The following is a 55,709-nucleotide window of genomic DNA, read 5'->3' as shown; positions in this document are numbered from 1 at the left end:
GACACAGACAAACGATCCGCACTTTGTTGTGCGCCGACCGACAGCACGTCCGACCCGAACTTGCAAGGATGGAAACCGTGATCATCGCCGTCTTCCCGGGCCAGGGTTCGCAGACACCCGGGTTCCTCACCCCGTGGCTCGACACCGAAGGCACCCGCGAGCTGCTCGAGCAGTACTCCGCGTTCGCCGAGGTCGACCTCGTCGCCGCCGGAACCGAGTGGGATGCCGACCGCATCCGCGACACCAAGGTCGCCCAGCCCCTCATCGTCGCCGCGAGCCTGCTCTCCTGGCGCGCGCTCGTCGCCGCCGGTCACCGGCCGGACGGCGTCGCCGGCCACTCCGTGGGCGAAATCGCGGCGCTCGTCGCCGCCGGCGTCCTCACCGAGGAGGACGGTATGCGCCTGGTGGGCATCCGCGGCCGCGCGATGGCCGAGGCCGCCGCGCTCGAGGAGACCGGCATGAGCGCCGTCGTCGGAGGAGACGAGGCCACGGTGCTCGGCCGCCTCGAGGAGCTCGACCTCACCCCCGCCAACTACAACGGCGGCGGTCAGATCGTCGCCGCCGGCGCGCTGCCCGCCCTCGCGGAGCTCGCCGCCGATGCCCCCCGCGGCAGCCGCGTCATCCCGCTGCAGGTCGCCGGAGCGTTCCACACGCGGTACATGGCGCCGGCCGTCGAGACGCTGCGGTCGGCTGCGGCCGACGTCTCGGCATCCGACCCCTCCGTCACGCTCTGGAGCAACCGCGACGGCGGCACCGTCACCGACGGCCGCGCCGCACTGGATCTGCTCGTCGCGCAGGTCGCGAACCCCGTCCGCTGGGATCTGTGCATGGCTTCGTTCGCCGACAACGGCGTCACCGGGATCATCGAGCTCGCACCGGCGGGCACGCTCGTCGGACTCGCCAAGCGCGGGCTGCGCGGCGTACCGTCTGTTGCGGTGAAGACGCCCGAGGACCTCGCCGCCGCGAACGCCCTCCTGACCGGAGAGAACGCATGACCCCCCAGCTGATCCAGCCGACCGGCGCCGCCCACACCCGCATCTACTCCTACGGTGCGGCGCGCGGTCAGAACGCCGTCCCCAACGAGGACCTGATCGAACCGATCGACTCCAGCGACGAGTGGATCCGTCAGCGCACCGGCATCATCACCCGCGTGAGGGCGGATGCCGACACCTCGGCGATCGATCTCGCCGCCGACGCCGCCGCCGAGGCGATCGAACGCTCCGGCATCCCGGCCGACAAGATCGACGCCGTCATCGTCGCGACGATCTCGAACCCGAAGCAGACGCCATCGGTCTCGGCGATCGTCGCCGACCGCGTGGGCGCGAACCCGGCGGCCGCCTACGATCTCAACGCCGCCTGCGCCGGCTTCGCCTACGGGGTCGCCCAGGCCGATGCCCTCATCCGCGCCGGCGCCGCCCACTACGCGGTCGTCATCGGTACCGAGAAGCTCAGCGACGTCGTGGACCCCACCGACCGCTCCATCTCGTTCCTCCTGGGCGACGGCGCGGGCGCGGTCGTCGTCGGACCGAGTGAGACTCCGGGCATCGGTCCGACCATCTGGGGCTCGGACGGCTCGAAGGCGGATGCCGTGGGCATGAACCACACGCTGACCGAGTTCCGCGACGGCCTCGCCCCCTGGCCCACCCTCCGTCAGGAGGGCCCGACGGTGTTCCGCTGGGCCGTCTGGGAGATGGTCAAGGTCGCGCGGCAGGCCATCGAAGCCGCCGGGATCACCCCCGACGACCTGGCCGCCTTCGTGCCACACCAGGCCAACATGCGCATCATCGACGAGTTCGCCAAGCAGCTGAAGCTGCCCGAGTCCGTCGTGATCGGTCGAGACATCGAGACGACGGGCAACACCTCCGCGGCATCCATCCCGCTGGCGACGCACCGTCTGCTCGAAGAGCACCCCGAACTCAGCGGCGGCCTCGCCCTGCAGATCGGATTCGGAGCCGGACTCGTGTTCGGCGCCCAGGTCGTCGTCCTCCCGTGACGACGGCACTCCCCCACCTAAACTGACTACCGGCCCGGCTGGGCCCGATTCCCACAGAAGGAGAAATCCCATGGCATTCACCAACGACGAGGTCCTCGCCGGCCTGGCCGAGCTCATCACCGACGAGACCGGAATCTCGTCCGACGAGGTCGCCCTCGAGAAGTCGTTCACCGACGACCTCGACATCGACTCGATCTCGATGATGACGATCGTCGTCAACGCCGAGGAGAAGTTCGGCGTCACCATCCCCGACGACGAGGTCAAGAACCTCAAGACCGTCGGCGACGCCGTCACCTACATCTCGTCCAACCAGGCCTGATCCGCGCGTCCGGTGGGGGTTCGCCCCCACCGGAGCAGCACGAGGGAACCATGAGCAACAAGCGAATCTTCGTCACCGGCATCGGTGCGACCTCCCCCATCGGCGGAACCGCCGGCGAGAGCTGGGACGCCCTCCTCGCTGGAGAGTCCGGCGCGCGCACCCTCGAGCACGAGTGGGTCGAGCAGTACCAGCTGCCCGTCACGTTCGCCGCCGAGGCGAAGGTGCGCCCCGAGACGGTGCTGGAACGCCCCGTCGCCAAGCGACTCGACCCGTCGTCGCAGCTCGCGATGGTCGCCGCCAAGGAGGCCTGGGCGGACGCGGGTTCGCCCGAGGTCGACCCGGAGCGCCTCGGCGTCGAGTTCGCCACGGGCATCGGCGGCGTGTGGACGCTTCTCGATGCCTGGGACACCCTGCGCGAGAAGGGGCCGCGTCGCGTCATGCCGATGACGGTGCCTATGCTCATGCCCAACGCAGCGGCGGGCAACCTGTCGCTGCACTTCGGTGCACGCGCCTACGCCCGCACCTTCGCGAGCGCCTGCGCGTCGAGCACCGAGTCGATCGTCAACGCCCTCGAGCACATGCGCGCGGGCCTCGCCGACGTCGTGATCGCCGGCGGTACCGAATCGGCGATCCACCCCATCACGATCTCGTCGTTCGCCTCGATGCAGGCGCTCTCGCGGCGCAACGACTCCCCGGAGACGGCATCCCGTCCCGGCAGCATCGACCGCGACGGCTTCGTCATGGGCGAGGGGGCGGCCGTACTGATCCTCGAGACCGAGGAGCACGCGAAGGCGCGCGGCGCCAAGATCTACGCCGAGCTCGTCGGCGGCGGCGTGACGGCGGATTCGTACCACATCACCGCCAACGACCCCGAGGGCACCGGCGCCGCGCGCGCCGTCCGTCTCGCCCTGGAGATGGCGGATGCCGCGCCGGACGACGTGACCCACGTCAACGCGCACGCGACCTCCACCCCGGTCGGCGACCCGAACGAATACGTCGCACTGAAGTCCGTCTTCGGCGCCCGTGTCGAGGAGATGCCGGTCTCGGCTACGAAGGCCTCCACGGGCCACCTGCTGGGCGGTACGGGCGCCCTCGAGGCGATGTTCACCGTGCTCGCCCTGCGCGACCGTCTCGCTCCGCCGACCATCAACATCACCGAACCCGACCCGGCTGTACCGTTCCGCCTGTCGGGCGACGCGGTGCCGTTGGGCGACGGCGACCAGCTGGCGATCAGCAACTCGTTCGGCTTCGGCGGTCACAACGCCGTCGTCGCGTTCCGCTCGGTCTGATCCGACACACGACAGACGCCCCCGGGAAGCCACCGGGGGCGTCTGTCGTTCTATCCAGGCGGGGCCGAGGCCGCCCCGGTCTCCGGGAAGCCGTCCGAAGCCGGTCGAAGCTCTCCTGCCCCGCCTGAAGACCTGTCCGATCGTGGAGTGTCCGCTCGGGACGGGTCGTCTCAGCCGACCTTGTGCAGCCAGACGACCGGTGCGTCGTCGCTGGCGTGACGGAACGGCTCGAGTTCGTCGTCCCAGGCGACGCCGAGCGCGACGTCGAGCTCTCGCTGGAGTTCGGTGATGTCGCCGGCCGCGATCTCCATGGCGTACCGCAGGCGGTCCTCGCCGATGACGACGTTGCCGGCCGAGTCCGTCTGGGCGTAGTGGATGCCGAGGCTCGGCGTGTGCAGCCACCGGCCGCCGTCGCTGCGCGGCGTCGGGTCCTCGCTCACCTCGTAACGCAGGTGCTCCCACCCGCGCATGGCGGTCGCGAGGGCGGCGCCGGTCCCGGCGGGTCCCTCCCAGTAGAACTCCGCGCGTCGGCTGCCGTCGAGGACGGGCTGGTCCGCCCACTCGAAGTTGACGGCGTGCCCGAGGGCACGCCCGGCCGCCCACTCGAGGTGGGGGCACAGCGCGCGTGGCGCGGAGTGGATGAAGATCACTCCGCGCGCCTGAGGTGTGGCCATCGATCTCTCCGTTTCGTTCAGGTACGTCTTCCCCTACGACCTGATGGAGAGTGCTGGCCGGATATCCGGTTGTGCCGCCATTATCGCCTACGTCGACGTCGAATCACAACCGTGTAACACTCACGGCTCCGGTCATCCGTCAACCCCGTATGACGCCGCCCTGTGCAGAGGCACAGTGGCCGCTCGACGGAAGGAAGATCATGAGCGAGAACACCCCTCACCACCGCGACGCCGACGACGCCCACGCCGACGACGCGCCGCCGACCGACGCCGCGAGCGACGAGGTCAAGGCCGACGCGGCCCGAGCCGGCGACGAAGTGTCGGGCGGCGAGGTGTCGGATGACGAGGACGACCCTTTCCCCCAGGGACCGTCGATCACGCATCCCTGATGGGGCGAGGATCCGCGGTCGTCGGCCGCGCATTCGCCCTCGTGTTCCTCGGCGTCCAGCGGGTGCGGCATCCACGCCCGATCCATCCCCGCGGACTGTGTACGGCACGCTCGTCCCGTACGAAAGCGATCAGGGCCGCGTGATGGTGCGTGCGCGCTCGCTCGGGCCGCGTCTGCCCGCGCGGCTGTCCGAGCTGCACCGCACGCTGCGTCGGACGGCGTGGTGGGTGGAGCTCTCGCATGCGACACCCGCGGGGCCGTGGCATCCGTTCGCCCTGGTTGACCTGCGGGCGGCCGACAGTCCGGACGTGATGAGGGCGGATGCCGGTCGCCGCCTCATCCCCGGCGCGCGGATGCCCGCGTGGTTCGAGGCGCTGCGTCAGCCGTCCTACGGCGCCGTGCAACGCGGTGATCGGTAGGGCGGGTGGGACTTGAACCCACGATCGTCGGGTTATGAGCCCGCTGCCTTGACCAGCTTGGCCACCGCCCCCTGTGAGGACGAGCCTATCGTTTCGGTCGTTCCTCGTCCTTGACGGGCGGATCCGGCCAGACCTTCGCGACGGTCTCGGTGATCCGGATCGATCCCGTCGTGGGCTTCTTGCCGTCGGTGAACTCGGTGCTGCCGCGGGAGATCGGGATCTCCTGGCTGTCGCTGATCACCTGCGGGTGGTACCGAGCGAGCTGGAAGACGCCGACGATCGCGAGCGCGCCCGCCACGGTGAACCCGATGTACGCCCAGACCGGGGCACCGCTCGCCTCGTCGAGGACGGCGAGGCCGATGACGATCGCGACGATCGGGTCGATCACCGTGAGTCCGGCGATGACGAGGTCCGGCGGGCCCGACGAGTACGCCGTCTGGACGAAGTAGGCGCCCATCGCCGTTCCGGCGAGCAGCGCGACGATGCACAGGACCGTCAGCCACTCGAAGTCGCCGTTGGCGATGCGGTTGATGACGACCTTCGCGAGGGTCGCGACGAAGCCATAGACGATGCCGGCCGCGACGATGTAGAACAGGGCCCGCATCCGCTTGCGGAGGGTCACCCACAGGACGCCCAGTGCGACGACGACGCCGAGGAGGATCCACAGGACCGTCAGCAGCTGCGGGTCGCTGATCGGACGCTCGGTCGCGTACAGCGCGGCGACCGTCACGAAGATGAAGATGCCGCCCACGCACAGGGCGATCGAGGTGATCGACCGTCGCGTCGGCTTGTGACCGCTGACCCGCGCGTTGAGCAGCGTGGTGATGACGAGAGAGATCGCACCGATCGGCTGCACGAGGATCAGCGGCGCGAAGGACAACGCCGCGAGCTGGCAGAGGATCGCGAGGCCCAGCATGACGGTCCCGAGGACCCACGACGGACGGCGCAGCAACCGCAGTAGCTGACCGCCGGTCAGTCCGGAGACACCCGCCTGCGCAGTGAGCTGCTCGACCTTCTGCACGCCGCGGTGCTGGTACTGCGCCCCGAACGACATGAACACCGCGCCGATGATCGCGAGCGGGATGCCGATGAGGATCGCCGGGTTCCCGAAGACGCCGACGAGCTCGTCGGTCAGGTCGTCGATCGGCGTCCCGGGGAGAATCACGCCTCGACGATACCGGGCGCGAGCCTCGTTAGGCTTCTGACGTGGCCGTACTTCCGATTCGCATCATGGGCGATCCTGTCCTCCATTCCGTCGCCGCTCCCGTCGACGAGGTGACCGACGACATCCGCGCGCTCGTCGCCGACATGTTCGAGACGATGGACACGGCACCGGGTGTCGGCCTCGCCGCCCCGCAGGTCGGCGTCGGGCTCCGTATCTACACGTACTCGTATCAGGACGACGACGGGCAGCCGTGGCGGGGTGTCCTCATCAACCCGGAACTCTGGATGACGCCACCCGAGCCCGGCTCCCCCGACCCCGACGACGAGTCCGAAGGGTGCCTGTCCTTCCCGGGCGAGCGGTTCCCTCTGCGCCGGGCCGACGCGGTCCTGGTGACGGGCACGGACCTCGACGGGGCTCCGGTCGAGATCCGCGTCGAGGGCTGGCGCGCCCGCATCATGCAGCACGAGTTCGACCACCTCAACGGCATCCTCTACATCGACCGCCTGTCGGACTCCGACTGGAAGACCACCCAGAAGATCGCCCGCAAGCGCGGCTGGGGCAAGCCCGGACAGAGCTGGATGCCGGGCGTCGACGACCTCGACGCCTGACCGGCCGTCCCGCCATGGAGCCGTGGGAGCTGCACGGGTGGTTCGACGACTTCGTCGACACCTGCAACCGGCACGATCTGGCGGCGATCCGGGATCTTCTCGATCCGGGTGTCCGGCGCGCCCACCTGCCGGCAGGAGCGGACGCCTGGATCGATGACCTGGCCGATCTGTTCCACGGCTTCCCGGACTGGCGGTGGAAGACGATCCAGGTGGTCGCCGAGGACGATCGGATCGCCGCGCACCTGCGCGCCGGCGGAACGCACACCGGGGTGTGGCGCGGCATCCCGCCGACGCGTCGGCACGTGAACGTCGCCGAGTTCCTGTTCCTGCGCATCACGGCGGGACGCGTGGTGGCCGTGACCGGATCGGGCGACGAGGCCGTACAGGCCCACCTCACCGGCTGACACCGATGTCCGCCGCTCTGCGTACGATCGCGGAGTCGGCCGGAGAGAGGGATGCCGGTTGGGTGCGAACAGGCGGTACGCGGCGAGCGTCGATGCGCGGATGGACGACCGCATCCTGCAGCGGGTGGCGTCGCGCGGCATCCTGCAGTCCCTCACGAACGAGGAGCTGGAGCTCGACCGCAGGCCCGTGACGACCGATCCGCGCCCCGCCCGGGTGCAGGCGTGGGTGCGCTTCGGCGCCGAGCCGGTGCTCGTCGATGCGGATCTGTGCATGTGGACCGACCGGGCCGCGGCGATCCGATTCCGGGTCGGCGATCAGGAGCGCCGGTGCTGGGTGTGGTCGGGCGCTGTGCTCCGCGACGGGTGAGGTCAGGCTCGGCGTGAGCGCCGCGCTCGACATCGTCAGGTCGCGACGGCGACGCCCGGCACCTCGGCGAGGGAGGTGTACACCGGGAGGCCGCGCTCCCGCGCAATCGCCACGTCCTGATCTGCGCCTCGGGACTCGCCCGGAAGGCGCAGCACGGCGTCGCAGTGCTGCAGCAGGCGCTCGGCCGTCGGGTACATGACCTGCGCGGCCAGGGGATCGTGCGGACCCCCGGCGCCGGCGCTGCGCAGAACGGGCAGCGCCACCCACTCCCCGATCATCGGGATGTGGCCGGCTCGGAACATCGGCCAGGCGGCCTGCTCGAGACGCTCGAGATTGCGCCGCATGAGGTCAGGGTCCCCGTTCGTGCCCGAGGCGTACGGGCCGGCGATGAGGATCAGGAGGGGGCGAGGTGCGTCTGAGGGGGCCATGCCGATAGAATAAGCACAAACATGCAGAAACGTGAAGGATCGAGAATGCTCGCCGCCACCCGCAAGCAGTTGCTGCTCGACCGACTCCGCTCGGACGGACGCATCGTCGCGAAGGAGCTCGCCGCGGAACTGGGGCTCTCCGAGGACAGCATCCGCCGCGATCTCCGCGAACTGGATGCCGCCGGTCTGGCCGTCCGGGTGTACGGCGGCGCCCTTCCCGCGTCCCCCGCCGTCGCGGACTACGGTGTGCGCGAAACCGTCGCGACCGACAGCAAGACACGCGTCGCGCGGCGTGCGGCCCAGCTGATCGAACCAGGCAGCACCGTCATCCTCGACGGTGGGACGACCGCGCTCGCGACCGTGCGCGCCCTCGACCCCGGACGCGAGTGCACGATCATCACGCACAGTCCCACCGTGGCGGCCGCGCTGCTGCACCACACAGCCGAGGTCATCATCCTCGGGGGCCGCCTGTTCAAGCACTCGGCGGTCGCCTCGGGCGCCGCCGCCGTCGAGGCGGCGATGACCGTTTCCGCGGACCGGTTCCTGCTCGGCGTCACGGGTGTCCACGAGGACGCCGGTCTCACCACCGGCGACGCCGACGAGGCCGCGATGAAGCGCACGCTCGCGAGCCGCGCGGCGGAGACGTTCGTCCTCGGCAGTGCGGAGAAGATCGGGGCCGCGTCGCGGTACAGGGTCCTGACGTGGGATGCGGTCGACGGGGTGATCGTCGACGCGGAGGATGCTGCCGGCGCCGCGACGCTGTCCGCTCTCGAACGGCGCGGGGTCAGCGTCCTGCGCTGAGGGTCAGCGCCGGCGCGAGCGGGACTGCCGGCGGAACCGGGCTTCGCGGGACGCGACGTGGACGCCGAGTCCCGTGATGCCCGCGACGAGCGCGCCGAAGAGGGCGAAGAAGGCGACGTCCTGGCCGCCGCCGTACGGGAACGCGGCCCAGACCAGCAGGACCACGGAGGCGGCGAGGACGATCACGCCCGCGCGTTCGCCCCAGCTCCACACCTTCCAGCCTCCGACGACGGTGCTCATGGCTCCAGGATGAGGCCGCTCCGGGCCCCGTGCAAAAAAACCTCTCGGAAGAGCGGATGCCGCGCCCCGGCATCCGTGCCGCGAAAGCGAAAACCCCCGGCGGGACCGGGGGTTTCGTTCAATGGCTCCCCGGCTTGGACTCGAACCAAGAACCTATCGGTTAACAGCCGATTGCTCTGCCAATTGAGCTACCGAGGATCAGCCACCCGCGACCGGGCAACCACACAATCGTAGCAAAGCCCGAGGGGTGCTCGTGACATCAGCCACCGATGCGTGTCGCTTCGTCGGGGGTCCAGAGCACGTCGTCCAGGGTGGGGCCGACACCGATCGGGTGACCGGCGCGCAGGACGAGGACCTGGGCCTCGAGGTCGGCCACGAGCTCGCGCTCGTTCGTGACGACGAGCAGAGCCATCCCGTCGTCGACACGTCGCCGGAGAGCGTCGAGGACGGCGGGCCGCACGTCGACATCGAGGTTCGCATAGGGCTCGTCCGCGATGAGGACCGTGGGATCGAGCACGAGGCTGCGCGCGATCGCGACGCGTTGACGCATGCCGGAGCTCAGCTCGTAGGGGTACTTCTCCGACGCCCCGATGGGGAGCTGCAACTCGTCGAGCAGCGCGGCGACCCGCAGCGCGAGGGCGCGCTCGTTGACCTTGCGATCACGGGCGGTGATCGGTTCCGCGACGATCTCCGAGATGGTGAGCCGCGCCGGAAGATCCGAGTTCGCGCCTTGACGCAGGTGCCCGGTGCGATAGGTCAGGACCCGCCGGGCGCGACCCCGTGCACGAAGGGAGATGCCGGCGACCTCCCCGACCCCGCCGACGATGCGCAGGTCGCGGTGGTCCGCCCACGCGAGACAGGAGGCGAGACTCGACTTCCCGGAACCCGTCGCGCCCATCACCGCGACGACCTCACCCTGGGCGACCCGCAGAGACACCCCGTCGATGACACGCGTATCTGCGGAGACACGAGCGATCGACAGGTCGGAGCAGTAGATGGCGGCATCCGGTTCGGTCACTCGAGGCATGCGTTCCATCCTCATCCGTCGGGGACGCGGACGCCAGTCCGGGGCGGTGCGGAAGCTGCGGCGGGTCCGGTGCGTTGTTCCGCCGGGGCTTTTGGTGGCGCGCGGTGTCGTGGCGCATCGTCCGCTCGCGGCCGGCTGACGAGGATGAGAGGACTCTCATTTTCGGGGTGTGCATAACGTGTGTTCTGGGCCGGTTTCACCGGGGTGGATGTCGGAGGTCAGTGGCAGAGTGCAGGTATGACGGATGCGGCGGAAACCCCCGGTGGCGAGGACTATCTCGCCATCCTGGCGGGCGTCGTTGCGGACGTCGATTCCGCGACTCGACGGATCGCTGCGGCGCAGATCGAGGAACTGCGCGCGCTGGCCGCCGCGGGCCGGTTGGCGGAGGCGCAGAGCGCGCAACGGAACGCCCGCGTGCAGGTGCACGACATGGCGTTGCGGTCTATCGCCGCGGAGGTCGGCGGGGTCATGCGCGTCATCGATCGGACCGTGCAACGCCGGATCGGTGAGGCGCGGACGTTGGTCGAAGGGTTCCCCGGGACGGTTGAAGCGTGGGAGCAAGGGCGGATCGTGCGCGGTCACGCGATCGCGATCCTCGAGACCGGGACGAGTCTGCCAGCGGAGATGTGGGCGGAGTTCGAACAGGTCGCGATCACCCGGTGCGAACGGGATACCCCGAACCGGGTGCGAGGCGAGCTCGAGATCCTCGCGCACCGGATGCACCCACGCTCATTCGCGGAGCGGCACGAGGAAGCCGCCGCTGGGCGGTGCGTGCGGATCGTGCCCGGACGAGACGGGATGAGCGACGTGGTCGCAACCGTCCCGACGGTGATCGCCGAAGGGATTCACGACCGGCTCACGCAGCAGGCAAGGGCGATCATCGACACCCGCGACACCCGCGCCGCCGCGCGCGGCGGCGCGGGTGTGTCGTTCGGGGACGCCGCCACGACGCGCAGCGACAGCGACGACGCCGCCGCCATCGTCGCCACTGACAACCGCTCCACCGATCAAATCCGGGCCGACGTGTTCGCCGACCTCCTCCTCGCCGGAACACCGGCGCTGGACGACACCCGAGACACCACTGCCGGTCCGTTGGGCGCGATCCGCGCCCGCGTGCAGGTGCTCCTGCCCGCCGCCACCCTCACCGGAGAAGACGATGGGCCGTGCGACCTCACCGGGCGCTCCCCCATCGACCCCGCGACTGCACGGACTCTGGCCGGCGGTACCCACATCTGGGAGCGCCTGTTCCACGACCCCACCACCGGGGTCACGGTGTCGACCGATTCGTACCGCGTCCCGTCCGGGATGCGACGGTTCCTGCAAGCCCGCGACCAGCACTGCCGGTTCCCCGGATGCCGCGTCGCCGCCATCCGATGTGAAGTGGATCACACGCACGACCACGCCCTCGGCGGGCGCACCGAGCTCACGAACCTCGCGCATCTGTGCCAACGGCATCACTCGATGAAGCAGTTCACCGCCTGGCGGGTGCGACAACTGAAGGGTGGCGTCCTGGAATGGACCTCACCCCTCGGCAGGACCTACCGCGAAGACGCACCGACACCGGCCGTCGCCTTCACCCCTGCCGCACCACCACCACCGACCACACCAGCGGAACCCGCACCCTTCTGAGTATCACTCGGCAATCAGAGCGCGTCGCTCTCGTAGCCCAGCGAACACGCCTGAGGGCGACGCGGCGGGGAAAACGCTTCGCTCGCGTAACCCGGCGAGCACGCCTGAGCGTGACGCGGCGGGGAGAACGCCCCGCATCCCACCATCCCGCGTTTCTCCACGGCCACACAAAGCGTCAGACGAGATCAGCCAGCGTCCGGCGCCGCTGGTCAAGGTCCCGCAGCGCGACCCGAACCGCGCGACCCTCCTCGGAGTCCGCCGGCACGCGCTGGACGGCGCCGAGCAGCTCCGCCTTCTCCCGATCCATCGCCCGCAGCCGAAGCCGACGGCACAGCGCACGCGCCGACGTCGTCGCCTCCACCTCCGTCAGCGCCGGGAACGACGCCGTCAACAACTCAGCGGCGAGCCCCCGATACGGCTCCCGCGTCGCGTCCACGGCGGCCGTCGACCACCCGACACGCGAACGGTCCGGCTGCGCCGCCACGGCCTGGCGCACCGCGTCGAGCGCCGGATGCTCCATCGGGATCTGCAACGCGGCATCCACCTCTTCCCGGTCGATGACGTGCCCGTACTGCAGCACACCCATCAGCGCATCCCGCTCGAGGGTCACGCTCGCCGTCCGCGGAAGGCTCGCCACCGTCACCCGCAGCGACGGAGCCGCCCCATCCGAGGACCTCTCGACCGGAGCCGCCTCCGGCTCCCGCGGGCCGCGCGGCCCGCGCGCCGCGCGCTCCACCGCCGGAGTGACCTCACCGAGGTCCATCCCGAGCTTGCGCGCCAGCACCCGCGTGTACCCCGGCCGCAGCGACGAGTCGCGGATCTCCGCGACGATCGGCGCGGCCGCGCGCAACGCGCCGACCCGGCCCTCGACGCTCCCGAGATCGAACCCGGCCAGCTTCTGGTCGATCACGAACTCGAACATCGGCGCCTTCGCGTCCATCAACGCCCGCACGGCGCCGTCGCCGCGATTGAGCCGCAGATCGCACGGGTCGAGACCGTCCGGCGCGACCGCCACGTATGTCTGCGCCGCGAACCGCTTCTCCTCCGAGAACGCCCGCAACGCCGCCTTCTGCCCCGCGGCATCCGGATCGAACGTGAAGATCACCTCGCCCGAGGCACTGTCGTCACCCATCACCCGGCGCAGCACCGTGATGTGGTCCGACCCGAACGCGGTGCCGCACGTCGCGATCGCCGTGGTCACCCCGGCGAGGTGGCACGCCATCACGTCGGTGTACCCCTCCACGACGACGACACGGTGCGAGCGGGAGACGTCCTTCTTCGCGAGGTCGAGACCGTAGAGGACCTGCGCTTTCTTGTAGATCGGCGTCTCGGGCGTGTTCAGGTACTTGGGCCCCTGGTCGTCCTCGTACAGCTTCCGCGCCCCGAAGCCGATCGTCTGGCCCGTGAGGTCGCGGATCGGCCACACCACCCGTCCGCGGAACCGGTCGTACACGCCGCGCTGCCCCTGCGACACGAGCCCCGCCGTCGCCAACTCCTCGTCGGTGAAGCCCTGCGCGCGCAGGGCGTCGCGCATGTTGTTCCACCCCTTCGGGGCGTATCCGACACCGAAGTGCGCGGCGGCACCGGCATCGAACCCGCGTTCGCCGAGGAACCGGCGACCCGCGTCGGCCTCCGCTGTCGCGAGCTGCGCGCGGAAGTACTCGGCCGCGGCCGTGTTCGCCTGGTAGAGCCGCGTGCGGCCGCCGGTCTCGGGCGCAGCACCGCCGTCCTCGTAGTGCAGCTGATACCCGATGCGAGCCGCGAGACGCTCGACCGCCTCCGTGAACGACAGGTGGTCCATCGCACGCAGGAACGAGTAGACGTCGCCCGACTCCCCGCAGCCGAAGCAGTGGTAGTATCCCGCCTGCGGCCGCACGTTGAAGCTCGGACTGCGCTCATCGTGGAACGGGCAGAGCCCCTTGAGGGACCCCACGCCCGCTGACTTCAGCGCGACCCGCTCCCCCACGATGTCCGCGATGTTCGTCCGGGCCTTCACCTCGTCGACGTCGGACTGCCGGATGCGGGCCATCAGAGACCTTCGATCGGCTCGGGAAGGGCGAAGCTCGCGTTCGCGACGACCCGAGACCCCGCCGGCCACAGGCCGAGTTCGCGCAAGTCCACCGGCCCGACGAGAGCCGAGTGCCACTCGATGGCGAAACGGTCGGTGAGCGTCGCCACCTGATCCACCACGACGCGCTTGCGTTCGACATCGCTCGATGCCGCCGCGAAGTCCACCGCGTGCACCCGATCGAGGTGCTCCGGGCGCTCCAGCAGAGCCGACGCGAGGCGCTTCAGCACCCGACGCTGCTCCTTGTAGAGCCCCTTACGACCGTCGATCGACACGACGAACGCCCCGATCGTGCCCTTCAGCACCGCCATCTCGGCCTCGATGACCCGCGGCACGATCATCCGTCCGCGGTAGCGGGTCAGCGCGGGCGTGTCGTAGTGCTCGCGCGTCGCCGCCGTCGCGGCACGAGCGAAGCGCCCGATGAAGTCGGACGTGAGGTTCTTCAGCCGGGCCACCGACGCCCGCGTGCCGTCGAAGTCGGTCATCCACTCGGGAAGTCGCACGAGTCGGTACAGCGCATCGGCGAGTTCATCGCGGCTGAACCCGAGCCCGACCCACGACTGGATCGCCGTCAGCAGCGCCTCGCGCTCCCGGGCATCCGCGAGTCGGCGGGGATCGAGGTAGCCGTTCAGGACGGCGTCCTCGAAGTCGTGCACCGAGTAGGCGATGTCGTCGGAGAGATCCATGACCTCGGCCTCGATGCACCGCACCCGACCGGGCGCGCCCTGCCGCATCCACCGGAAGATCGCCTCGTCCTCGGCGTACACACCGAACTTCTGGCGTCCTCCGGGATCCGGGATCGCGTGATCCGCCGTCCACGGGTACTTGCAGGTCGCGTCGAGGCTCGCGCGGGTGAGGTTCAGCCCGAAGCTCTCGCCGTCGTCGTCGACGACCTTCGGCTCGAGACGGGCGAGGATCCGGAGCGACTGCGCATTGCCCTCGAACCCGCCGATGTCCTCGGCCCACTCGTTGAGCGCCCGCTCGCCGTTGTGCCCGAAGGGCGGATGCCCGAGGTCATGGCTCAGGCACGCCGTGTCGACCACGTCGGGCGAGAGCTCGAGCGCGATCGCGAGCTCGCGTCCCACCTGTGCCACTTCGAGCGAGTGGGTCAGCCGGTTGCGGGCGAAGTCGTCGGGGCTCGCGGGGCTCAGCACCTGCGTCTTGGCCGCGAGCCGTCGGAACGCCGCGGAGTGCAGCACCCGGGCACGGTCACGGGCGAACCCGTCGCGCAGGGAACGGTGCTTCTCCGGGTGGAAACGCTCGGCGTCGTGGTCGTCGTAGCCCGTGGGACGTCCGGCGGCGATGCCCACGCTCGCGCCGACCACCGACTCAGCCGCCACTGGTGTCGAGCTCCGCATCCGCAAGGGCGGTGGATGCCGCGTGTCCGATCTCGCGCGAGTCGAGCCACCCGTCGGGCAGGGCCGGCCGCTTCGGCGTGCCCGCACGCCCGCGCTGACCCTCCGCGGCGGCACCGGGGTACGGCGCGTCGAGGTCGAGCGTCGCGAGCAGCTCGTCGATCTCCGCGAGGCTCGACGCGGTCGCGAGGCGAGCCCGCAGGTCACCCCCGACGGGGTAGCCCTTGAAATACCAGGCGACGTGCTTGCGGATGTCGCGGCAGCCGCGGTCCTCGTCCTCGAAGAACTCGACCAGCAGCTCCGCGTGGCGACGGAACGCGGCCGCGACGAACCCGAGGGTCGCATCGACGGGCGGAGCGGCGTGGCCGGTGCCGAGTTCGCGCGCGAGGTCACCGAAGAGCCAGGGGCGGCCGAGGCATCCGCGTCCGACGACGACACCGTCGCAACCGGTCTCGGCCATCATCCGGCGGGCGTCCTCCGCCGACCAGATGTCGCCGTTGCCGAGCACGGGGACGCTCGTGACCGTCTCCTTCAGCTTCGCGATCGCGGACCAGTCCGCGTGGCCCGAGTAGAACTCCGATGCCGTCCGCGCGTGGAGCGCGACGGCGGCGACGCCGGCGCCTTCGGCGATCCGGCCCGCCTCGAGGTAGGTCAGGTGGTCGGAGTCGATGCCCTTGCGCATCTTGACGGTCAACGGGATGTCGCCGGCGGCCTTCGCGGCGCGTTCGACGATCTCGCGGAACAGCTCGGTCTTCCACGGCAGCGCCGCGCCGCCGCCCTTGCGGGTCACCTTGGGCACGGGGCATCCGAAGTTCAGATCGACGTGGTCGGCGTGATCCTCCTCGACGATGATCCGGACCGCGGCCTCGACGGTCGCCGGGTCGACGCCGTACAGCTGGATCGACCGGGGGGTCTCGGACTCGTGGTGGCGGATGAGCCGCATCGTCGTGGCGTTGCGCTCGACCAGAGCGCGCGTCGTGATCATCTCGCTCACGTAGAGGCCCGCACCGTACTCGCGGCACAGGCGACGGAAGGCCGTGTTGGTGATGCCGGCCATGGGTGCCAGGACGACGGGAGCGTCGAGGGTGATCGGCCCGATACGCAGGGGCGCGGGGGGTGCGAGGGTCGAGGACATATCCTCCCCATTCTCCCAGACGGCGAGCGCTTGCGGCATCCGTGCGCGTCCTATCGTGGAGACATGACCGAGACCCCCTCCCTCCGCGACATCCCGTTCACCACGGCCGACGGAAAGGAGACGACACTGGGCGACTTCGGCGACAAGGCGTTCCTCATCGTCAACGTCGCGTCGAAGTGCGGTCTGGCCCCGCAGTACGAGCAGCTCGAGGAGCTGCAGAAGACGTATGGCGAGCGCGGCCTGCAGGTCATCGGGTTCCCGTGTAACCAGTTCATGGGGCAGGAGCCCGGGTCGATGGAGGAGATCCTCGACTACTGCGCCGTCAACTGGGGCATCACGTTCCCCATCATGGACAAGATCCGGGTGAACGGCTCGCACGCCGCTCCGCTCTACAAGGCGCTGAAGAAGACCCCGAACGCGGAGCGCGCCAAAGGCCCCGTGATGTGGAACTTCGAGAAGTTCCTCGTGACGCGGGACGGCGAGCTGCACCGGTTCCGTCCGCAGACCAAGCCGAACGAGCCCGAGGTGATCGCGGCGATCGCGGACGCGCTGGCCTGATCAGCTCGCGGCCGAGGCCTCCGCGCGCTCGGACCACACCTGACGTGCGATCTGCGCGAACGCCTCGGCGGGCTGCGCCCCGCTGACGCCGTACTTGCCGTCGATGACGAAGAACGGCACACCCTGGATGCCGTAGGCCTGCGCCTGCGCCTGGTCGGCCCGCACCGCCTCGAGGTAGCGACCGGACTCCAGCGCGTCGCGCGCGGCCTCCCGGTCGAGTCCCGCGTCGGCGGCGAGCTCGACGAGGTCGTCGATGCGACCGACGTGACGGCCCTCGGTGAAGTAGGCCGACATGAGCCGCTCGGTCATCTCCTTCTGGAGACCCTGCTCCTTGGCGAAGTGGAGCAGCTCGTGCGCCTTCACCGTGTTCGTGTGCTTCAGCAGGTCGAACCGGTACTCGAGGCCCGCCTCGGCGGCGACACCCGTCACCCGGTCGAGCATCGGCTTGACCTGCTCGGGTGTCATCCCCTTGTGCTGCGACAGGAAGTCGACCTCGTTCCCGTCGAAGTCGACGGGGGTGTCCGGGGACAGCTCGTACGAGTGGAACGTCACCTCCACGCGGGGGGCGTCGGCGTCGTCCGCCGTCGCCGCGAGCCCCGTCTCGAGGTTGCGCTTGCCGATGTAGCACCAGGGGCAGGCGATGTCACTCCACACGTCGATCTTGATGGCATCCGTCACATCGCCTGCAACGCGCCGGGCACTCGCATCTATTCCCGCCGCCGTCCTAGGCTGGCGGGATGCTCTCCGCCGACGACCCGCTGCCGGCTCTGCCGCGTCGCGTCGTGATCGCGGGCACGACGGGGGTGGGCAAATCCACCCTCGCACGACGGCTCGCGGACCTGTGGCGCCTCGAGTACACCGAGCTCGACTCGCTCTTCCACGGACCGGGCTGGACGCCCCGGCCCGAGTTCCTCGACGACGTGCGCCGCGTCGCCGCCGGTGAGCGGTGGGTGTCGGAGTGGAACTACTTCAGCGCGGGCGGCGGGCAGGTGCTCGGCGAGCGCGCCGACCTCGCGGTGTGGCTCGACCTCCCCCGTCGTATCGCGCGCACCCGGCTGGTGCGACGCACCCTGCGGCGCAGCATCCTGCGGCAGCCCCTGTGGAACGGGAACGTCGAGCCTCCCCTGTGGACGGTCCTCCGCGACCCCGATCACATCCTGCGCTGGGAGATGCGCACGCACGGCACCTGGCGGGAACGGATGCCGCGGGTCGCCGCCGAGTACGGCCTGCCCGTCGTGCGCCTCCGGCATCCGCGGGAGGTCGAGCGCTGGCTCGCGGGCCCTGCCGCGCGCGCCGCCGACTGACCTCAGGAGGACGTCGGGGCGTCCTTCGCCCCGCCGAAGCGGCGGTCGCGCGACAGATAGAGCTCGATCGCTCCCCACAGGTCGGTCCGCGAGAAGTCGGGCCACAGCGTGTCGAGGAACACCATCTCGGCGTACGCCGCCTCCCACAGCAGGAAGTTGGACGTCCGCTGCTCACCGCTCGACCGCACGAAGAGGTCGACGTCGGGCATGTCGGGGACGTACAGGTGGCGCCGGAGCGTCTTCTCGGTGATGGCCGAGGGCTTCAGCTTTCCGCGGGCGATCTCCTCACCCATCGCCCGCATCGCGTCGATGATCTCCAGCCGCCCGCCGTAGTTGATGCACATCGTCAAGGTCAGGCCGGTGTTGCCGGACGTCAGCTGCTCGGCGTACTGCAGTTCCTTGATGACCGAGCCCCACAGGCGCGGCTTGCGCCCGGCCCAGCGGATGCGCACGTTCCACTCGTTCAGTTGGTCGCGCCGCCGGTGCAGCACGTCGCGGTTGTATCCCATGAGGAAGCGCACCTCCTCGGGCGAACGCGCCCAGTTCTCCGTCGAGAAGGCGTACACGCTGAGGTGTTTGACGCCCGCCTGGATCGCCCCGGCGACGACGTCGAGCAGCACCTCCTCGCCGGCGCGATGTCCTTCGATCCGGGTCAGCCCGCGGCGGTTCGCCCACCGGCCGTTGCCGTCCATGACGATCGCGACGTGGCCCGGCACCGCCGCCTTCGGGAACTCCGGCGGGTACAGCCCGGTCCAGTCGAGCGGTCGATACGGCACCGCGTCGCGATGCGTGTACGGCTTGGGACTCACCGAGGCGCCTCCAGGTGGGACAGGGAACGGATGCCGCGCTCGGTGTGCCACTGCGCGTAGGCGGCGATGAGGCCGGAGGATGCCGCGGTGGCGCCGGACGAGGCGGCATCCACCACATCCCACTCCCCCGCCAGCAGCGCCCGCAGCAGATCGCCGGTCTCGACACTCACCCGCGGAGCACCGGTGGGCGCGCACGCGGCGCAGACGATGCCACCCAGCTGCGCGACGAACCACTCGTGCGGCCCCGGAGCACCGCACCGCGCACACTCCCGCAGGGACGGCGCCCACCCCGAAAGCGACATGACCCTCAGGAGGTACGAGTCGAGCACCGACCGCGGGGCATGGTCGCCGCGGGCGAGGGCGCGGAGCCCGCCGACGAGGAGGAGGTACTGCTGCGGCGTCGTCTCGGCCTCGTTGAGCCGGTCGGCGGTCTCGGACATGGCGGATGCCGCGGTGTACCGGTCGTAATCGGTCGCGATGTCCGCACCGTAGGCGCCCAGGGACTCGGCCTGCTGCACGATGTCGAGCGAGCGGCCCTTGTACATCTGGACGTCGGCGACCATGAACGGCTCGAGCCGGGCGCCGAACTTCGACGACGTCCGCCGGACACCCTTCGCGACGGCGCGCACCTTGCCGTGACGACGGCTGAGCATCGTCACGATGCGGTCCGCCTCGCCCAGCTTGTGGGTGCGAAGGACCACGACCTCGTCGCGGTAAGTGGGCACCCCTCGATTATCCCGTGACCGGGCACAATGAAGGCGTGACCGAGCCGCAGTTCCTCATCCCTCTCTGGGCCGACCTGACCGCCGTCGGGCTCGGCGGCGTACAGGGCGCCCTGTTCGCCTCGGGGTTCCAGGGACAGCGCCGGCTCGACCTGCTCGGGGTCGCGATCATCGGCGTCGTCATGGGCCTCGGCGGCGGCATGATCCGCGATCTGCTCCTGAACACGACGCCCGTCGCCCTCCAGAGCGACGGATACCTCATCACCGTCACCGCCGCGGCCCTCGTCGGGATGCTGCTGGCGAACCTCTTCCAGCGGCTCAACGCCGTCATCGTGGCGCTCGACGCCGTCGCGATCGGCATGTTCGGCGCACTGGGGACGACCAAGGCGTTGGCGCTCGGCCTCCCCCTCATCCCGTCGGTCTTCGTCGGCGCGTGCGCGGCGGTCGGCGGGGGCCTCCTGCGCGACGTGTTCATGGGTCTCCCCGTCGCGATGATGCACGTCGGCTCGCTCTACGCCGTCGCCGCGGCGGTGGGATGCGCCGTCCTGGCCGTCCTCGACCTCGTCGGCGTCGCGGCGGTGCCGGCGGCGATCACCTGCATCGCGGTGACCGCCGTCATCCGGGTCCTCGCCGTCGCGTTCGACATCTCGCTGCCGGAGCAGCGCGCCCTCTATCGGCGCAAGGTCGCCGTCGAGACCTCGACCATCCCGATCATCAGACCGTGATCCGGTCCCGACGGCGACCGCGCGGACTCAGACGCCTGCGAGCTCACTCTCGGACACGCGGCTGCGGATCGCCCGGTTGACCGCCGAGACGACCGCCTTCAGGCTCGCGGTCGAGATGTCGCCGTCGATGCCGACGCCCCACAGGCGCTGGTCCCCGACCTGCAGCTCGACGTACGCGGCCGCGTGCGCGTCGCCGCCGGCACCCAGGGTGTGCTCGACGTAGTCGTAGAGGGAGATCTCGAAACCGCGCTCGCCCAGCACCTTCAGGAAAGCCGCGATGGGACCGTTGCCGGCGCCCGTCGCCGAGACGCGCTCCTCGCCGTCGCGGAGCGTCACCTCGAGCGCGACCTCCCCGGACATGTCGCTCTGCGTACGGGTCGACAGCAGTTCGAAGCGACCCCACTTCTCGTCGGCGGCGGCAGCGGGCAGGTACTCGTCGGAGAAGATCGACCAGATCTGACCGCTCGAGACCTCGCCGCCCTCGGCATCCGTCTTCGCCTGGACGACCCCCGAGAACTCGATCTGCAGCTTGCGCGGCAGGTCGAGCGCGTGGTCGGTCTTCAGCAGGTAGGCGACACCGCCCTTGCCGGACTGCGAATTGACCCGGATGACGGCCTCGTACGAGCGTCCCAGGTCCTTCGGGTCGATGGGCAGGTACGGCACGGCCCACTCGATCTCGTCGACCGAGACGCCCGCCGCCTGCGCACGCGCCTCCATCGCCTCGAAGCCCTTCTTGATGGCGTCCTGGTGCGACCCGCTGAACGCGGTGAAGACCAGGTCGCCCGCCCAGGGGCTCCGCTCGGGCACGGGCAGCTGGTTGCAGTACTCGGCGGTGCGCTTGACGTGGTCGATGTCGCTGAAGTCGATCTGCGGGTCGATGCCCTGCGTCAGCAGGTTGATCCCCAGGGCGACCAGGTCGACGTTGCCCGTGCGCTCGCCGTTGCCGAAGAGGCATCCCTCGATGCGATCGGCCCCGGCCATGTAGCCGAGCTCCGCCGCGGCGATCGCGGTGCCGCGGTCATTGTGGGGGTGCAGCGACAGGATGACGTTCTCGCGGTGGGCCAGGTGCCGGCTCATCCACTCGATCGAGTCGGCGTACACGTTGGGCGTCGCCATCTCGACGGTCGCCGGTAGGTTGATGATGACCTTGCGCTCAGGGGTCGGCTCGAAGACCTCGATGACCTGGTTGCAGACGTCGACGGCGAACTCGAGCTCGGTGCCGGTGTAGCTCTCGGGCGAGTACTCATAGTAGACGGTCGTCTCGGGGATCGTCTTCTCGTACTCGCGGCACAGGCGGGCGCCCTCGAGGGCGATGTCGATGATGCCCTGCTGATCGGTGCGGAAGACGACCTCGCGCTGCAGCACGCTCGTGGAGTTGTACAGGTGGACGATCGCCTGCTTGGCACCGGCGATCGACTCGTACGTGCGCGTGATGAGGTGGTCGCGGGCCTGCGTCAGCACCTGGATCGTGACGTCCTCGGGGATGAGGTCCTCTTCGATCAGCTGGCGCACGAAGTCGAAGTCGGTCTGGCTCGCGCTCGGGAAGCCGACCTCGATCTCCTTGTAGCCCATCTTCACGAGGAGCTCGAACATGATCCGCTTGCGCTCGGGACTCATCGGGTCGATGAGCGCCTGGTTGCCGTCGCGCAGGTCGACGGCGCACCAGCGGGGCGCGACCTCGATGCGCTTGCCCGGCCAGGTGCGATCGGGCAGCTCGACGCGGATCTGCTCGTGGAACGGGCGGTACTTGTGGATCGGGGCGCCGGAGGGCTTCTGGGTGTTTCGCATGATGGGTGCTTCTTCTCTCGTCACTGGTGCGGACCCACGACAACCTCCGCGACGAGTTGGTCCTAGATCGAGGACTCGTCGCGGCGACGAAGAAGGAGGCCGCAGAAGCGCATACCGACACGTTACACCCCGATCCGAAGCGCCGACATCCGAGACGGATGCCGCGGCCCCGACACTCTCCCGGTATGACGCTCCGCCGATCCGCCGCCGTCCTGCTCGCCGGCGCCACCCTGCTGCTCACCTCCTGCGCCGCCGCGGCTGATGCGGGCGGCTCCGCTGCGCCTCCCGGGGCTGCCCTCGCCGCGCTGACACCGGAGAACCCGACCGGCGAGGTGCTCGCACAGGGAACCGTCCTCGACGACGGGACGACGGCGACGCTGTGCCTGGGGGCCGTCGCGGAATCCGCGCCGCCGCAGTGCAGCGGCATCCCCCTCGTCGGATGGTCCTGGGACGGCCTCACGGACGCGGCCACTGCCGGCGGCTCGACCTGGGGGACGTACGCGGTGCGCGGTGTCTACGACGGCGAGAGCTTCACCGTCCGAGACACACCCGTACCCCTCGCCCTGTTCGACCCGATCGCACTGCCCGACCCCACCGGCGGGAAGGCGGGCGCCGCGTCCGCTCAGGACGCCGCGACGATCCAGTCGATCGTGCCCGATGCCCTCGGCTCGGGCTACCTCGGTTCGTACGAACAGGACGGCTGGGTGTACGTCGACGTGATCTGGGACGACGGCACCTGGCAGCGGGCCGCCGATCAGGACTTCGGCGCAGGCAAGGTGATCATCCGGTCCGCGCTGCGCTCCGTCGACTGAGCGGCGTCGCTCTCCGTCAGGGCAGCAACGCGAGCTTGCCGCCCGGGTGCCCCTTCATAAGGAAACGCGCCGCCTCGACCGCGTCGGCGAACGGGAAGGTGCGGGCGACCGGCACCTCGAGCAGTCCGCGCCGCGCGAGGTCGACGAGCTCGCCGCGGACGGCGTCACGGAAGGCCGCGCTTGCGCGCAGCATCCCGCCGATCGCGACGATGCCCTCGGACTCGAGGTCGCGACGGACGATCGTGATGATGCGGGTCCGGTCCTCGACGAGCGCGAGCGAGGCCTCGATCGCCTCGTCGGTCCCCACTCCGTCGAGCGACGCGACGAAGGAGGCGCCCGCCGCCGCATCCTTCGCCCGGTCGACGAGACCCGGGCCGTACGTGATCGGGATGCCGCCGTAGCGCCGCACGACGTCGGCGTTCCGCTCGCTCGCCGTCCCGACCACGCGGACACCGCGGATCGCCGCCTGCTGCAGGAAGCTCACTCCGACCGCGCCGGAGGCGGCGTGGAACAGCACCGTGTCGCCGCTTCGCGCACCGCTCAGCTCGAGCAGTTCGGCGGCCGTCACCCCGGCCAGGAGCAGGTTCGCGGCTTCGGGATGCGTGAGGGTCGACGGCTTCGCGAAGACCTTCTCGGCGGGGACCGTCAGCTCGGTCGCGTACCCGCCGCTCACGCGGAACGCGAGCACCTCGTCGCCGACCGTCGCCGCGCCAGAGCCGATCTGCGTGTCGGCACCGAGCGCGGTGATCTCGCCGGACACCTCGTACCCGATCGGGAAGGGGAACGACGCGCCGGGACGAGTGGGGTACTTCACATCCGCGGGGTTCATCCCGGCGGCGTGCACCCGGATCGTCACCTCGCCGGGGCCCGGTGCCGGCGCCTCGACCTCGCGGAGCTCCCACTGCGACAGACCCTCCGGCCCCGTCGCGAACCATGCCTGTGCCATGTCGTCGTCCTTCCGTGGGATGCCGACGCCGTCGCCGGTCAGAATCCGAGGCGCCCCAGTTGCTTGGGGTCGCGCTGCCACTCCTTGGCCACCCGGACGCGCAGCGACAGGAACACGCGGCCGCCGACGAGCGGCTCGATGCCCGCTCGCGACCGCGCCCCGACCTCTTTCAGACGGGACCCGCCGCGGCCGATGATGATGGCCTTCTGGCTGTCGCGCTCGACGACGATGTTCGCGTACACGTCGGTCAGGTCACTGTCCTCGCGGGCCGAGATGTCCTCGACCGTCACGGCAATGGAGTGGGGCAGCTCGTCGCGGACGCCGTCGAGCGCCGCCTCGCGAATGATCTCGGCGATCCGATCCTCGACGCTCTCGTCGGTAACGACCCCTTCGGGGTAGAGCGCGGGGCCCTCGGGCATGAGCTTCAGCAGTTCGTCGGCGAGCACGTCGAGCTGGTCGTCGGTGACGGCCGAGAGCGGGATGACAGCGGCCCAGTCCTCGCGCAGCGCGTCGACCTCCATGAGGCGCTCGGTGATCTCCTCGCGGGTTGCGATGTCGACCTTCGTGACGATGGCCACCTTCTTCGCGCGACCGTATCCGTCGAGGGATGCCGCGATCCGCCGGTCGCCGGGTCCCACTTTCTCGGTGGCCGGCACGAGGAATCCGATGGCGTCGACGTCGCCGAGCACCTGCTCGACGAGGTCGTTGAGGCGCTGGCCCAGCAGCGTCCGCGGCTTGTGGATGCCGGGGGTGTCGACGATGACGAGCTGTCCGCTCGGGCGGTTCAGGATGCCGCGGATCGCCTTTCGGGTCGTCTGCGGCTTGTCGCTCGTGATCGCGACCTTCTCGCCGACGAGAGCGTTGGTCAGCGTCGACTTGCCCACGTTGGGGCGTCCGACGAACGTCACGAAACCGGAACGGTCGGTCACGGTCACTCCGATCCCCGCGAGACGCGGATCTCTCCGGTGGTGGGTGCGAAGGCGCTCTCGGCGGCCTCCAGGCTCTCGGCGCGCTCGACGAACACGGTGGCGAGACCGCGGCCGCGACCGAGGGAGGTGCCGCCGGTGAGGATCAGGCCGCTGTGCTCGACGCGGGCGCCCGGCACCGGGACGCTGCCGAGCGCCTTGCCGAACAGGCCGCCGATCGAGTCGACGTCGTCGTCCTCGAGCTCGATGCCGAAGAGGTCGCCGACCTCGTCGAGCCCGAGGCGCGTGCTCACGCGGAAGCGGCCGTCGCCGAGGTCCGTGACCTCGCTCGTGCGCAGGTCGTACTCGTCGGCGATCTCCCCGACGAGCTCCTCGATGAGGTCCTCGAGGGTGACGAGCCCCGACACCCCGCCGTACTCGTCGACGACGAGGCACACGTGCACGGCTTCGCGCTTCATCTGCTGCAGCAGCGTCTCGGCGCGCATCGACTCGGGCACGAAGACCGCCGGTCGGGCGATCTGGGCGACCGGGACGCCGCGCCACGCGGTCTCGTCGCGGTAGGCGAACTGGACGAGGTCCTTCAGGTACACGACACCGGTGATGTCGTCGGCCTCGCCGTCGGCGATCGGGATGCGCGAGACGCCCTTGTCGAGGAAGAGCGTCATCGCCTGCTGCGTCGTGGCCGCGGCATCCATCGTCACCATGTCGGTGCGCGGCACCATGACGGCGCGCACGAACCGATCGGTGAAGTCGAACACGGAGTGGATCAGGTCTCGGTCGTCCGCCTCGATGAGGTCCTGCGAGGCGGCCTCGTCGACCATGCTGAGGAGCTGCTCCTCGGAGGCGAACGACGCACCCCGGTGGATGCCGGGGGTCAGCCGGTCCCCCACGAGGACGAGGAGGTGCGCGAGGGGTCCGAGCACGATGCGCGCGCCGCGGATGAGCGGGGCGCAGAACCGCAGGAAGCCCTTGGCGTGCTGACGCCCGACGGCGCGAGGCGAGGCGCCGACGAGGACGAAGGAGGCGATCGTCATGAGGACGACGGCGGCGAGCATCGCCCACCAGATGTTGTCGAAGATCAGCGTGAACGCGACCGTCACGAGCACCGCGGCCGCCGTCTCGACGAGGATGCGGATGAACACGACCGCCGTGCGGTGGGCGTCGGGGTCGGCGGCGATCCGCCGCAGGGCCGTTTCCGAGCGCGCCTCGTCGGCGAGGTCGGCGAGGTCGGCGCGACCCGTCACGTCGAGCGCGGCCTCGAGCGAGGCCATCAGCCCGCCAAGCGCGACGAGCAGGCCGGCCGCGACGAGGAGGAGGATCTCGGTCATGCGCGCCGGCGGCGCTCGCTCGAGTGGAACGCGCCGATGAGCTCCTTCTGGAGTCCGAACATCTCGCGCTCCTCCTCGGGCTCGGCGTGGTCGAAGCCGAGCAGGTGGAGCAGTCCGTGCGTCGTCAGGAGGATGAGCTCGTCCATCGTGGAGTGCTTCGCCGCCTGCGCCTGGGTCTCGGCGACCTGCGGGCACAGCACGATGTCGCCGAGGAGCCCGGGAGGAGTGGGCGCCTCCTCGGTCCCGGGGCGCAGCTCGTCCATGGGGAAGCTCAGAACGTCGGTCGGACCGGGCTCGTCCATCCACTGCACGTGCAGCGCCTCCATGGCACCCTCGTCGACGAGGAGGATCGCGACGTCCGCGTCGGGGCTGACGTGCAGTTCGGCGAAGTTGTGCTCGGTGAGGCGCAGCAGGACGGTCTCGTCGACCTCCACACCGGACTCGTTGGTGATCTCGATGGTCATGATCGTCCTCGTTTGGGCTGTCGGTCGCGGGGTCCGGCGGGCCGCAGGCCCGCGCGGCGCTCGGCGCGGTTCGCGAACTCGCTCGCCTCGTCACGCTCACGGCGTGCGGCGAGCTTCTCCTCGTCGTACGCGCTGTAGGCGTCGACGATGCGGCCCACCAGGGTGTGACGCACGACGTCGTCGCTCGTCAGGCGCGCGAAGTGGATGTCGTCGATGTCCTTGAGCACCCGCGTGACGAGCCGGAGGCCCGACGCGCCCTGCGGCAGATCGACCTGCGTGATGTCGCCTGTGACGACCATTCGCGTGCCGAACCCGAGACGGGTGAGGAACATTTTCATCTGCTCGGGCGTCGTGTTCTGCGCCTCGTCGAGGACGACGAAGGAGTCGTTCAGGGTGCGCCCGCGCATGTAGGCGAGGGGGGCGACCTCGATCGTTCCGGACGCCATGAGCTTCGGGACGAGTTCGGGGTCCATCATCTCGTTCAGCGCGTCGTAGAGCGGCCGCAGGTACGGGTCGATCTTGTCGGTCAGCGTGCCCGGCAGGAATCCGAGGCGCTCCCCCGCTTCGACGGCGGGACGGGTCAGGATGATGCGGCTCACCTCCTTGCGCTGCAACGCCTGGACGGCCTTGGCCATCGCGAGGTAGGTCTTGCCGGTGCCGGCGGGGCCGATGCCGAAGACGATCGTGTTCTCCTCGATCGCGTCGACGTACTCCTTCTGGCCGAGCGTCTTCGGACGGATGACCTTGCCGCGCGAGGAGAGGATGGCTTCGCCGAGGACCTCGGAGGGACGCATCCCGCCGTTGTCCCGCAGGATGCGGCTCGACTGGGTGACGTCGCTCGGGTCGAGGCCTTGCCCCGCCCGCGCCATGCCGATGAGCTCGTCGATGAGTACGCGGGCACGCGCCACGGCGTCGCCCTCGCCGGTGAGCGTGATCTCGTTGCCGCGGACGTGCACCTGCACGTCGGGGTGTTCGCGTTCGACGGTGCGCAACAGGCGGTCCTGAGGACCCAGCAGCTGCACCATCGCGACGCCGTCCGCGTAGATGCGGTCGACGGTGGGTTCGGTGCTGTCAGCCACCGAGGCTCCCTTCGCTGAGCCCGCCGCCCAGCACGTGGGCGTGGACGTGGAAGACGGTCTGACCGGCGCCGGGGCCGGTGTTGAAGATCAGGCGGAAGTCGCCGTCGGCGTGCTCGGCGGCCAGGCTGTTCGCGAGCCCCACCAGCTCGGCGAGCAGGGCAGGGTCACCCGCGGCGAGCTCGACGACGTCGCGGTACTGCTCGCTCTTGGGGATCACGAGCAGGTGCACGGGAGCCTGCGGGGCGATGTCGCGGATCGCGAACGCGTTCTCGGTCTCCGCGATGATCTCGGAGGGGATCTCACCCCGGAGGATGCGGGTGAACACCGACGACTCGCTCATCCCCCCAGTCTAGTCAGCGGCTCCCGGCGTCGGCCGGTGCCGACTCACCAGCGGCCGAGCGCCCGGTTGACCAGCGCGAGCGCCGCGGGACCGGCGGTCGAGGTGCGCAGGACCGTGTCGCCGAGCCGCACGAGGGTCGCGCCGGCGGCCTGCAACGCGTCGAGCTCGTCGGGCGAGATCCCGCCCTCCGGCCCGACGACGAGCAGCACGTCACGGGTGTCGGCGGCGTCGAGGTCGACCGCGGAGAGCGCAGCGGATGCCGTCGGTTCGAGCACCAGCATCCGTGCCGACTCGGCCTGCGAGACGAGCTGTCGCGTCGTCACCGGGTCGGCCACCTCGGGCAGCCAGGCACGGTGGGCCTGCTTGGCCGCCTCGCGGGCGATCGACTCCCAGCGTGCGACGCCCTTTGCGACCTTCGCGCCGTCCCACCGCGAGACGGACCGGGCGGCCTGCCACGGGAGGATCGCATCGACGCCGAGTTCGGTCGCGGCCTGCACCGCGAGCTCGTCGCGATCGCCCTTCGCGAGCGCCTGCACGAGTACCGTGCGCGGGGACGGCGCCGGGTGCTCCCGCCGCTCGACGACCTCGACGACGACCTCCTTCGGCGCGACCGAGGCGACGGTGCCGGTCAGCCAGAGGCCGCGGCCGTCGCCCACGGTCACCCCCTCCCCGACCCGGATGCGGCGCACGGCGGCCGCGTGGTGCGCCTCGGCGCCCGTCAGCCGGACGACGTCGCCCGGGCCGGCGGCACCGGCATCCTCGATCAGGAAGTGCAGGGCCACGGTCAGCGCTTGAACTTGCCGCGGAGCTTGGAGAACAGGCCCGGGTGGAACTCGGCGAGGTGCGGCGGCGCGGGGCGCGTGCGCTTGGCGAGCTCCTGGACGAGGGCCCGCGACTTGGGGTCGAGGTGCGACGGGGTGACCACCTGCACGGCGACGCGGAGGTCGCCGCGCTGCTCGCCGCGGAGCGGGGTGATGCCGCGCCCGCGGATGGTCAGCTCGTCGCCCGCCTGGACACCCTGGCGGATCTCGAGGTCGACGGGGCCGTCGAGCGAATCGATCGTCACACTCGTGCCGAGGATCGCGTCGATCATCGACACCTCGAGGGTCGCGAGCAGATCGTCGCCGTCACGGCTGAAGACGTCGTGCGGCGCGACCGTCACCTCGAGGTACAGGTCGCCGTTGGGGCCGCCCGCGGGGCCGACCTCGCCCGATCCGGGCAGCTGCAGGCGCAGTCCCGTCTCGACGCCGGCGGGGATGTCGATCGACACGGTGCGGCGCGCGCGGACGCGGCCCTGGCCCTGGCACGTGGAACACGGGTAGGGGATGGTCGTGCCGTAGCCCTGGCAGGTCGTGCAGGGCTGCGACGTGACGACGTTGCCGAGCAGGCTCCGCACGGTCCGCTGGATCTGCCCCGAGCCGTGGCAGATGTCGCAGGTCACCGGCTGGGTGCCGGGCTGGCAGCACGAGCCCTGGCAGGTCTCGCACAGCACCGCCGTGTCGACCTCGATGTCGCGGTGCACGCCGAAGACGACGTCGCCGAGGGTCAGGTCGACGCGCACGAGGGCGTCCTGGCCCCGCTCGCGACGCGAGCGCGGGCGTCCGGCACGCGTGCCCCCGCCGCCTCCGCCGAAGAACGTCTCGAAGATGTCGCTGAAGCCGCCGAACCCGGCCCCGGCGCCGCCGAACGCCCCGGAATCGCCACCGAGGTCGTACCGCTGGCGCTGGTCGGGGTCGCTCAGCACGTCGTACGCGTGCGTCACGAGCTTGAAGCGCTCCGCCGCATCCTCTCCCGGGTTCACATCGGGGTGGAGCTGTCGCGCCAGTCGGCGGTACGCCTTCTTGATCTCCTCGGGGCTCGCGTCGCGCGCGACACCCAGGACCTCGTAGTGGTCAGCCACAATCACCTCTCCGGCCCGGGGGCCGATTCGTTCAGCGCGACTTCTCGTCTTCTTCGAGCAGACGCGTCAGATAGTGCGCGACGGCACGGACCGCCGCGAGATTGGTGGGGTAGTCCATGCGGGTCGGGCCCAGCACGCCCACGCGCGCCTGCGAGCCGCCGGCGTCGTAGTCCCCCGCGACGACGGATGCCTCGGCGAGCCCGAACGGCTCGTTCTCGCGGCCGATGCTGGTCGCCAGTCCCCGGTCGTCCGCGACCATCTCCCCCATGAGGCGCAGGAGCGTCACCTGCTCCTCGATCGCCTCGAGCAGCGGGTAGATGCTGCCGCGGAAGTCCGCTTCGCGACGGGCGAGGGTCGCGGACCCGGCCATGACCATGCGGTCGGAGCGGAACTCGTCGAGCTCCTCGCCGATCGCGCGCAGGATGATCCGCCGGTTCTCCTCGCGGGGGGCCGGAGCCTCCTCCTCGAGGATGCGGGCGATCGCCGCGGCACCGTCGCGGACGCTCTTGCCGGTCAGCAGCGCGGCCATCGCGAGCTTGAGCTGCTCGGCCTCCTCGGCGGACGGCTCGGTCGCGAGGAACGCGACCCGCTGCGAGACCCGGCCGGTGTCGGTCACGACGATGATGACGATGCGGGTGCCGCCGAGGTGGACGACCTCGACGTGCGAGACGTTCGCCCGGGCGAACGACGGGTACTGCACGATCGCGACCTGTCCGGTGAGGCGGGTGAGCGTGCGGACCGTGCGGACGAGCAGGTCGTCGAGGTCGCCGGTGTCCTCCAGGAACGCGCCGATCGCGGAGCGCTGCGCGGAGGTCAGCGGACGGACCTCGGCGAGATGGTCGACGAAGACCCGGTACCCCTTGTCGGTGGGCACACGGCCCGACGACGTGTGCGGCGCGATGATGAGTTCCTCGTCCTCGAGGAGAGCCATGTCGTTGCGGATCGTGGCGGCGGACACACCGAACTGGTGGCGGTCGACGATCGCCTTGCTGCCGACGGGTTCCCGCGTGTCCACGTAGTCCTGGACGATCGCGCGCAACACCTGAAGACCGCGTTCCGAAACCATCATCCCTCCTCCGCTGGCACTCTCGATCTTGGAGTGCCAATTCTACCGCGCGCGGAGCGTTCTGCTCGGATCACTCGGTGAGCGCCCGCACGACGGCGTCGGCGAGAAGCCGCCCGCGGCGGGTCAGCACGATCGTGCCGTGGACCGCCGCCGCGCCGTCGACGAGCCCGTCGGCGATGAGGGATGCCACGTTCCGCCGCCCGGCGACCGTCGCCTCGTCCACGGCCACCCCGTCGACGATGCGCGAGCGCAGGAGGATGTCCTCGAGGCGGCGGGCCTCGGCATCCGGTCGCTCCCGTCCGGCCGCCGGCGACTGTCCCGCCGCGAGGCGCTGCGCGTACGCCGCGGGGTGCTTCACGTTCCACCACCGGAGTCCGCCGATGTGACTGTGGGCGCCCGGGCCGTACCCCCACCAGTCCTGGCCACGCCAGTACGACAGGTTGTGGCGCGACCGCTGCGCGCGGTTCGTCGCCCAGTTCGAGACCTCGTACCATCCGTATCCCGCCGCGGCGAGCAGTTCGTCGGCCAGCTCGTACATGTCGGCCTGCAGATCGTCATCGGGAGCGGGCACCTCGCCGCGGCGGATCTGCCGCTCGAGTTTCGTGCCGTCCTCGACGATGAGTGCGTAGGCCGAGACGTGATCGGGCGCGAGGGCCGTCGCCGTCTCGAGCGAGGTGCGCCAGTCCTCCAGCGACTCCCCCGGAGCGCCGTAGATGAGGTCGAGGCTGACCGCCAGCCCCGCGCTCCGTGCCGCGGCGACCGCGGTGGCGATGTTCGCGGGGTCGTGGGTGCGGTCGAGGGCGGCGAGGACGTGCGGGACAGCCGACTGCATGCCGATCGACAGGCGTGTCACACCGGCGGCCGCAAGGGTCTCGGCCACGGCGTCCGTCATCGTGTCGGGGTTCGCCTCGACCGTCACCTCGGCACCGTCCGCCAGGCCGAAGGCCTCCCGGACGCCGTCGAGCATGCGCGCCAGGTCGCCGGGCGGCAGGAGCGTCGGGGTGCCGCCGCCGAAGAACACCGTCTGCGCGGGGCGGAGCGGTCCGCGTTCGGCCAGCACGCGCCGGGAGATCGCGATCTCGCGCAGGACCTCGTCGGCGTACGCGTCCTGTCGGGCGCCGCGCAGTTCGGTCGCCGTGTAGGTGTTGAAGTCGCAGTAGCCGCAGCGGACGCGGCAGAACGGGACGTGCAGGTAGACGCCGAAGTCGACGTCGTCCGACACGCGCACGTCGGCGGGTAGAGCGCCGTCGAGAGGAGCGGGATCGCCGAGGGGAAGGGCCGAGCCCATCAGGAGCCGGTGGCGTACATCGGCGACATCGCCTGCAGGTACCCCTGGAACAGGGCGCGACGCCGACGCTTCACCAGCGGACGCCAGAGGCGGTAGAGCACGCCGGTCGGCTTGTCGAAGGCACGGACCGTGAACCAGACCTCGTCGTCGTCGCGCCATTCGAGCAGGAAGGACTCCTCGCCGCTGACGACGGATCCGCCGACGGTGCCGAGCGAGAACCCGACCCGACGCGGCTCGTCGACGACCGAGATGACCCGGAGTTCGGCATCGGCCCGCATCCCGCCGACGCGCCCCCGAAGGTGCACGGTCGTCCCGGCGCTCGCGAACGGCACGCCGTCGGCGTCGAAGCGCTGCTCGTCGTCGAGACGGCTGGGCTGGACGGCGTTGCCGTCGGTGTCGAAGCCGACGCCGGAGTACATCGGACCGGATGCCGGGCGCACATCGGTTACCTGGAGACCCGCCCCGCGCTGCGCTCCCCACCCGAGGAGCGACTCGGTCGAGGTGACGAAACGGCTCTCACCGCTGCCGAGACGCCAGGACGCCTCCGCCGGGGTCGTGCCCTTCGGCGGATAGCCCATGAGATCGGGGGCCTGCGTGGCCCCGACGGCGGCGTAGTCGACGGTCCCTGCCTGGAAACTCCCGCGGCGCATTGTGCCAGCCTACTTCTTGTCCTTGCCCTCGACGTCTCCCGAGAGCGCGGCGATGAACGCCTCCTGGGGGACCTCGACGCGGCCGACCATCTTCATGCGCTTCTTGCCCTCCTTCTGCTTCTCCAGCAGCTTGCGCTTACGGGTGATGTCACCGCCGTAGCACTTCGCGAGGACGTCCTTGCGGATCGCGCGAATGTTCTCGCGGGCGATGATGCGGGCGCCGATCGCGGCCTGGATGGGGACCTCGAACTGCTGACGCGGGATGAGCTTGCGCAGCCGCTCGGTCATCATCGTCCCGTAGGCGTAGGCCTTCTCGCGGTGGACGATCGAGCTGAACGCGTCGACCTTCTCACCCTGCAGCAGGATGTCGACCTTGACGAGGTCGGCGGTCTGCGAACCGGCCGGCTCGTAGTCGAGGCTCGCGTAGCCCTGCGTCTTGGACTTCAGGTGGTCGAAGAAGTCGAAGACGATCTCGCCGAGGGGCATGTTGTAGCGCAGCTCGACGCGGTCCTCGCTGAGGTAGTCCATGCCGAGCAGGGTGCCGCGGCGGGACTGGCAGAGCTCCATGACGGTGCCGACGTAGTCCTTCGGCAGGAGGATGCCGACCTTCACGACCGGCTCGGAGACCTCGGCGACGCGGCCGTCGGGGTACTCGGACGGGTTCGTCACCGTCACGGTCTCGCCGGTGTCGGTCATCACCTCGTACGTCACCGACGGCGCGGTCGTGATGAGGTCGAGTCCGAACTCGCGCGCGAGGCGCTCGGTGATGATCTCGAGGTGCAGCAGACCGAGGAAGCCGCAGCGGAACCCGAACCCGAGGGCGACCGAGGTCTCCGGCTCGTACTGCAGCGAGGCATCCGACAGTTTCAGCTTGTCTAGCGCCTCGCGGAGCTCGGCGTAGTCGCTGCCGTCGATCGGGTAGATGCCCGAGAAGACCATGGGCTTCGGGTCGGTGTACCCCGCGAGCGCCTCGGATGCGGGCTTGCGGTGGTTGGTGATCGTGTCGCCGACCTTGGACTGGCGGACGTCCTTCACACCGGTGATGAGGTAGCCCACCTCGCCGACGCCGAGACCCTTGGTGGGCACGGGCTCGGGGCTCGACACCCCGATCTCGAGGAGGTCGTGGGCCGCCTTCGACGACATCATCTGGATCCGCTCGCGCGGCTCGAGCTTGCCGTCGACCATCCGCACGTACGTCACGACGCCACGGTAGGCGTCGTAGACCGAGTCGAAGATCATGGCCCGGGCGGGGGCGTCGGCATCCCCGACGGGTGCGGGGATGCGCTCGACGATGCGGTCGAGGAGGGCCTCGACCCCCATGCCGGTCTTGCCGCTCACCTTGAGCACGTCGGCCGGGTCGCCGCCGATGAGGTTCGCGAGCTCGGCGGAGTACTTCTCCGGGTCCGCCGCGGGCAGGTCGATCTTGTTGAGGACCGGGATGATCTCGAGGTCGTTCTCGAGGGCGAGGTAGAGGTTGGCGAGGGTCTGCGCCTCGATGCCCTGGGCCGCGTCGACGAGGAGGATCGCGCCCTCGCAGGCCGCGAGCGACCGGCTGACCTCGTAGGTGAAGTCGACGTGGCCGGGCGTGTCAATCATGTTGAGGGCGAACGTGCCGTCGGCGGTGGCCCACGGCATCCGAACGGCCTGGCTCTTGATGGTGATGCCGCGCTCGCGCTCGATGTCCATCCGGTCGAGGTACTGCGCGCGCATGTCGCGGTCGGCGACCACGCCGGTGATCTGCAGCATGCGGTCGGCCAGGGTGGACTTGCCGTGGTCGATGTGGGCGATGATGCAGAAGTTGCGGAGCTGCGCGGGCGGCGTGGCCGCAGGCTGCAGGGGCTGAAGGGCGCGGGGTGACATGACCAGCCGAGTCTACCGGCGCGGGGCCGGGCGCCAGCCCCGACGATCGGGCACCATAACCCGCCACGGCGGCGACACGCCAGTGGCCCGCCGCATGAGAAAGAGTTAACCGATCTGACACTTGCGGGGCCGCGAGACCGACCGAATGCTCAATGTGGCGGTCGGTTCCTGCGCGATAAGCCCCGCGCCCGTGCCGCTTCGGGAGATCCCACCGTGTCGAACCCACCCGTTCCCGCGCACGCCTCACCGTCCGCCTTCCGCCGCACCGGCGCCCTGCTGACCGTCACCGCCGTGACGGCCGCGGGTCTCGCCCTCGTGCCGAGCGCGGCGAACGCCGCCGTGTCGGCCGACGCGCCCGTCGTCATCTCGGAGGTGTACGGCGGCGGCGGCAACAGCGGCGCCGTCTTCAACCGCGACTTCATCGAGCTCGCCAACACGGGCGACGAGACGGTCGACCTCAGCGGGTTCAGCGTGCAGTACGCCTCGGCGACCGGCGCCACCTGGCAGGTGACGAAGCTCGGCGACGTCGACCTCCCCGCCGGCGAGAACCTGCTCATCGGTCAGACCTTCGGGAGCAACACGTCGCTTCCCGCGTTCGAGGCCGACGTCGACGGCTCGATCGCGATGAGCGGCAGCGGCGCCAAGGTCGCCCTCGTGTCCACCGAGGCGGCACTGACCGGCAGCACCGGGATCGCCGATCTCGAGCAGGTCGTCGACCTCGTCGGCTGGGGCAGCACCGCCACGGCTTTCGCCGGCTCCGCGCCCGCTCCCGGCACGTCGAATGCGACGAGCGTCTCGCGCGACGAGGACGCCACGAACACGGCTGACAACGCGGCGGACTTCGCCGCCGGCGCCCCCACACCCACCGGGCTCGGCGCGGACGTCGACCCCGAGCCGGAGCCCGAACCCGACCCCGAGCCGCAGGTCGCGACGATCGCCGAGATCCAGGGCGAGACGGATGCCTCCCCGCTCGCGGGCCGCACCGTCACCACGACCGGCGTGGTCACCGCGCACTATCCCACCGGCGGCTACAACGGCTACGTCATCCAGACCCCCGGTACGGGCGGTGCACTGGATCTCGAGACGCACACCGCGTCGGACGCCGTCTTCGTCTACGCCCCGGGCGCCGTCCGAGAGGTCGCGCTCGGCGACACGGTCACGGTCACCGGTGTCGTGTCGGAGTTCGACGGGCTCACCGAGATCACCGTGGAGCCGGGCGACGCCGACGTCATCGACGACGCCGCGGCGCCCACGCCCGCGAGGATCGGCTGGCCGACGACGGCGGCGCAGCGCGAGTCGCTCGAGTCGATGCTCGTCGCCCCGGAAGGCGCGTTCACCGTCAGTGACACCTACAGCACGAACCGCTTCGGCGAGGTGGGTCTGGCCGCGGGCGACACCCCCCTGCGACAGCCCACCGACGCCGCCCGCCCGGGCAGTGACGCCGCGGCCGCGGTGGCCGCCGACAACGCCGCGCGCGGTGTGCGTCTCGACGACGGCGCCGGGATCGACTACACGTCGGGCGCCAACCGCGCGCTGACCCCGGCGTACGTCTCGCTCACCGAGCCCGTCACCGTGGGTGCCGGGGTGTCCTTCACCGCGCCGTTGATCGTCGATTACCGCAACGGCACGTGGAAGCTGAACCCGACCGAGCCGCTCGTCGGCGACGGCACGGGAGCCGACGAGGTCGTCTTCGAGAACGTCCGCACCGACGCGCCGGAGGACGTCGGCGGGGACCTGTCGATCGCGTCGTTCAACGTCCTCAACTACTTCACGACCCTCGGCACGGACTCGGCGAGCTGCGAGGCCTACCCCGACCGGTTCGGCGACGGCGTCACCGTCCGTGACGGATGCGCCCAGCGCGGCGCGTGGGACGCCGCCGACCTGGAGCGTCAGCAGACCAAGCTCGTCGAGGCCATCACCTCGGTGGATGCCGCCGTGATCGGTCTCATGGAGATCGAGAACTCGGCCGCTCTCGGCGAGGAGAAGGATGAGGCGACCGCCACGCTCGTCGACGCGCTGAACGCGGAGGCGGGTGCCGACACCTGGGCCTTCGTTCCTTCGTCGGCGGATCTCCCCCCGGCATCCGAGCAGGACGTGATCACCAACGCGATCATCTACCAGCCCGCCCTCGTCTCCCCCGTGGGCGCCGCGCGCGCCCTCGGTGACCAGAGCGCCGACGGCGAAGCGTTCGGCAACGCGCGCGAGCCGATCGCGCAGGTGTTCGAGCCCGCCGCGGGAGGCGACCCGTTCCTGTTCGTCGTCAACCACTTCAAGTCCAAGGGCTCCGCGGGTCCGTGGCCCGGCGACGCCGACACGGGCGACGGTCAGGGATCCTCGAACGAGTCGCGGGTCCGTCAGGCGACCGCACTGCGCGACTGGGTCGCGGAGATCCAGGGCGACGTGGATGCGGTGGCCCTCGCCGGCGACTTCAACTCGTACAGCCAGGAGGACCCGCTGCAGGTGCTCTACGAGGCCGGGTACGCGGATGCCGAGCAGGCGTTCGACCTCGACTCGTCGTCGTACAGCTTCTCGGGGCTCGCGGGCTCGCTCGACCACGTCCTGCTGAACGAGGCGGCGCTCGCCCGCTCCACCGGAGCGGACATCTGGAACATCAACTCCGGAGAGTCGATCGCCCTCGAGTACAGCCGCTTCCGCACCCACGGCACCGAGTTCTACTCGGCCGACCCGTTCCGTTCGAGCGACCACGATCCGGTCATCGTCGGAATGAACGCGGATGCCGCCCCCGTGCAGCTGACCCTTCTCGGGATCAACGACTTCCACGGACGCATCGACAGCAACACCGTCGCGTTCGCGGGGACCGTCGAAGAGCTGCGGAAGGCCGCAACCGGCCCCACCCTGTTCCTGTCTGCCGGCGACAACATCGGCGCCTCGCTGTTCGCGTCGTCCGTGGCGCAGGACGAGCCCACGATCGACGTCCTGAACGCCCTGGGCCTGCAGGCGAGCGCGGTCGGCAACCACGAGTTCGACCGCGGTTTCGCCGACCTGTCGGGTCGGGTGTCGGACGCGTTCGACGCGCCGCAACTGGGCGCGAACGTCTACGAGAAGGGCACGACGACGCCCGCACTCGACGAGTACGCGCTGCTGGAGGCCGACGGACTGACGGTCGGCGTCATCGGCGCCGTCACGGAGGAGACCCCGACGCTCGTCACGCCGACCGGCATCGAGTCGGTGGACTTCGGCGACCCGGTCGAAGCGGTCAACCGCGTCGCCGCGCAGCTGACCGACGGCGACGCCTCCAACGGCGAGGCGGACGTCATCGTCGCGCTCTACCACGAGGGTGCCGGAGCCGGCACGCCGGACGGCGCGACCCTCGAGGAGGAGGTCGCCGCGGGCGGCGCGTTCGGGGCGATCATCGAGGACACCTCCCCCGAGGTCGACGCGATCTTCACCGGTCACACGCACAAGGAGTACGCGTGGTCGGCGCCGATCCCCGGCACGGACCGGACGCGTCCCGTCGTGCAGACCGGCTCGTACGGCGCCAAGATCGGTGAGATCACCTTGACGGTGGATGCCGCCACGGGCGAGGTCTCGGCGCACACCGAGCGCAACGTCGCACGGACGACGACCCCTGCCGCCGACCTCGTCGCCGCCTACCCGCGGGTCGCGGAGGTCGACCGCATCACGAAGGCCGCGCTAGCGAACGCCGCCGCGATCGGCAACACCGAGGTCGGTCAGGTCTCGGGCGACATCACGACCGCCTACAGCGGCGGATCGTACGTCGACGGTGTCTACACCGGCGGATCGCGCGACAACCGGGCGGCGGAGTCGACGCTCGGCAACACGGTCGCCAACATGCTGCGCGACAGCCTTGCGGACCTGCCGAACGGCGCCGTCATCGGCGTGACGAACCCGGGCGGTCTGCGCGCCGATCTGTTCGACACGCAGGCCGAGTTCGGGGCCGGTGCGGTCGCGGGTCTCGAGGACGGATCGATCTCGTTCAGCCAGGCGAACGCGGTGCTGCCGTTCAACAACACGCTCGCGCTGGTCACCCTCACGGGTGAGGAGTTCACGACGATGCTCGAGCAGCAGTGGCAGCGGAATGCCGCGGGCAACGTCCCCCAGCGCCCCTACCTGCAGCTGGGACTCTCGGACAACGTCTCGTACACCTACGACCCGGCGTTGCCGGAGGGTGAGCGCATCACGTCCGTGACGGTCGACGGGGCTCCGATCGATCCCGAAGGGACCTACCGCATCGGCACGTTCTCGTTCCTCGCGGCCGGCGGCGACAACTTCCGCGCCTTCACGGAGGGCGAGGACTACGTCGACACGGGTCTGCTCGACTACGAAGCGTGGGTCGACTACCTCGCCGAGGGCTCGCCCGTCGCCCCCTCGTTCGCGAAGCACGGCGTGCAGGTCTCGGGCGTGCCCGAGACGGTCGCGGCGGGCGAGACCGTGTCGTTCCAGGTGGCCAGGCTCGACCTGACCAGCAAGGGCGCTCCCGCCAACGTCGAGGTCTCGGTGAGCCTGGGCGAGCAGGTGCTCGGCACGGCGCCGGTGTCGGAGGGCGCGGCATCCGTCAGCGTCACCCTGCCCGCCGGAACGCCCGCCGGCGCCGCGCAGCTGACCGTGACCGCCGCCCCCAGCGGCACGGTCGTGCAGGTGCCCGTCACCGTCGAGGAGGCGGCTGAGCCCGCCGCGGCGACGAAGACGCGTCTGGTGGCCGTCACGCCGGTCCACATCAACCGGTTCCTGCCCACGACGCTCGTCGCGATCGTCACGCAGGAGGGCGGCCGCGCCGAGGGCGTCGTCGAGTTCCGCGAGGGCGACACCGTGATCGCGACGGCGGAGGTCCGCCGCGGCACCGCGTCGACGACGCTCGGCCGGCTGTCCCGCGGGACGCACACCTACACGGCGACCTTCGTCCCCGACGACCCGACCGTCGCCGAGGGATCGGAGAGCACGCCGGTGAAGGTCCGCGTCCTCTTCTGACCGGACGGACCGGAACGGGGGCGGATCCATGGATCCGCCCCCGTTTTCGCGTCGAAGGGTCTCCGGATTCGTAGGCTGAGGGGATGACGCCTCAGGTGGTGTTCGTGCACGGCATCCGGACTTCCGCGACGATGTGGCGCGCGCAGGTGGAGCATCTCGCCGCGGCGGGTGTCGGCGCGATCGCCGTCGACCTGCCGGGGCACGGTCGCCGGATGAGCGAGACGTTCACGCTGGACGGCGCGTTCGAGACGATCGACACCGCGGTGAGGGATGCCGCGGCCCGCGGCCCCGTGCTGTTGGTCGCGCACTCGATGGGTGGGCTCGTGGCGATCGAGTACATGGGCCGTGAGGAGCCCCCGCCCGTGGATGCGTTCATCGCCGCCGGCTGCACGTCGATCCCCCGCGGCGCCGGCCTCGCGATCTATCGGGCACTGGCGCGGGGGTTCGATCGCCTGCCCCGACGCGGTCAGCCGCTCGCCGACCTCGTGCTCGACCGGACGCTCCCACCTGAGACGCGGGCGGACTTCGGCGCCGGCGGCTACGCGTACGACACGCAGGACATCGCTCTGCGCAGCCTGTCGGTCCTCGATCTCGTGGTCGCGTTGCAGCGGATCTCGGTCCCGATGTGGTTCGTGAACGGGCAGTGGGACCAGCTGCGGCTCAACGAGCGCCTGTTCACGAAGCTCAAGCCCGAGGCGGAGCTCATCGTCGTGCCCCGGACATCCCATCTCGTCACCGCGATGCGGCCCCGTGTGTTCAACGCGATCGTGGACCTGGCGCTGGCGACGATGGCGCGGGACCGGCCGACTTCGGGATGAGGCGCGCACCTGATAGAATCGGTTTTTGGCTTGCGTGTGGGTTCCTCCCTCACACGACCGCTGCGTGACAGCCCTCTTCTGTCGCCGGCACTTCCAACCGATAACTCCGAACGAAAGATACGTCGAACGTGGCGAACATCAAGTCGCAGATCAAGCGCAACAAGACCAACGAGAAGGCCCGCGAGCGCAACAAGGCCGTGAAGAGCGAGCTGCGGACCGTCGTCCGTCAGACCCGTGAGGCCATCTCGGCCGGCGACAAGGCCGCTGCCGAGAAGGCGCTGCTCAAGGCCACCAAGAAGCTCGACAAGGCCGTCAGCAAGGGCGTCATCCACGAGAACCAGGCGGCCAACCGCAAGTCCTCGATCGCCAAGCAGGTCGCCGCTCTCTGAGCCGCAACTCTTCCGAAGGCCCGTCCCCCTGGGGGCGGGCCTTCGTCGTTCCCGGGCGTGGTCTCAGGCGCCGTAGGGCGCGCGCGTCGCGACGACGGTGACGAGCCGCTCGACCGCGAAGACGGCGTCGCGCGAGGCGCCCTTCACCTCGGCATCCGCTCGCGCGGCCGCCTGGATGGCGATGCCGAGCGACGATTCCGTCCAGCCGGCGAGGTCGCGGCGGGCCCGGTCGACCTGCCAGTCCTTCATTCCGATGCGCGCGGCGAGGGCGCCGGACGGTTCGCGGGAGCCGGCCACGCGCGCCATGGTGCGCAGCTTCGACGCGATGGCGGCGACCATCGGGACCGGATCGGCGCCCGAGGCGAGAGCGTGCCGGAGGGTGATGAGGGCGTCGCCGTAGCGACCCGCGATGGCTGTGTCTGCAACGGCGAACGCGGTGGTCTCGACGCGACCACCGTAGTAGCGGGTGACGACCTGCTCGGTGATGTCGCCCTCGACGTCCGAGATGAGCTGCTGGCAGGCGGCCGCGAGCTCGGTGAGATCGTCCGAGAACGCCGAGACGAGGGCACGGAGGGCGGGCGGGGCGATGCGTCGTTTCGCGGCCTGGAACTCGCCCGCGGCGAAGTCGAAGCGGTCGGAGTCGCGTTTGACGGCGGGGCAGGCGATCTCGACACCGCCGCCGACGCCCGCGCGGATCGTGTCGAGAAGCTTCTTGCCGCGGACGCTCGCGCCGGTATGGCGGAGGACGATCGTCGCGCCGTCCTGCGGCGCCTCGAGGTAGCGGATCGACTCGGCGAGGAAGGCGTCGGAGCACTTCTCGACCCCCGACACCCGGACGAGCCGCGGCTCGCCGAACAGCGACGGCGACGAAACGGCCAGCAGCGTGCCGGGCGCGTAGTCGTCGGCGCGGACGTCGGTGACCTCGAGACTCGGATCCTCGGCGCGCAGGTAATCGCGGATGCCGGCGGTCGCCCGCTCGGCGCAGACCTCTTCGGGACCGGAGACGAGCACGACCGGTGCCGGCTGCGGCGCCCGCCAGGAGATCTGCGGGATCGCCGACTTCGTCGTCTTCGCGGCGGGACGACGGGGGCTCGGCATGGTGTCCAGCCTACCGAGGGCGGCGGACGGTGACGGGAGCGTCAGCCCTCGCGCGAGCGCCAGAGGCGCAGGCCGGCGTCGTCGCGCCAGACGACGAGGTCGCCGGAGATGTCGGTGCGCGCGACGGTCGCCTGTTCCTCGTGCAGGAGATCGAGGATCTCGTCCCGGGGATGGCCGTATGTGTTCTCGCCCACGGTGACGAGGGCGACGCGAGCGTCGAGATCGCGGTACAGGCCGGCGTCCTGGTCGGCGCTGCCGTGGTGGGCGACCTTGACGACGGAATAGCGGCGATCGACGGCGCCCGTCGCCGCGAGGGAGCGCTGCGGCTGAGCCGACAGGTCGCCGAGGAAGATCGCGTCGGGGACGCGGCATCCGGTCACGTCGATGATGACGCTCGCGTCGTTCCCGGCGGGATAGACCGGATCGCGCGGCTTCGGCCACAGCGCGCGCCAGTGGCACTCCCCCAGCGCGCCGCTCTGGCCGGCCGACACCTCCTGCGTCCGGGCGCCGCGCGCGGCGAAGCGCGCGAGCAGGTCCGCGGCCTCCGCATCGGGGACCGGACCGTGCAGGACGAGGTCGGCGCGCCCGAGCACTGCGCCGGCGCCGCCGCGGTGGTCCATGTCGAAGTGGGTCAACACGAGGATGTCGACGCGGTCGATCGCGAAGCGGTCGAGGCATCCGGCCAACGCCGCAGGCTCGGGGCCCGTGTCGATGAGCATGACGGAAGCGGCGTCGCGCACGAGGACCGCGTCACCCTGCCCGACCTCGCACGCCGCGATCGTCCACTCGTCCGGCACGCGTGTGCGGTCGAACAGTGTGCGCACGGGGCCGGCGGCCACGACCGCGAGGACGACGGCGGCGAGAGTCCACGCCGCCACGCGCCGCAGACGGGGATGCCGCGCCGCGATCACCGCCCCGATCGCTGTTCCCGTCCCGGCGAGTGCGAGGAGCCCCGGCATCCCCTCGAGCCAGGGCAGGGATGCCCCGGGCAGGCGTGCGGCGAGGTCCGCCGTCCCTGCGATCCAGGCCGCGGGCAGCCAGGCGATCGCCGCGAGCCCCTGTGCGAGGACCGGAACGGGCAACGCGAGGCAGGCGAGCAGGCCGAGCACCGTGGCCGCGGGCGCGGCGGGACCCGCCAGGAGGTTCGCGAGCACCCCGACGAGGGGAACCGTCGGCTCGATGAGCACGAGCAGCGGCCCGCAGGCCAGCTGCACGGCGAGCGGCACCGACAGCGCGAGTGCGGCGGGCGACGGCATCCACCTCGACAGTCCGTCGGCAAGCGGTCCCGCGAACAGCAGCAAGGATCCGGTCGCGACGGCCGAGAGGGCGAACCCGAGGGATGCCGCGAGCCACGGATCGAGCACGAGGAGCAGGCACACCGACGCCGACAGCACTGAGACACCCGCGCCGATCCGCCCGAGCAGCAGGCCGAGCATCGCGATCGCGGCCATCGCGCCCGCTCGGACGACACTCGGCTCCGGCGAGACGAGGACGACGAACGCGACGAGCGTCACGAGCCCGGCTGCGACGCGGATGCCGCGCCGCGCCCCGCAGAGCGCTGCGATACCGAACGCGATCCCGACCACGAGCGCGCAATTCGCTCCGGAGACCGCGGTCAGGTGGGACAGCGACGATGCCTTCATCTGCTGGTCGAGCTCGTCGCTCACGGCCGAGGTGTCGCCGACGGCGAGTCCGGGGACGAGGCCGGCGCCGGGATCGGGCAGCCCGTCGACGGCCGACACGAGACCGGTGCGCAACGTCGCGGCCACGCCGAACGGGCCCGAGGGAGGCCGGTCGACGACGAGGGCGGATGCCTCGACGACGAGCACCGCACGGTCGCCGGGGTCCGCCCGGAACGCCGTGCCCGTGACCGTCGCGCGAGCGCCCAAGTCGAGACCCGGTGCACGCTCGGGCGCGCGGACGACGACGGGGGCCGACACGGCCCGGTCGTCATCGCCGACGGTCGCGGACCGCGTGATCGCATCGAAGCGGTACCCCGCGGCGGAGCGCTCCACCTTGCCGACGACGTCGACCTCGAACGTGACGCTGCGGCCCCCGTCGACCTCGAGACCGGCCAGCGCGTCCCGCGCCGGCTGCGCGAGCGCGACGTGGGATGCCGCGGCCGCCGCGACGGCGAGGGAGACCGCGACGAGGGCGAGCACGGTGGGTCTCGCGCGCCGCAGCGCGACACCGAGGAACGCGACGGCGACGCCCCACAGGACGACCGCCCACACGACCGCGTGCTCCGGGAACGTGATCGCGGCCCCCGCACCCGCCCACGCCGCGCCCGCGACCGGGAGCAGACGCAGGTCGCGGCGCCGCGCCGTCCGGACGCTCACACCGTGACCAGGTCGCGGAGAGAGGCCAGCATCTTCTCCCCGATGCCGGGAACCGCGAGCAGGTCGTCCACGCTCGTGAAGCGGCCGTTGTCCTCGCGCCAGTCGAGGATCCGCTGCGCGATCGCGGGACCCACGCGCGGCAGGGTGTCGAGGGCCGCGAGGTCCGCGGTGTTGAGGTTCACGCGACCGTCGACCTCGGGCGCCGGCGCACCTGCGGCATCCGATCCCACCTCCCCCTCGGCGGGAACCACGAGCTGTTCGCCGTCGCTGACGGGTCGCGCCAAGTTGACGCCTTCGCGGGATGCCGCATCGGTGAATCCCCCGGCGGCGGCGACCGCATCCACGACACGCGCGCCCTCGTCGAGCCGGTACAACCCGGGCTCGGCGACCTCGCCCGACACGTGCACGTAAACGGTCGCGGGGGCCACGGTCTCGGACACGGCATCCGGCACCGTCTCGACCGCAGCCTCCGCCCCGGTCCGGACGATGCCGATCGCGATCGTGACCGCCGCGACCACGACCACGAGGGCGACGGCGGCACCGATCCCCAGCCGGCGACGCGACACCGGCACCGTCTGCGCACCCATGCGTCGAGGATCGCCCGCGGCCACGCGCGCGATCATCCGCCGCCCGTCAGCCGTGGACGGCTACCACGGTTCCCGTGTCGTGGAGGAATCGTCGCAGTCGGATGAGGTCCCGCGAACGATATCCGAATCTGCGCATCGCGCCGCGGTCAGCCCGCGGCCGGACTCACGCGACGGTGAAGCTGACGACCTTCGGCGCCCGCACCACGGCGCGCGTGATTTCCTTGTCGCCGATCGCGCGGCGGACCTTCTCGTCGGCGCGCGCGAGCTGCTCGAGCTCCTCGCCCGAGATCTTCGCCGGGACCGTGAGGGTGCCCCGCACCTTGCCGTTGACCTGGACGACCGCCGTGACGGACTCCTCGACGAGGAGCGTCGGGTCGGCCTGACGCCACGGCGCCACACCGACGAACGGCTCGTAGCCGAGGATCTCCCACATCTCCTCCGCGGTGTGCGGGGCGAACAGGTCCAGGACCATCGCCACGGCCTCTGCGGCCTCGCGCACCGCCGGGTCGGCCGCACCGGCGCCCGAGTCGATCGTCTTGCGGGTCGCGTTGACGAGCTCCATGAGGCGCGCGACCACGACGTTGAACTTCGACTGCTCGACGAGGCCGACGACATCGGCCCACAGGCGATGCGTGACGCGGCGCAGAGCGGCATCGCCCTCGGCCCAGACGACATCCGTGGGGCTCGCGACATCCGCGGCGATCCGCAGGGCGCGCGCGAGGAACTTCTGGGCACCCGTCGTCGAGACGTCCTCCCAGTTGATGTCGTCCTCGACGGGCCCGGCGAAGGCGATCGCGACGCGGACGGCATCCGCGCCCGGGTCGTCCATGCTCGAGGCGAACTCGACCAGGTTGCCCTTCGACTTCGACATCTTCGAGCCGTCGAGGAGCACCATGCCCTGGTTGATGAGGCTCGTGAAGGGCTCGGTGAAGTCGACGAGGCCCATGTCGAAGAGGACCTTCGTGATGAACCGTGCGTAGAGCAGGTGCAGGATCGCGTGCTCGACGCCGCCGATGTACGAGTCGACCGGGGCCCACTTGGATGCCTCGGCCGTCGGGAACGGCTCCGTCGCCCCGTTCGGCGCCAGGAAGCGCAGGAAGTACCACGAGCTGTCGACGAACGTGTCCATCGTGTCCGCGTCGCGGAGCGCCGGCTCCCCCGTCTCGGGGTCGACCGTCGTCATCCACTCGGTCGCGCCGCCCAGCGGCGACGTACCCTTCGGCTTCAGGTCGAGACCCTTCGCGTCGGGCAGCACGACCGGCAGCTGCTCGTCGGGGACGGGCACGATGCGGCCGTCCTCGGTGTGGATCATCGGGATGGGCGTCCCCCAGAAGCGCTGGCGCGAGATCAGCCAGTCGCGTAGGCGGTAGGTCTTCGCGGCCCGACCGGTGCCCGCTGCGGTGAGCTCCTCGATCGCGCGCGCGATCGCGTTGCGCTTGGAGAGACCGTTGAGCGAACCCGAGTTGATGAGGCGCCCGTCGCCCGTCAGCGCGGTGCCGGTACGGGCGGGGTCGATCGACTCGAGGTCATCACCGATCGGCACACCGTCCTCGTCGACCTCGATGACCGGGATGGCGCCCGTGACCGGCGCCGTCGTGTCGACGACGACTTTCACCGGAAGGTCGAACGCGCGGGCGAAGTCCAGGTCGCGCTGGTCGTGAGCGGGCACGGCCATGACGGCGCCGTGGCCGTAGTCGGCGAGGACGTAGTCCGCCGCCCAGATCGGCAGACGTTCGCCGTTGATCGGGTTGATCGCGAAGCGGTCGAGGAAGACACCCGTCTTGGGACGGTCGGCGGTCTGCCGCTCGATCTCGCTCGTCTTCTGCACCGTGTCGAGGTAGTCGCGGAAGCGCTGCTGCACCTCGGGCGAGGCGCCCTCGGCGAGCTCGGCAGCCAGGTCGGAGTCGGGGGCGACGACCATGAAGGTCGCACCGTGCAGCGTGTCGGGACGGGTGGAAAAGACCGTGATCTTCTCGTCGCGCCCCTCGATCTCGAAGTCGATGTCCGCACCGACCGAACGGCCGATCCAGTTGCGCTGCATCTGCAGCACCTTGTGCGGCCAGAAGCCCTCGAGCTGATTCAGGTCATCGAGCAGACGGTCGGCGTACTCGGTGATCTTGAAGTACCACTGCGTCAGCTTCTTCTTGACGACCTCGTACCCGCACCGCTCGCAGTGACCGTCGACGACCTGCTCGTTGGCGAGCACCGTCTGGTCGTTGGGGCACCAGTTGACGGCACTCTGCTTGCGGTACGCGAGACCGCGCTCGAACAGGCGCTGGAACAGCCACTGGTTCCAGCGGTAGTACTCGGGGTCGCTCGTGTGGAGCACGCGGCTCCAGTCGTAGGACGACCCGAACGCGCGGAAGCTGACCTTGTGCTGGGCGATGTTGTTGTACGTCCACTCGCGGGGATCCGAGCCCGCACCGCCCTTGATGGCCGCGTTCTCGGCGGGCAGGCCGAAGGAGTCCCAGCCGATCGGGTTCAGGACGTTGTAGCCGCGGTGGCGCCAGAACCGCGCGACCGCGTCGACGTAGGCGTAGTTCTCGGCGTGCCCCATGTGCAGGTCGCCCGAGGGGTAGGGGAACATGCCGAGCACGTACTTGCGCGGTCGGGTGTCCTCGTCGCCGCCCGCCTTGAAGGGGTCGGCCTCCGCCCACCGGGTCTGCCACTTGGTCTGGATGGCGCGGGAGTCGAAGCTCGTCTGCTCGGGAGTCGATGCGTCGTGGGAGGTGCTGGAGGACACGGTGAACCAATCGTGCAAAGTCGGGAGGGCGCGCGAAAGCGCCGTTTCAGCCTAGCGGACCGGGACTTTCACCAGCCCGGAGGCAGGTCCGCCCCCAAGGCGCGGAGCGGTGCCCGGGCCTTGATCCCCACCTCCGCGACCTCATCCGCGGCGACGGACCCCCAGGTGATCCCCCCTCCGGCGCCGACGTACGCGCCGTCCGGATGGACCACGATCGAGCGGATGACCATGGCGAGGTCCACCCCGCCGTCGTCGCCGATCCACCCGAAGCATCCCGAGAACACCCCGCGCGGCGCGGCCTCGAGCCGGTGCAGGATCTGCATGGCCGACAGCTTCGGCGCGCCCGTCATGCTCCCCGCCGGGAACGCGGCATCCCACAGCTGGCCGACGGTCGTCCCGGGGCGCAGCCGACCCGCCACCGTGCTCACCAGTTGATGCACCGCCGGGTACGACTCCACCTCGAGCAGCCGTTCCGCCGCCACCGACCCGGGGACGCAGACCCGCTGCAGGTCGTTGCGCATCAGATCGACGATCATCACGTTCTCGGCCTGCTCCTTGACGCTGGCGCGCAGGTCCGCCGCGAGAGCCGTGTCGCGCTCCGCCTCCGCGGATCGCGGGCGCGTTCCCTTGATGGGGCGAGTGCGGACGATCCCGTCGTCCACGGCGAGGAACTGCTCCGGCGACGCGCTCGCGAGCGCCCACCCGCCGCTGCGGATGAACCCGCCGTGGTGGGCGGGCGTCGCGGCGCGCAGCCGCAGGTAGGTGTGCACGGGATCGACGGATGCCGCCGTCTCGAACCGCGTCGTCAGGCACAGCTGATACGCGCGCCCCTCGCGGATCTCGTCCCGGCACTGCTCGATGAGTTCCGCGTACTCCCCCGGCTCGTGGCGCACGGTGACCTCGACCTGTGGAGCAGGACCGACCGACGGCAGCGGCGACTCGGCGACCGATTCGACTTCGGACACGAACGCGGCCAACCGATCGGCCGGGGCGAAGGCGAGGACACGACGCGAGGAGTGGTCGAACCCCAGCATCCGCTCGACGCGCAGCCAGAGTTCTTCCGGGCCCGCGTCGACCGCGGCCGGCGCACCCGCCCGGGCCGCCGCGGCGTCGTACCCGGCCCATCCGACCCAGCCGCCGCGGAACGGCCCCGCGGCGCGGTCACCGCTGCCCGCGACGATCACGTCGCGTGGAGAGGACGACGGGATGCCGCTGCCCACCCAGCTCCATCCGTCGGACGCGTCCGGACCGGCGTCGAGCCAGAAGGCGTCGCCCGCCGCGAACAGCCCCGTGAACGCGACCGCAGGATCGACCCACCCCGAGAGGACGCGGTGCGGCAGGTCACTCGACATCCCTTCAGGGTAGACGGCGGATAATCTGAGGTCGTGAACGAGATCCTCGACTGGTTGCTCGGCACCGTTCAGGCTGTCGACCCGGTCGTGCGGACGATCGTCGCCGGCGTCGCCATGATGCTCGAGACGAGCGTTCTGGTCGGTCTGATCGTCCCCGGCGACTCGATCGTGATCGTCGCCGGCACGGCGGTCGACACCTTCCCCGAGGGCGCGTGGCTCGTCGCGGCGGTCCTCATCGGAGCGTTGGCGGGCGAGAGCATCGGCTTCGCCCTGGGCCGCTGGCTGGGTCCCCGCATCCGCTTCTCCCGCGTCGGCCGGCTCATCGGTGAGCGCAACTGGGCGCGCGCCGAGCTGTACCTGCGGCGGCGGGGCGGGCCGGCGATCTTCCTGTCGCGGTTCCTGCCCGTCCTGCACTCCCTGGTGCCGCTGACGGTCGGGATGAGCGGCTTCGCCTACCGGCGCTTCCTCGCCTGGACCGTGCCCGCGTGCGCCGTGTGGTCCGTCGCCTACGTCTCGGTGGCGGCGGCGGCCGCCGAAGGCTACCGCGAGCTCTCCGACAACCTGCACTACGCGGGGTACCTGTTCGTCGGCGTGATCGCGGCGTTCCTCCTGCTGGTCTACGTCGCGAAGCGCGTCATCAGCGCGCGCGAGGCCCGTCACCTCGCCGAGGAGGAGCCCGCCGGAGTCGACGCCGACGACGTGAAAGACTGAAGCGATGGCTTCCCCCGCTTCGCCCCCGATGAAGGTGCTCTGGCTCGCGCGCTTGGAGTACAGGTTCCACGCGTGGCGCGAGAAACGCGCCCGCGCACGCGGGCGGACGGCGACCGTCGCCGCGTTCCCGGGGTACGGGAGCACCCAGTGGGTGCGGGTGCTCGGCAGGGTCCTCATCCCCCCGAAGGACAAGAGGCGCGAACGCGGCGATTACGCGGGCGTGCGCGGATGGCGCAGCTTCGCATCGGTCCCGGTTGCACACGCGACGGTCACCGTCACCGTGAACGGTGTGCCGCACGAGGTCACCGCCGACCGCGGCGGCGTGATCGACGCCGTCCTGCCCGCCACGCTGCCGCCCGGATGGCAGACGGTCACGATGCGGGTCGAGGAGGCCGAGCCCGTCGAGGCGCGCGTGTTCGTGGTCGGGGACGACATCCGATTCGGCATCATCTCGGACGTGGACGACACCGTCATGGTGACGGCCCTCCCCCGCCCCTTCGTGGCGGCGTGGAACTCCTTCGTCCTCAACGAGCACGCCCGGCAGCCGGTGCCCGGCATGGCCGTGCTGCTCGAACGGCTCGCCCGCGAGAACCCCGGGTCGCCGGTCCTGTACCTGTCGACGGGAGCCTGGAACGTCGCGCCGACGCTCGTCCGGTTCCAGCGGCGGCACTTGTTCCCGATGGGCGCGATGCTCCTCACCGACTGGGGGCCGACGCACGACCGCTGGTTCCGCAGCGGCAAGCTGCACAAGCAGGAGAGCCTTCGCCGGTTGGCCGACGAGTTCCCCGACATCGACTGGCTCCTCATCGGCGACGACGGGCAGCACGACGATGAGATCTATACGCAGTTCACGATCCAGCATCCCGAACAGGTCGCGGCGGTCGCGATCCGGCGGCTGACACCGGCGGAAGCGGTCCTCGCGGGTGGCCGCACGGCGGTCGACGATCACAGCGCCGCCGGGGTGCCGTGGGTGACCGGCGATGACGGGGCGGAACTGCTGGAACGGTTGACGGACGTCGACATCGTCCGCGATGTCCCCCCCTCCTCCTAGGCTGTCCGACATGTGTGGTCGCTTCGTCGTCGCGAATGTCGCTTCCGAGCTCGTCGGCGTGCTGCGCGTCGACGTCGAGAGCGACGACCTCCCGGCGCCGTCCTACAACATCGCTCCCACGTCGCAGGTAGCGATCGTCCTCGACTCGGCCAAGACCGATCCGCCCACGCGGCGCCTCGAGCCGGCGCGGTGGGGTCTCGTGCCGTCGTGGGCGAAGGACGTCAAGGTGGGTGCGCGGGCGTTCAACGCGCGTTCCGAGGAACTCGAGGACAAGCCGATGTTCCGGCAGGCCCTCATCAAGCGCCGCGCGATCGTGCCGGCGACGGGCTACTACGAGTGGCAGACCACCGACGAGGGCAAGACGCCCTACTTCATCCACCCCGCCGACGGCTCGCCCCTGCTGTTCGCCGGGCTTTACGAATGGTGGAAGGATCCCGCGAAGGCCGAGGACGATCCGAGCCGCTGGCTGCTCTCGTTCACCATCCTCACGCGCGCCGCCATCGATCCGCTCGGCTCCATCCACGATCGGATGCCGCTGTTCCTCGATGCCGACTTCGCCGACGCCTGGCTCGACACCGAGGTCGACAACGTGGGCGACCTGCTCGACGCGGCCGTCGACGCCGCGGACCAGGTGGTCGCCGGCCTGACCGACCATGTCGTCTCGAACGCCGTCGGGAACGTCCGCAACGACTCGCCCGACCTCATCGAGCCCGTCTGACCCGCTCGTGACGACCGCCACCGCGACCGTGCTCGACCGGTCCGACTGGACCGAGCGGATGCGGGCGCACGCCGCCCGCACGGATGCGCTCACCGCCGGGCGCCGTCAGCGGGCGGCGCGCGGCGAGACGCATCCCGTCGACGACTTCCTGTACACGTACTACTCGTACAAACCCTCCCTGCTGCGGCGGTGGCATCCCGGGCGGGACGTCGCGCTCGACGACGCGGCCGACGCACCCCACGCGGCCTGGCGGTGGTACCGCGCCGAGGGCGGCGTCGTCGGCGCGGACACCGAGGCGTTCCTCACCGAGAAACGCCCGCTCGTCCGAGCGATCCGCGGCATCCTCGCGGGCGCCCTGGGCCGCACGGCATCGTATGGCTGCTTCGGCATGCACGAGTGGGCGATGGTGTACCGCGACCGGGACACGCGGCATCCGGTCCGCCTCCGACTCGGTGCGGAGGGGACGGATGCCGTCGTCGAGGCGCACGATGTGCGGTGCACGCACATCGACGCGTTCCGGTTCTTCACGCCCGACGCCGTGCCCCGCAACCGCTTCGCCCCGACGCGGGAGACGCAGCCGCAGATGGAACAGCCGGGATGTCTGCACGCAGGCATGGATCTCTACAAGTGGGCCGTGAAACTGGGGCCGCTCGTGCCCGGCGAGTTGATGCTCGATGCGTTCGAGCTCGCGCGCGACATCCGGGAACTCGACATGCGTGCGTCGCCCTACGATCTGACCGGGTGGGGGTACAGCGCGGTCCCCGTCGAGACACCCGAAGGGAAGGCGGACTACGTCGCCGCCCAGCGCGAGTTCACGGCGAGGGCGCAGCCGATCCGTGCGGCGCTCCTCGCACGGATCGGCTGACCCCGGTCTCACCCGAGCTCGACGCGCGCCGCCGGGTTGTTGAGGACGACGATCGGCGTGATCGGCGAGAGCCCCGCGGCCACGATCCTCGCCCGGTCGAAGCGCACCAGCGGCTCACCCGCCGTCACGCGCCGACCGGCGGTCACGAGTGTCTCGAATCCGTCGCCCTCCATCGCGACGGTGTCGATCCCGACGTGGATCAGCAGCTCCGTCCCGTCGTCGAGGCGCAGACCGATCGCGTGCCCGGTCGGGAACACACTCTCAACGGTGGCGTCTTCCGGTGCGGCGATGACGTCGCCGCTCGGATCGATCGCCACCCCCGGTCCCATCGTGCCGCTCGCGAACATCTCGTCGGGGACCTCCGCCAGCGCCAGCACACGACCGGCGACAGGTTGACGCAGTCGCACGACGTCCGGCGCCCGCGTCGCCTGCGCGGCGATCGTGCCCGTTGACGACGCCGGCGCCGCGGATGCGGAGCGACCCGCGATGACATCCTCCATGGCGTCCTTCACGAACTGCACGTTGAGTCCGTAGACGACCTGGACGGAGTGCCCACCCGGCTTGATCGTCCCCGCCGCACCGGCGCGCTTGAGGGCGGCGTCGTCGACCCGCGCGACGTCAGCGATCTCCATGCGCAGACGCGTCGCGCAATTGTCGAGCTCGACGATGTTCTCGCGACCGCCCAGGGCCTCGACGAACCGCTCCGCCGTCGCATGGAAGTCGCCGCGCGGCGCGGCATCCGTCCCCTCGTCCTCCAGCGCGTCGTCGTCCTCGCGACCGGGCGTCTTGAGATCGAACCGTCGGATGATCCAGCGGAAGACCACGAAGTAGATCGCGAACCAGATCGGTCCCATGATCAGGATGATCCAGGGGTTCTCGGCGAGCGGATTCGCCCACCCCAGGACAAGGTCGATGAATCCGCCCGAGAAGCCGAAGCCCATGCGCACCGGGAGGATCGCCGAGACGAACAGCGAGATGCCCATGAACACCGCGTGGATGAGGTACAGCCACGGCGCGAGGAACATGAACGAGAACTCGAGCGGCTCGGTGACGCCGACGAAGAACGACGAGATGGCTCCCGAGAGCAGGATGCCGGCGGCCACCTTGCGCCGGGTCGTCGTGGCGGTCACGTACATCGCGAGCGCCGCGCCTGGCAGGCCGAACATCATGATGGGGAAGAAGCCCGTCATGTACTGCCCGGTGACGCCATAGACACCGTCCCCGCCGGAGCCCTGCAGGAAGTTGTTGAGGTCGTTGATGCCCGCGACGTCGAACCAGAACACGGAGTTGAGCGCGTGGTGCAACCCGAGCGGGATGAGCAGCCGGTTGAAGAATCCGTAGATACCGGCGCCCACCGGCCCCAGCGTGACGATCCACTCGCCGAAACCGACGAGGCCTCCGTAGACGAACGGCCACACGAACATGAGCACGATCGCGAGGACCAGCGAGAGCCCCGCAGTGACGATGGCGACGGAGCGCTTGCCCGAGAAGAACGACAGCGCGTCCGGCAGCTTCGTGTCCTTGAAGCGGTTGTAGCACCACGCCCCGATCAGGCCGCAGATGATGCCGACGAACACGTTCTGGATCTTCGTGAACGCGGGGTCGACGTCCTCGACCGCGGCTCCGGTGAGGGCCGCCATCGTGGCCGGACTCAGCATGGTTGTCACGGTGAGCCACGAGACGAGGCCGGCGAGGGCGGAGGTGCCGTCGGACTTCTTCGCCATCCCGATCGAGACACCGACGGCGAACAGCAGGGCGAGGTTGTCCAGGAGCGCGCCGCCGGCCGCGCTCAGGAACGCGGAGCCGATGTTGTCGGCGCCGCCGTTGGCGTTCTTGATCCAATAGCCGATACCGGACAGGATCGCGGCGACGGGAAGGACGGCCACCGGCAGCATGAGCGACCGGCCGAGCCTCTGGAAGAAATTCATCGTTTCTCCGTTCTCAGCTCCGCGAGGGCGGAGCCAGGCACGAGGTTACTCACCGCGAGCGTCGAACGTCAGAGGGCACGCGGTCGGCATCGACGCCGACGTCAAGCCCTCGACCCTCGTCGCCTGCGCCGCGAGACTGGCGGAGTCGAAAGGATCATCGTGAGCGCTGACAGCACCTCGCACTCCCCCGAGCTCGACCGCTTCATCGGCGGTGAACAGGAGGGCCTCCCGCCCGCCCCCGAGGGCGCATCCGACAACGGGGCGGCCGTCGACCCCGACGAGCGGTTCCACGTCCCCGAGGACGGTGACCTCACCGTCGATGCGCAGCTCGCGCAGGACGACCCGGACTCAGACGACGGGCTCTGATACCTCCCGGCTCGACGCGACGGGCGAGCGCCAGACCAGGACGGCGACGACCCCTGCCAGGATGACGGCGGTCAACGCGATCGGGACGGGGATGATGCTGAAGAACACGGCTGCGTAGCTGATCACGCCGTCGAGGACGCGATCCTCCGCGAGCGTGAGGTGGAGCTGATCCGCCGAGATGCTCACCGCGACGACGAACACGAGATCGAAAAGCAACTTGAGAGAGGATGCCGCCCGCCCCGGCTCGTGCGGATCGCGCGGCCTCATCAGGATCAGCCGTAGCGTCGAGGGCAGGGGAGTGTTCATCGGGTTCCCCGGGTCATGCGCACCATGGTGGCATCCCGCCCGTCACGCGCCATGCGGAAACACGAACACCCCGGCGAACCGGGGTGTTTGGTGGACCTGAGGGGACTCGAACCCCTGGCCCCCTGCATGCCCTGCAGGCGCGCTACCACCTGCGCCACAGGCCCGGATGGTCTCGCGGATGCCCAAAATTCCCGGAATCTTGCCCCTCGGCTTCACTCCGGTGGTGGTGATAGCCAGCATACGCGACCGGGCTTCGACGGATCCGGGCGGTCCTGGAGAGATCTCGAGGTATCTGAACAGTTGCGTACCTGTCTACATCTCAAGTCCGGCCCGCCGGCGCCACGGGCAGCACCTTCTGCTGCACGGGTCGGAACGAAGCTACTGGTCTCGGTCTGGCCGCGGGAGGAGAGCCGCCGGGCCGGGCGTGCCGAATGTGAGGAAGACCAGCGTGGCGTCGTCACTCTGATCCCACGGGACTTACCCCGTTGTGGGTGCAGCACTGACGAGGCGGATCGCAGTTAGGGCATGTCTGACAATTGCCGGGTCCAGGCGATGACGGCGTTGAGGATGACAGCGGCCCGGTAGGTGATTGCGAGTTTGTCGTAGCGGGTGGC

The 55,709-nt window shown here is 70.5% G+C and carries 54 protein-coding genes, 3 tRNA genes and 1 pseudogene; 23 read left to right on the top strand and 35 right to left on the bottom strand.

The features are described 5' to 3' along the window. Positions 1 to 77: 77 nt before the first annotated feature. From ACPEH2_RS08730 to ACPEH2_RS08715, 4 genes are all read left to right on the top strand, one after another. On the top strand, positions 78 to 995 hold the full coding sequence (locus tag ACPEH2_RS08730; RefSeq protein ID WP_359918832.1) for an ACP S-malonyltransferase: 918 nt from the start codon (positions 78 to 80) through the stop codon (positions 993 to 995). Then, positions 992 to 1,993, top strand: coding sequence for a beta-ketoacyl-ACP synthase III (locus ACPEH2_RS08725; RefSeq protein ID WP_311861993.1), 1,002 nt, complete (start codon positions 992 to 994; stop codon positions 1,991 to 1,993). The genes ACPEH2_RS08730 and ACPEH2_RS08725 overlap by 4 nt, the downstream gene beginning before the upstream one ends. A 70-nt stretch (positions 1,994 to 2,063) precedes the next feature. Then, positions 2,064 to 2,312 (top strand): acyl carrier protein, encoded by a 249-nt coding sequence (locus ACPEH2_RS08720; protein ID WP_036308817.1) that lies wholly within the window; start codon positions 2,064 to 2,066, stop codon positions 2,310 to 2,312. A gap of 50 nt (positions 2,313 to 2,362) precedes the next feature. Next, positions 2,363 to 3,601, top strand: coding sequence for a beta-ketoacyl-[acyl-carrier-protein] synthase family protein (locus ACPEH2_RS08715; RefSeq protein ID WP_359918834.1), 1,239 nt, complete (start codon positions 2,363 to 2,365; stop codon positions 3,599 to 3,601). A 170-nt stretch (positions 3,602 to 3,771) separates the two neighbouring features. On the opposite strand, the gene ACPEH2_RS08710 is transcribed toward ACPEH2_RS08715, so the two are convergent. Then, positions 3,772 to 4,275, bottom strand: a complete 504-nt coding sequence (locus tag ACPEH2_RS08710; protein WP_064002159.1) for a DUF3145 domain-containing protein — start codon at positions 4,273 to 4,275, stop codon at positions 3,772 to 3,774. Between the two features lie 200 nt (positions 4,276 to 4,475). On the opposite strand from ACPEH2_RS08710, the gene ACPEH2_RS08705 reads away from it, so the two are divergent. Further along, complete coding sequence (locus ACPEH2_RS08705; RefSeq protein WP_423718609.1) at positions 4,476 to 4,664, top strand: hypothetical protein; 189 nt, start codon at positions 4,476 to 4,478, stop codon at positions 4,662 to 4,664. Between the two features lie 139 nt (positions 4,665 to 4,803). Then, on the top strand, positions 4,804 to 5,082 hold the full coding sequence (locus ACPEH2_RS08700; RefSeq protein ID WP_423718608.1) for a hypothetical protein: 279 nt from the start codon (positions 4,804 to 4,806) through the stop codon (positions 5,080 to 5,082). Here ACPEH2_RS08700 and ACPEH2_RS08695 read toward each other — a convergent pair. After that, positions 5,080 to 5,153, bottom strand: a tRNA-Ile gene (locus ACPEH2_RS08695). The genes ACPEH2_RS08700 and ACPEH2_RS08695 overlap by 3 nt on opposite strands. Before the next feature lie 14 nt (positions 5,154 to 5,167). Next, the gene (locus ACPEH2_RS08690; protein ID WP_423718607.1) at positions 5,168 to 6,247 is read right to left on the bottom strand and encodes a DMT family transporter; all 1,080 of its coding nucleotides are present in this window, start codon (positions 6,245 to 6,247) and stop codon (positions 5,168 to 5,170) included. Positions 6,248 to 6,288: 41 nt separating this feature from the next. On the opposite strand from ACPEH2_RS08690, the gene def reads away from it, so the two are divergent. The 3 genes from def (at position 6,289) to ACPEH2_RS08675 (ending at position 7,626) form a co-directional block, all read left to right on the top strand. Continuing rightward, on the top strand, positions 6,289 to 6,855 hold the full coding sequence (gene def, locus ACPEH2_RS08685) for a peptide deformylase (protein ID WP_423718605.1): 567 nt from the start codon (positions 6,289 to 6,291) through the stop codon (positions 6,853 to 6,855). A gap of 14 nt (positions 6,856 to 6,869) precedes the next feature. Then, entirely contained in the window at positions 6,870 to 7,259 is a 390-nt protein-coding gene (locus ACPEH2_RS08680) for an ester cyclase (protein ID WP_253034743.1), read from the top strand. A 100-nt stretch (positions 7,260 to 7,359) separates the two neighbouring features. Beyond that, on the top strand, positions 7,360 to 7,626 hold the full coding sequence (locus ACPEH2_RS08675; protein WP_311283661.1) for a hypothetical protein: 267 nt from the start codon (positions 7,360 to 7,362) through the stop codon (positions 7,624 to 7,626). A 35-nt stretch (positions 7,627 to 7,661) separates the two neighbouring features. Here ACPEH2_RS08675 and ACPEH2_RS08670 read toward each other — a convergent pair whose 3' ends face one another. Next, a complete protein-coding gene (locus tag ACPEH2_RS08670) occupies positions 7,662 to 8,054 on the bottom strand; it encodes a DUF4406 domain-containing protein (RefSeq protein WP_423718603.1) in 393 nt (130 codons plus the stop codon). A 45-nt stretch (positions 8,055 to 8,099) separates the two neighbouring features. Here ACPEH2_RS08670 and ACPEH2_RS08665 point away from each other — a divergent pair, with 45 nt between their 5' ends. After that, the gene (locus ACPEH2_RS08665; RefSeq protein ID WP_423718601.1) at positions 8,100 to 8,855 is read left to right on the top strand and encodes a DeoR/GlpR family DNA-binding transcription regulator; all 756 of its coding nucleotides are present in this window, start codon (positions 8,100 to 8,102) and stop codon (positions 8,853 to 8,855) included. Between the two features lie 3 nt (positions 8,856 to 8,858). On the opposite strand, the gene ACPEH2_RS08660 is transcribed toward ACPEH2_RS08665, so the two are convergent. The 3 genes from ACPEH2_RS08660 to ACPEH2_RS08650 form a co-directional block, all read right to left on the bottom strand. Further along, positions 8,859 to 9,095, bottom strand: a complete 237-nt coding sequence (locus ACPEH2_RS08660) for a hypothetical protein (protein WP_423718600.1) — start codon at positions 9,093 to 9,095, stop codon at positions 8,859 to 8,861. A gap of 122 nt (positions 9,096 to 9,217) precedes the next feature. Further along, positions 9,218 to 9,293, bottom strand: a tRNA-Asn gene (locus ACPEH2_RS08655). A gap of 61 nt (positions 9,294 to 9,354) precedes the next feature. Beyond that, entirely contained in the window at positions 9,355 to 10,122 is a 768-nt protein-coding gene (locus tag ACPEH2_RS08650) for an ATP-binding cassette domain-containing protein (RefSeq protein ID WP_423718598.1), read from the bottom strand. A 237-nt stretch (positions 10,123 to 10,359) separates the two neighbouring features. On the opposite strand from ACPEH2_RS08650, the gene ACPEH2_RS08645 reads away from it, so the two are divergent. Then, positions 10,360 to 11,751, top strand: a complete 1,392-nt coding sequence (locus ACPEH2_RS08645; protein WP_423718597.1) for a DUF222 domain-containing protein — start codon at positions 10,360 to 10,362, stop codon at positions 11,749 to 11,751. Between the two features lie 175 nt (positions 11,752 to 11,926). On the opposite strand, the gene dnaG is transcribed toward ACPEH2_RS08645, so the two are convergent. Genes dnaG through dusB form a run of 3 tightly spaced genes read right to left on the bottom strand, consistent with a single transcriptional unit; the run spans position 11,927 to position 16,309 of the window. Further along, on the bottom strand, positions 11,927 to 13,780 hold the full coding sequence (gene dnaG, locus ACPEH2_RS08640) for a DNA primase (protein WP_311283657.1): 1,854 nt from the start codon (positions 13,778 to 13,780) through the stop codon (positions 11,927 to 11,929). Beyond that, complete coding sequence (locus tag ACPEH2_RS08635) at positions 13,780 to 15,177, bottom strand: deoxyguanosinetriphosphate triphosphohydrolase (protein WP_311863229.1); 1,398 nt, start codon at positions 15,175 to 15,177, stop codon at positions 13,780 to 13,782. The genes dnaG and ACPEH2_RS08635 overlap by 1 nt, the downstream gene beginning before the upstream one ends. Continuing rightward, complete coding sequence (gene dusB / locus ACPEH2_RS08630; RefSeq protein ID WP_217531453.1) at positions 15,149 to 16,309, bottom strand: tRNA dihydrouridine synthase DusB; 1,161 nt, start codon at positions 16,307 to 16,309, stop codon at positions 15,149 to 15,151. Before dusB ends, ACPEH2_RS08635 begins: the two co-directional genes overlap by 29 nt. Positions 16,310 to 16,372: 63 nt before the next feature. Here dusB and ACPEH2_RS08625 point away from each other — a divergent pair, with 63 nt between their 5' ends. After that, positions 16,373 to 16,867 (top strand): glutathione peroxidase, encoded by a 495-nt coding sequence (locus ACPEH2_RS08625; RefSeq protein ID WP_423718596.1) that lies wholly within the window; start codon positions 16,373 to 16,375, stop codon positions 16,865 to 16,867. Here the strand turns inward: ACPEH2_RS08625 and ACPEH2_RS08620 are convergent, their stop codons facing one another. Next, positions 16,868 to 17,545, bottom strand: a complete 678-nt coding sequence (locus tag ACPEH2_RS08620; RefSeq protein ID WP_311861978.1) for a DsbA family oxidoreductase — start codon at positions 17,543 to 17,545, stop codon at positions 16,868 to 16,870. It lies immediately after the preceding gene. A 59-nt stretch (positions 17,546 to 17,604) separates the two neighbouring features. On the opposite strand from ACPEH2_RS08620, the gene ACPEH2_RS08615 reads away from it, so the two are divergent. Next, positions 17,605 to 18,171: an AAA family ATPase gene (locus tag ACPEH2_RS08615; RefSeq protein ID WP_359918849.1), complete on the top strand. Its 567-nt coding sequence runs from the start codon at positions 17,605 to 17,607 to the stop codon at positions 18,169 to 18,171. A 2-nt stretch (positions 18,172 to 18,173) separates the two neighbouring features. On the opposite strand, the gene ACPEH2_RS08610 is transcribed toward ACPEH2_RS08615, so the two are convergent. Further along, on the bottom strand, positions 18,174 to 18,980 hold the full coding sequence (locus ACPEH2_RS08610) for an isoprenyl transferase (protein WP_423718595.1): 807 nt from the start codon (positions 18,978 to 18,980) through the stop codon (positions 18,174 to 18,176). Continuing rightward, positions 18,977 to 19,705, bottom strand: a complete 729-nt coding sequence (recO, locus tag ACPEH2_RS08605; RefSeq protein WP_311283652.1) for a DNA repair protein RecO — start codon at positions 19,703 to 19,705, stop codon at positions 18,977 to 18,979. The genes ACPEH2_RS08610 and recO overlap by 4 nt, the downstream gene beginning before the upstream one ends. A 35-nt stretch (positions 19,706 to 19,740) precedes the next feature. Between recO and ACPEH2_RS08600 the strand changes: the two genes are divergently transcribed. Continuing rightward, complete coding sequence (locus ACPEH2_RS08600; RefSeq protein WP_217531459.1) at positions 19,741 to 20,427, top strand: trimeric intracellular cation channel family protein; 687 nt, start codon at positions 19,741 to 19,743, stop codon at positions 20,425 to 20,427. 27 nt (positions 20,428 to 20,454) lie between these two features. Here ACPEH2_RS08600 and leuA read toward each other — a convergent pair whose 3' ends face one another. Next, positions 20,455 to 22,215: a 2-isopropylmalate synthase gene (gene leuA / locus ACPEH2_RS08595; RefSeq protein WP_423718593.1), complete on the bottom strand. Its 1,761-nt coding sequence runs from the start codon at positions 22,213 to 22,215 to the stop codon at positions 20,455 to 20,457. Between the two features lie 185 nt (positions 22,216 to 22,400). Between leuA and ACPEH2_RS08590 the strand changes: the two genes are divergently transcribed. Next, positions 22,401 to 23,027 carry a hypothetical protein gene (locus tag ACPEH2_RS08590; RefSeq protein WP_311283651.1) on the top strand — a complete coding sequence of 209 codons (627 nt, stop codon included), beginning with the start codon at positions 22,401 to 22,403 and terminating at the stop codon, positions 23,025 to 23,027. A gap of 16 nt (positions 23,028 to 23,043) precedes the next feature. Here the strand turns inward: ACPEH2_RS08590 and ACPEH2_RS08585 are convergent, their stop codons facing one another. From ACPEH2_RS08585 to lepA, 12 genes are all read right to left on the bottom strand, one after another. Continuing rightward, positions 23,044 to 23,973, bottom strand: a complete 930-nt coding sequence (locus ACPEH2_RS08585; RefSeq protein ID WP_423718591.1) for a quinone oxidoreductase family protein — start codon at positions 23,971 to 23,973, stop codon at positions 23,044 to 23,046. A 38-nt stretch (positions 23,974 to 24,011) separates the two neighbouring features. Then, complete coding sequence (gene era, locus ACPEH2_RS08580) at positions 24,012 to 24,908, bottom strand: GTPase Era (protein ID WP_423718589.1); 897 nt, start codon at positions 24,906 to 24,908, stop codon at positions 24,012 to 24,014. Further along, on the bottom strand, positions 24,905 to 26,227 hold the full coding sequence (locus ACPEH2_RS08575; RefSeq protein WP_311283648.1) for a hemolysin family protein: 1,323 nt from the start codon (positions 26,225 to 26,227) through the stop codon (positions 24,905 to 24,907). The genes era and ACPEH2_RS08575 overlap by 4 nt, the downstream gene beginning before the upstream one ends. Continuing rightward, positions 26,224 to 26,691 (bottom strand): rRNA maturation RNase YbeY, encoded by a 468-nt coding sequence (gene ybeY, locus ACPEH2_RS08570; protein WP_064002183.1) that lies wholly within the window; start codon positions 26,689 to 26,691, stop codon positions 26,224 to 26,226. The genes ACPEH2_RS08575 and ybeY overlap by 4 nt, the downstream gene beginning before the upstream one ends. After that, positions 26,688 to 27,716: a PhoH family protein gene (locus tag ACPEH2_RS08565; protein WP_423718629.1), complete on the bottom strand. Its 1,029-nt coding sequence runs from the start codon at positions 27,714 to 27,716 to the stop codon at positions 26,688 to 26,690. The genes ybeY and ACPEH2_RS08565 overlap by 4 nt, the downstream gene beginning before the upstream one ends. Before the next feature lie 46 nt (positions 27,717 to 27,762). Beyond that, positions 27,763 to 28,110, bottom strand: a complete 348-nt coding sequence (locus ACPEH2_RS08560; RefSeq protein ID WP_064002185.1) for an HIT domain-containing protein — start codon at positions 28,108 to 28,110, stop codon at positions 27,763 to 27,765. Positions 28,111 to 28,154: 44 nt separating this feature from the next. Then, entirely contained in the window at positions 28,155 to 28,892 is a 738-nt protein-coding gene (locus ACPEH2_RS08555; protein ID WP_253034726.1) for a 16S rRNA (uracil(1498)-N(3))-methyltransferase, read from the bottom strand. 2 nt (positions 28,893 to 28,894) lie between these two features. After that, positions 28,895 to 30,010 carry a molecular chaperone DnaJ gene (gene dnaJ / locus ACPEH2_RS08550; protein ID WP_253034725.1) on the bottom strand — a complete coding sequence of 372 codons (1,116 nt, stop codon included), beginning with the start codon at positions 30,008 to 30,010 and terminating at the stop codon, positions 28,895 to 28,897. Positions 30,011 to 30,041: 31 nt separating this feature from the next. Then, a complete protein-coding gene (gene hrcA / locus ACPEH2_RS08545; protein ID WP_359918866.1) occupies positions 30,042 to 31,076 on the bottom strand; it encodes a heat-inducible transcriptional repressor HrcA in 1,035 nt (344 codons plus the stop codon). A 70-nt stretch (positions 31,077 to 31,146) separates the two neighbouring features. Beyond that, on the bottom strand, positions 31,147 to 32,364 hold the full coding sequence (gene hemW / locus ACPEH2_RS08540; RefSeq protein ID WP_423718587.1) for a radical SAM family heme chaperone HemW: 1,218 nt from the start codon (positions 32,362 to 32,364) through the stop codon (positions 31,147 to 31,149). Beyond that, entirely contained in the window at positions 32,364 to 33,014 is a 651-nt protein-coding gene (locus ACPEH2_RS08535) for a DUF1990 family protein (RefSeq protein ID WP_359918869.1), read from the bottom strand. Before ACPEH2_RS08535 ends, hemW begins: the two co-directional genes overlap by 1 nt. 9 nt (positions 33,015 to 33,023) lie before the next feature. Further along, positions 33,024 to 34,874, bottom strand: coding sequence for a translation elongation factor 4 (gene lepA / locus ACPEH2_RS08530; RefSeq protein WP_311283644.1), 1,851 nt, complete (start codon positions 34,872 to 34,874; stop codon positions 33,024 to 33,026). Between the two features lie 213 nt (positions 34,875 to 35,087). On the opposite strand from lepA, the gene ACPEH2_RS08525 reads away from it, so the two are divergent. The 3 genes from ACPEH2_RS08525 (at position 35,088) to rpsT (ending at position 41,031) form a co-directional block, all read left to right on the top strand. Further along, a complete protein-coding gene (locus tag ACPEH2_RS08525) occupies positions 35,088 to 39,824 on the top strand; it encodes an ExeM/NucH family extracellular endonuclease (RefSeq protein WP_423718586.1) in 4,737 nt (1,578 codons plus the stop codon). A gap of 83 nt (positions 39,825 to 39,907) precedes the next feature. Further along, entirely contained in the window at positions 39,908 to 40,642 is a 735-nt protein-coding gene (locus tag ACPEH2_RS08520; RefSeq protein WP_217531472.1) for an alpha/beta fold hydrolase, read from the top strand. 128 nt (positions 40,643 to 40,770) lie between these two features. Further along, positions 40,771 to 41,031 (top strand): 30S ribosomal protein S20, encoded by a 261-nt coding sequence (gene rpsT, locus ACPEH2_RS08515; RefSeq protein ID WP_064002194.1) that lies wholly within the window; start codon positions 40,771 to 40,773, stop codon positions 41,029 to 41,031. 63 nt (positions 41,032 to 41,094) lie between these two features. Here the strand turns inward: rpsT and holA are convergent, their stop codons facing one another. The 5 genes from holA to ACPEH2_RS08490 form a co-directional block, all read right to left on the bottom strand. After that, a complete protein-coding gene (gene holA, locus ACPEH2_RS08510; protein ID WP_423718584.1) occupies positions 41,095 to 42,129 on the bottom strand; it encodes a DNA polymerase III subunit delta in 1,035 nt (344 codons plus the stop codon). 41 nt (positions 42,130 to 42,170) lie between these two features. Then, positions 42,171 to 44,468, bottom strand: a complete 2,298-nt coding sequence (locus tag ACPEH2_RS08505) for a ComEC/Rec2 family competence protein (RefSeq protein ID WP_359918876.1) — start codon at positions 44,466 to 44,468, stop codon at positions 42,171 to 42,173. Continuing rightward, positions 44,465 to 45,055, bottom strand: coding sequence for a ComEA family DNA-binding protein (locus ACPEH2_RS08500; RefSeq protein ID WP_359918877.1), 591 nt, complete (start codon positions 45,053 to 45,055; stop codon positions 44,465 to 44,467). Before ACPEH2_RS08500 ends, ACPEH2_RS08505 begins: the two co-directional genes overlap by 4 nt. Before the next feature lie 163 nt (positions 45,056 to 45,218). Then, positions 45,219 to 47,798 (bottom strand): leucine--tRNA ligase, encoded by a 2,580-nt coding sequence (leuS, locus tag ACPEH2_RS08495; RefSeq protein ID WP_423718582.1) that lies wholly within the window; start codon positions 47,796 to 47,798, stop codon positions 45,219 to 45,221. Between the two features lie 68 nt (positions 47,799 to 47,866). After that, positions 47,867 to 49,150, bottom strand: coding sequence for an anthranilate synthase component I family protein (locus ACPEH2_RS08490; RefSeq protein WP_423718581.1), 1,284 nt, complete (start codon positions 49,148 to 49,150; stop codon positions 47,867 to 47,869). Between the two features lie 33 nt (positions 49,151 to 49,183). Here ACPEH2_RS08490 and ACPEH2_RS08485 point away from each other — a divergent pair, with 33 nt between their 5' ends. The 4 genes from ACPEH2_RS08485 to ACPEH2_RS08470 are packed head-to-tail and all read left to right on the top strand — an operon-like array spanning position 49,184 to position 52,495. Further along, positions 49,184 to 49,861 carry a DedA family protein gene (locus ACPEH2_RS08485; protein ID WP_217531477.1) on the top strand — a complete coding sequence of 226 codons (678 nt, stop codon included), beginning with the start codon at positions 49,184 to 49,186 and terminating at the stop codon, positions 49,859 to 49,861. Positions 49,862 to 49,865: 4 nt separating this feature from the next. Further along, a complete protein-coding gene (locus ACPEH2_RS08480; protein ID WP_359918883.1) occupies positions 49,866 to 50,912 on the top strand; it encodes an App1 family protein in 1,047 nt (348 codons plus the stop codon). Positions 50,913 to 50,922: 10 nt separating this feature from the next. Further along, positions 50,923 to 51,630, top strand: a complete 708-nt coding sequence (locus tag ACPEH2_RS08475) for an SOS response-associated peptidase (protein ID WP_217531479.1) — start codon at positions 50,923 to 50,925, stop codon at positions 51,628 to 51,630. A gap of 58 nt (positions 51,631 to 51,688) precedes the next feature. Then, the gene (locus ACPEH2_RS08470; RefSeq protein ID WP_423718628.1) at positions 51,689 to 52,495 is read left to right on the top strand and encodes a 3-methyladenine DNA glycosylase; all 807 of its coding nucleotides are present in this window, start codon (positions 51,689 to 51,691) and stop codon (positions 52,493 to 52,495) included. An 8-nt stretch (positions 52,496 to 52,503) separates the two neighbouring features. Here ACPEH2_RS08470 and nagE read toward each other — a convergent pair whose 3' ends face one another. After that, positions 52,504 to 54,423 carry an N-acetylglucosamine-specific PTS transporter subunit IIBC gene (nagE, locus tag ACPEH2_RS08465; protein ID WP_423718580.1) on the bottom strand — a complete coding sequence of 640 codons (1,920 nt, stop codon included), beginning with the start codon at positions 54,421 to 54,423 and terminating at the stop codon, positions 52,504 to 52,506. Between the two features lie 159 nt (positions 54,424 to 54,582). Between nagE and ACPEH2_RS08460 the strand changes: the two genes are divergently transcribed. Further along, positions 54,583 to 54,789, top strand: coding sequence for a hypothetical protein (locus ACPEH2_RS08460; protein WP_217531482.1), 207 nt, complete (start codon positions 54,583 to 54,585; stop codon positions 54,787 to 54,789). Here ACPEH2_RS08460 and ACPEH2_RS08455 read toward each other — a convergent pair. The 3 genes and pseudogenes from ACPEH2_RS08455 to ACPEH2_RS08445 all read right to left on the bottom strand — a co-directional run. Continuing rightward, positions 54,772 to 55,095, bottom strand: a complete 324-nt coding sequence (locus ACPEH2_RS08455) for a hypothetical protein (RefSeq protein WP_254632211.1) — start codon at positions 55,093 to 55,095, stop codon at positions 54,772 to 54,774. The genes ACPEH2_RS08460 and ACPEH2_RS08455 overlap by 18 nt on opposite strands. 88 nt (positions 55,096 to 55,183) lie before the next feature. Continuing rightward, positions 55,184 to 55,259: transfer RNA gene (locus tag ACPEH2_RS08450), tRNA-Ala, on the bottom strand. Positions 55,260 to 55,613: 354 nt separating this feature from the next. After that, a pseudogene (locus ACPEH2_RS08445) lies at positions 55,614 to 55,709 on the bottom strand (IS5/IS1182 family transposase); the annotation flags it as partial.

The sequence above is a fragment of the Microbacterium sp. NPDC064942 genome, from assembly GCF_049545525.1.
Lineage (GTDB): Bacteria > Actinomycetota > Actinomycetes > Actinomycetales > Microbacteriaceae > Microbacterium > Microbacterium gawkjiense.
This window is presented reverse-complemented; position numbering and strand designations above follow the sequence as displayed.

What these genes read in the sequence shown, in the direction of transcription:
- ACPEH2_RS08725 (WP_311861993.1), top strand. Translation starts at nt 992, where the DNA reads ATGACCCCCCAGCTGATCCAGCCGACCGGCGCCGCCCACACCCGCATC.
- ACPEH2_RS08720 (WP_036308817.1), top strand. Translation starts at nt 2,064, where the DNA reads ATGGCATTCACCAACGACGAGGTCCTCGCCGGCCTGGCCGAGCTCATC.
- ACPEH2_RS08715 (WP_359918834.1), top strand. Translation starts at nt 2,363, where the DNA reads ATGAGCAACAAGCGAATCTTCGTCACCGGCATCGGTGCGACCTCCCCC.
- ACPEH2_RS08710 (WP_064002159.1), bottom strand. Translation starts at nt 4,275, where the DNA reads ATGGCCACACCTCAGGCGCGCGGAGTGATCTTCATCCACTCCGCGCCA.
- ACPEH2_RS08705 (WP_423718609.1), top strand. Translation starts at nt 4,476, where the DNA reads ATGAGCGAGAACACCCCTCACCACCGCGACGCCGACGACGCCCACGCC.
- ACPEH2_RS08680 (WP_253034743.1), top strand. Translation starts at nt 6,870, where the DNA reads ATGGAGCCGTGGGAGCTGCACGGGTGGTTCGACGACTTCGTCGACACC.
- ACPEH2_RS08675 (WP_311283661.1), top strand. Translation starts at nt 7,360, where the DNA reads ATGGACGACCGCATCCTGCAGCGGGTGGCGTCGCGCGGCATCCTGCAG.
- ACPEH2_RS08670 (WP_423718603.1), bottom strand. Translation starts at nt 8,054, where the DNA reads ATGGCCCCCTCAGACGCACCTCGCCCCCTCCTGATCCTCATCGCCGGC.
- ACPEH2_RS08665 (WP_423718601.1), top strand. Translation starts at nt 8,100, where the DNA reads ATGCTCGCCGCCACCCGCAAGCAGTTGCTGCTCGACCGACTCCGCTCG.
- ACPEH2_RS08660 (WP_423718600.1), bottom strand. Translation starts at nt 9,095, where the DNA reads ATGAGCACCGTCGTCGGAGGCTGGAAGGTGTGGAGCTGGGGCGAACGC.
- ACPEH2_RS08650 (WP_423718598.1), bottom strand. Translation starts at nt 10,122, where the DNA reads ATGCCTCGAGTGACCGAACCGGATGCCGCCATCTACTGCTCCGACCTG.
- ACPEH2_RS08645 (WP_423718597.1), top strand. Translation starts at nt 10,360, where the DNA reads ATGACGGATGCGGCGGAAACCCCCGGTGGCGAGGACTATCTCGCCATC.
- dnaG (WP_311283657.1), bottom strand. Translation starts at nt 13,780, where the DNA reads ATGGCCCGCATCCGGCAGTCCGACGTCGACGAGGTGAAGGCCCGGACG.
- ACPEH2_RS08635 (WP_311863229.1), bottom strand. Translation starts at nt 15,177, where the DNA reads ATGCGGAGCTCGACACCAGTGGCGGCTGAGTCGGTGGTCGGCGCGAGC.
- dusB (WP_217531453.1), bottom strand. Translation starts at nt 16,309, where the DNA reads ATGTCCTCGACCCTCGCACCCCCCGCGCCCCTGCGTATCGGGCCGATC.
- ACPEH2_RS08625 (WP_423718596.1), top strand. Translation starts at nt 16,373, where the DNA reads ATGACCGAGACCCCCTCCCTCCGCGACATCCCGTTCACCACGGCCGAC.
- ACPEH2_RS08615 (WP_359918849.1), top strand. Translation starts at nt 17,605, where the DNA reads ATGCTCTCCGCCGACGACCCGCTGCCGGCTCTGCCGCGTCGCGTCGTG.
- leuA (WP_423718593.1), bottom strand. Translation starts at nt 22,215, where the DNA reads ATGCGAAACACCCAGAAGCCCTCCGGCGCCCCGATCCACAAGTACCGC.
- ACPEH2_RS08590 (WP_311283651.1), top strand. Translation starts at nt 22,401, where the DNA reads ATGACGCTCCGCCGATCCGCCGCCGTCCTGCTCGCCGGCGCCACCCTG.
- ACPEH2_RS08585 (WP_423718591.1), bottom strand. Translation starts at nt 23,973, where the DNA reads ATGGCACAGGCATGGTTCGCGACGGGGCCGGAGGGTCTGTCGCAGTGG.
- ACPEH2_RS08575 (WP_311283648.1), bottom strand. Translation starts at nt 26,227, where the DNA reads ATGACCGAGATCCTCCTCCTCGTCGCGGCCGGCCTGCTCGTCGCGCTT.
- ybeY (WP_064002183.1), bottom strand. Translation starts at nt 26,691, where the DNA reads ATGACCATCGAGATCACCAACGAGTCCGGTGTGGAGGTCGACGAGACC.
- ACPEH2_RS08565 (WP_423718629.1), bottom strand. Translation starts at nt 27,716, where the DNA reads ATGGTGCAGCTGCTGGGTCCTCAGGACCGCCTGTTGCGCACCGTCGAA.
- ACPEH2_RS08560 (WP_064002185.1), bottom strand. Translation starts at nt 28,110, where the DNA reads ATGAGCGAGTCGTCGGTGTTCACCCGCATCCTCCGGGGTGAGATCCCC.
- hrcA (WP_359918866.1), bottom strand. Translation starts at nt 31,076, where the DNA reads ATGGTTTCGGAACGCGGTCTTCAGGTGTTGCGCGCGATCGTCCAGGAC.
- hemW (WP_423718587.1), bottom strand. Translation starts at nt 32,364, where the DNA reads ATGGGCTCGGCCCTTCCCCTCGGCGATCCCGCTCCTCTCGACGGCGCT.
- ACPEH2_RS08535 (WP_359918869.1), bottom strand. Translation starts at nt 33,014, where the DNA reads ATGCGCCGCGGGAGTTTCCAGGCAGGGACCGTCGACTACGCCGCCGTC.
- lepA (WP_311283644.1), bottom strand. Translation starts at nt 34,874, where the DNA reads ATGTCACCCCGCGCCCTTCAGCCCCTGCAGCCTGCGGCCACGCCGCCC.
- ACPEH2_RS08520 (WP_217531472.1), top strand. Translation starts at nt 39,908, where the DNA reads ATGACGCCTCAGGTGGTGTTCGTGCACGGCATCCGGACTTCCGCGACG.
- holA (WP_423718584.1), bottom strand. Translation starts at nt 42,129, where the DNA reads ATGCCGAGCCCCCGTCGTCCCGCCGCGAAGACGACGAAGTCGGCGATC.
- ACPEH2_RS08500 (WP_359918877.1), bottom strand. Translation starts at nt 45,055, where the DNA reads ATGGGTGCGCAGACGGTGCCGGTGTCGCGTCGCCGGCTGGGGATCGGT.
- ACPEH2_RS08490 (WP_423718581.1), bottom strand. Translation starts at nt 49,150, where the DNA reads ATGTCGAGTGACCTGCCGCACCGCGTCCTCTCGGGGTGGGTCGATCCT.
- ACPEH2_RS08480 (WP_359918883.1), top strand. Translation starts at nt 49,866, where the DNA reads ATGGCTTCCCCCGCTTCGCCCCCGATGAAGGTGCTCTGGCTCGCGCGC.
- ACPEH2_RS08475 (WP_217531479.1), top strand. Translation starts at nt 50,923, where the DNA reads ATGTGTGGTCGCTTCGTCGTCGCGAATGTCGCTTCCGAGCTCGTCGGC.
- ACPEH2_RS08470 (WP_423718628.1), top strand. Translation starts at nt 51,689, where the DNA reads ATGCGGGCGCACGCCGCCCGCACGGATGCGCTCACCGCCGGGCGCCGT.
- nagE (WP_423718580.1), bottom strand. Translation starts at nt 54,423, where the DNA reads ATGAATTTCTTCCAGAGGCTCGGCCGGTCGCTCATGCTGCCGGTGGCC.
- ACPEH2_RS08455 (WP_254632211.1), bottom strand. Translation starts at nt 55,095, where the DNA reads ATGAACACTCCCCTGCCCTCGACGCTACGGCTGATCCTGATGAGGCCG.